Raw genomic sequence first — 46,926 nt, 5'->3', positions numbered from 1 at the left:
GAATAGCGGTTGCGCTTTTGCTTGCTCATCTCGGATCACCTCATAAGCGGATTGTACTCGCTTAACGCGGTGTCCAGAATCAGTGGGGCGGATCATTATAATTAGAAAAACAGTAGATGACGGGACCAAAATATAAACAGCCTTCGTTACGTGGTGGCAAGCCCCCGATGCAGCAGACACCGAGCATGACAAACCTGTAGGCCTACCAATGCTGCAACCCCTGTATTCCCACACTGGAAATCGACGTCTATATTCTTTACGGCCGCGCTGTCACAGCATTTTTTCAGGTATCTGATCACGAAGAGTTTTCGCGGAATTTTTCCGAAACCTCTCTGTCAGGTTTTGATACACACTTCTGTGATAGCCGTCACATTTTTATAGTTACCTCCATGTAACTTCTGATGATTTTCTATGCTGGCACCTTTTTTGATGCAGCTCCTCTGGTCATTCAGGCCATTTCAACAAAAAAAGGTGGAAAAATGGTGATCAACAGGGATTTGAATGGAACCAATGGATGGAGCGCTGCAACGGGTCGTCGGCCTCAAACTCTCAGACACATCGTTTGGCAAACGCTACTTCTGCTTGCATTTTTTGTGGTGCCAATGGGCGCACTGGCAGCACCTCAGCTTCTTGTCAGTGAATTGCCCAACCGCTCTGGGGCGGTACCACTGAGCAACCAGGCAATAACGGGTGAAGCCTTCATCTTCGTGGGGCCAGCCACTGACCTGAAGCGAGTCGAGTTTTACTTGGATGCCGGGCCACCAGCCTCGCCCCGGCAAACAGAAAACATCCCGGCCTTTGATTTTGCCGGAACCGCAGCGGATGGCACCGCCTACCCCTTCGATACGACAACGGAGGCGGATGGCCAGCACACGGTGACGGCCCGAATCACTTACAATTCAGGGGCCACCGAAACCCAGTCGGGGTTGATCACCATTGACAACAGCATCCCGGCCCTGTCGTTTTCCGATGTGTCTCAATCCTTTGCGTTGCCCGAAGACGCGGCCCCTGCTTCGCAGTCCGTCGACCTTTCCGCGACCAGCGGCAGTGCCTCATTCAGCGTCAGTGACAATGCGGAATGGCTCTCGGTATCACCAAGTACCGGTACCACGCCAAGCAACTTAACCCTGACCGTCGACCCCTCCAGTCTCGCGCCGGGATCCTACGAAGCAACAGTCCAGGCCACAGCAAGCGGTCATGACACGGCCTCCCTCATCGTATTGCTTGATGTGGTCCCGGCCGCGAGCAGTAGCACCTACCCACTGCGTTTGAGCACCAATAGCAGCCGCACGGGGGCCATTGATCTCCACGGTGCTGGCGTCTCCGGTGATATTTTTGTGTTCGTGGCGGAACAGCCAGAAATCGAACAGGTTCGTTTCTATATCAACGATCCCGAGAACACCGGCTCACCCTACCAGACGGAGAATAAAGTCCCCTATGATCTGGCGGGGACCGCATCAGACTTCTCAGCCAAACCGTTCGCTACCACCGCTCTCCCGGATGGTGACCACCTGGTCAGTGCCCTTGTAAAAACCAGTGATGGAACGGTATCCGAGAGCGCCGCCCTCATTAATGTGGCGAATGACGAGACCGGGGACAATACGCTGCAAAGCGATCCGAATGCGTTGTTTTTTTCGGCAACGCCGGATAATGCCGCCGGCAGCCGGAATCTGGACGTCTTCACTGGCTCAGGCAGCAGTACGGACTTTGCCATTTCCGCAAACCAGCCTTGGATTAATCTCTCGACAACAGCCGGGACCACCCCCGCCACCATCAGCGTCAGCACCGACGTAAACGGGTTGGCTTTCGGCACCTATGACGGCATGGTATCGATAACCTCCAGCGGCCTACCGTCCCTGAATGTTCCCGTAGAACTCAAATATAGCGATCAGGACAAGTGTTCGCCCTCCAGTTGCAGTGAGGTGCGGGTCGACCTGCCCTATCAACTGAGCTTTACGGAAGATGAGGGCGGACTTTCGGATCAATCCGGGCTGGGCACGGGGTTCACCTGGATCGACCAACCCTACAACGGCGACGGCTACAAGCCCGAGAACCTTGACCTGGACTTCTCGGCGGGAACGCTTACCGTCACCACCACCTCCGGGATCGCCTACCTTGGTGACAATGCCCTGGACAACGCACTGGGTGTCGGCTTCCAGGCGCCCAACCAGAAAACCCTGGTGTCGACACAGCTGATCAACCCGCCAGCAGGCTCCGGCAACTATGAACAGGCCGGTCTCTATTTCGGCAACGATCAAGACAACTACGTCAAGACCGTCATCGTTTCCAAACCTAGCGGTACCGAAATCCAATATTTATTGGAAGTTGCAGGTGAGCGCGTCGCCGAAGGCGGCAAGCCCATGGGTAACCTTTCAACGAGTGACGTGACCCTGTCCCTGCTGGTGGATCCGTACCTGCGGACCGTGTCCGCCTTGTACCGGATCGATGACGGCAGCTCGGTCAAACTCGGCGCCGTGAGTCCTCCGGAAGAGTTTTTCAGCTTCGACGCCGCAGGCATCGACCCGGAGATCGGTACTCGCAGCTTCACGGGTATCACGGCAACGCACCGCCACGCGAACGCGCCCCTGCAGTACGTCTTCGATGACTTCTCGCTCCTAGACGGCGGCGGGGTAATTGCCCCGGAAAGCAGCGTGGAGTTCCTGAAAAAGACCCATCCGGTGTCATTCCCGACCTCGATGGTCTGGGGCCCGGATGATCGGCTCTACGTCACCGAACTCTTCGGGGTGATTCATGCACTCACCTTTGACGACGAAATGAACGTTGTTAACGAGCAGGAAATAACCAGCCTGGTGGACGCGCTCGGTCCCCGCCTGACGCTCGGCATTACCGTTGGCCCCAATGCCACGGCCTCCAATGTGGATCTGTGGGTGGGCCACTCGTCGCCATCCATCGATGACGGCGAACCCAACTCCGGGATGATCAGCCACCTGTCCGGAGCCAACTTCACCTCCGTGGAACACCCCATCACCGGGATTCCGCGTGCCCAGGCCAATCACGGCACCAACTCAATCCACTTTGGGCCAGACAATCGCCTTTACATAGCCCAGGGCGGCAATACCGGCGCCGGTGCCCCCAACAGCGCCAACACCGAATTCGGGACCATGGAGGAACAACCCCTCAGTGCCGCCCTGCTAGTGGCTGATGTGTTCGCCGCCGGGTTCGACGGGACCTGCAATAACTCCAGCAACATCTTTGGTCCGCCGCCCTGCGATGTTGTGCCTTATGCGACCGGGCTACGGAACATGTATGACTTCGTGTTCCACTCCAACGGCAACCTTTACGCGCCGGACAACGGCCTGGGCGTTACGGGAACCTTCCCCCCAAGCCCTCAACCTGAGTGCTTTGGCATGGCCTCCACCACCTCCTACCTCAATGGCGGGCACAACCCCGGTTCACAGCCGGATATCCTGCTGAAGCTCGAGCAGGGCAAGTATTACGGCCATCCCAACCCCTACCGGGACGAGTGTGTGTTCAAGGACGGCAGTTTCCAGAATGTGGCCCCAATGCAGAATTATCAGCCGCCCATCTACACGATTGGCGATCACACCTCATCCAACGCCATTGTCGAGTACAACGCACCGGAAGGCTGTGTTGCGGACACGCTCAACGGCCAGCTGTTGATCACCAACTACTCCGTGGGTGACGACGTGTTCCGTATGCGCCTAGACGCCAGTGGCAATAGCGTTGTTGAAGGTGAACCGTTGATAACGGGGTTCAACGACCCGCTGCCGATGACCACCAATCCTCAAGGAGTCATCTTTGTGGGCGAGTTCGGCGGCGACGTCGTCAGCGCTCTTGACCCGGTCAGTCTTGGGTGCTGGGAAGGCCTTTCCGCTGGACCGTTCCCCATACTCGACCCGCGTGGCATCGCCCTGGGTAACAAGCTCTATGCAGTGGGCGGCAAGGACGCGAGCGGCCACCTCAACAGCTTGCTGATCTATGACACCCAGACCGACAGCTGGTCCGCCGGCAATAACCTGCCCGGCCCGGGCGTCGAGAATCCCGCCGGCGTGGCTTACAACGGCCAGGCATATGTTTTCGGTGGCTCTCAAGCGCCGTTCTCCGGTGCGGTCGCCAACTCATCCCGGTATAACCCGGCAACCGGTCAATGGAGTACCCTGGCCCCCATGCCCACCGCCCGTGGTGGAGCTTCAGCGGAGGTTGTGGGCGATCGGATTTACGTGGTTGGAGGAATGGACACCAACGGCGCCTCTGTCAACCTGGTCGAAATCTATAATCCGGCCACCAACACCTGGTCCACAGGGACCCCCATGACCACCCGACGGGACAACCCCGGTACGGCAGTGCTCGACGGAAACCTATACGTCTTTGGCGGGCGCACCCGGAACGCGGACGGAACTACCATTGATGGCACCCTGAATTCCGTGGAGATGTTCAGTGCCTCAACCGGAACATGGACGGCGCGTGCGCCGATGCCGACCGGACGACGCACCATGGTGGTCGGAACCCTGAATGACCGTGCCCAAGTGATAGGCGGCGAGGACAGCGGTGTGGGTAACGGCGTATTCCCGCAGAACGAGGAATATGACCCGACCACCGACACCTGGCGCTCCCTGACCCAGATCCCGACACCGAAACATGGCGCCGCCGGCGGCACCATCGGAGATCGTATGTACGTGTTTGGCGGTGGCGATTCCAGCGGTACCTCATTCACAAGCACTCTGGACGCCTTAAAGTTCTAGAAACAGCTCTGATGCGCGACGCCGTTGGTCGCGCCCCTTCTCTACTGGACTCATACTCAAAGGAGTGACTCTCATGGGACACCTCAGATACGCAGTAGCAATTGCAATATCCGCCGCGATACTGACCGCCTGCTCCGACAGCGGAGGCGGCGGCTCCGACCCGGAAGACCCGAACGCTCGCCCCGACAGCGATGAAACCGAATTAACGGACCAGCGTATTCAAAGCGATCCAAATGCCCTGTTTTTCACGGCAACACCGGATAACTCCGCCGGCAACCGTAACCTGGATGTCTTGACCGTTTCCGGAAGCAGTGCGGATTTCGCCCTTTCCTCCAATCAGCCGTGGATTAACCTCTCGGAAACAGCCGGGACAACGCCCGCCACCCTGACCGTCAGCACCGATGAAAGCACGCTCGCTTTCGGCACCCATGAAGGCGTAATATCGATCACCTCTGATGGCCAGCCGCCCCTGGATGTCTCTGTGGAGCTCGAATACAGTGGCCCGGACAAGTGTGCGCCCTCCGTTTGCGGTAACGCCCGGGTCAACGTGCCCTATCAACTGAGCTTTACGGAAGAGGCCGGCGGGCTGCGGGACGAGGCCGGGTTGGGCACGGGATTCACCTGGATCGACAAACCCGCCACCGGCGACGGCTACAAGCCCCAGAACCTTGATCTGGACCTCCTTGCCGGGACGCTTACCGTCACCACCACTGCAGGAATTGCCTACCTTGGCGACAATGCCCTGGATAACGCACTGGGTGTCGGTTTCCAGCCGCCCAACCAGAAGACCTTGATCTCCACACAGCTGATCAACCCGCCCGAAGGCTCAGGCAACTCTGAACAGGCCGGGCTCTGGTTCGGCAACGATCAGGACAACTACGTCAAGGCCGTGGTCATCTCCAAACCCTCGGGCACCGAGATCGAGTACGTACTGGAAGTGGCCGGCGAGCGCGTGACCGGAGGCAGCAAGGTCATGGACAACCTGTCATCAAGTAACCTGACCCTGTCCCTTCTGGTGGATCCATTCGAGCGGACCGTATCCGCATCCTACCGCATCGACGACGGCAGCACGGTCGCACTCGGCACCGTCAGCCCCCCGACAGAGTTTTTCGGTTTCGACGCGGCGGGCATAGACCCGGAGATTGGCACACGCAACTTCACCGGTATCATGGCAACCCATCGCAACGGGCCCGCTCCCCTGCAGTACGTCTTCGATGACTTCTCGCTCATTAGCGATGGCAACACAATCCCATCGGAAGGCAGCGTGGAGTTCCTGAAAAAGACCCACCCGCTCGAGTTCCCGACCTCAATGGTCTGGGGCCCGGATGATCGGCTGTACGTGACCGAGCTCTTTGGCCTGATTCATGCGCTCACCTTTGACGGGGACATGAATGTGATTGATGACCAGGAGATCACCAGCCTGGTGGACGCCGTAGGCCCGCGCCTGACGCTCGGCATTACCGTTGGCCCCAACGCCACGGCCTCCAATATGGACCTGTGGGTGGGCCACTCGTCACCCTCCATCGATGACGGCAAGCCCAACTCCGGCATGATCAGCCACCTGTCCGGAGCCAACTTCAGCACTGTGACGCACCCCATCACCGGGCTTCCGCGGGCCAAGGCCAATCACGGTACCAACTCAATCCATTTCGGGCCGGACAATCGCCTTTACATCGCCCAGGGCGGCAATACCGGCGCCGGTGGGCCCAACAGCGCCAAGACCGAGTTTGGGACCATGAAGGAGCAGCCGCTGAGTGCTGCGTTGCTTGTGGCGAATGTGTTCGCCGCCGGGTTCGACGGCACCTGCAATAACGCCAGCAACATCTTCGGTAAGCCGCCCTGCGACGTGGTCCCCTATTCGACCGGGCTACGCAACATGTATGACTTCGTTTTCCACTCGAATGGCAACATCTACGCGCCGGACAACGGCCTGGGCGTCACGGGGACCTACCCCCCGAGCCCTGAGCCTGAATGCCTTGGCATGGCCTCCACGACCTCCTACCTCAATGGTGGGCACAACCCGGGCTCTCAGCCGGATATTCTCCTGAAGCTTGAGGAAGGGAAATATTACGGCCACCCCAACCCCTACCGGGACGAGTGTGTGTTCAAGGACGGCAGCTTCCAGAATGTCGCTCCGCTGCAGAATTACGAGCCCCCGATCTATACCATCGGCAACAACACCTCGTCCAACGCCATTGTCGAGTACAGCGCACCGCAAAGCTGTATTGGAGAGACACTCAACGGCCAACTGTTGATCACCAACTACTCGCTGGGCGACGACGTTTTCCGTATGCGCCTCAACGACAGTGGCACTGGCGTTGTTGAAGGTGAACCGTTGATAACCGGCTTCAACGACCCGCTGCCGATGACCATCAACCCTGACGGGGTTATCTTTGTGGGCGAGTTTGGCGGCGACAAGGTCAGCGCCCATGAGCCGGTCAGTCTTGGATGCTGGGAAGGACTCAGTGCCGGCCCGTTCCAGGTCCTCGACCCAAGGGGCATCGCGCTGGGTAACAAGCTCTATGCGGTCGGCGGCAAGGATTCGAGCGGCCACCTGAACAGCCTGTTGATTTATAACACCAAGACCAATAGCTGGTCTGTCGGCAACGATCTGCCCGGCCCGGGCGTGGAGAACCCCGCGGGCATCGCCTATAAAGGCGAGCTCTATGTATTCGGCGGCTCTAAAGCCCCGTTCTCCGGCGCCGTTGGCAGCGCCACACGTTATAATCCCTCAACCGGTAAATGGACCACCCTCGCCCCCATGCCCACCCCCCGTGGCGGAGCATCTGCAGAAGTTGTCGGGAACCGGATCCACGTGGTTGGCGGCATGGCTAACAACGGCGCTTCGGTTGACGTGGTCGAGATCTACAATCCCGCCAATAACAGCTGGTCCACAGGCACCCCCATGACCACCCGACGGGACAACCCGGGTACCGCAGTGCTGGACGGCAACCTGTACGTCTTCGGCGGCCGCACCCGGAACGCGGACGGCACCACCATTGATGGGACCCTGAATTCCGTGGAGATGTACTCGCCTTCAAGCGGAACCTGGACGGCTAAGGCACCCATGCCAACCGGACGACGTACCATGGTGGTCGGCACCCTGAATGGACGAGCCCAGGTGATGGGTGGCGAGGACAGTGGTACCGGCAATGGTGTCTTCCCGCAGAACGAGGAATATAACCCGGCCACGGACACCTGGCGCACCCTGACACCCGTGCCCACACCGAAACACGGTGCCGCATTCGGCACCATCGCGGATCGCGTGTACGTGTTCGGGGGCGGCGACACCAGAGGTACGGTGTTCACCAACAACCTGGAGGCCTTCAAGTTCTAAACTTGTAATCGTTCCCCAGTGCCGTCTTCCGGCACTGGGGTTTCCTCCCACCCGACCCTTAACCACTCCGCACATCCCGCGTCAGCTAATTCAGTAATTCCGCAATATTTTGAATCCGTTCCACAACCAAAGGATCAAATCAGGTAAAATATCCGCGATTCAGGGTCCACAATATGATTTTATTTCTTCAACTCATTAAGATCGCCGAAAAGCCCTTAAATCTGCGGCAATAGCACCAAGGTCGCAATCCCAAAGGTCGCACCGAGAACGAAGAGCTTTTATGGATATAAGCGTTTTGCTAGCCACTTACGCTCGTGAAGACATACTCAAAAAGACGCTCAAAAGCTTTGTACGCCTACATACCGACGACCTGACATGGGAACTGGTCGTTATAGACAATGCATGTTTGGACTCCACGCAAACTATCGTAGAAAGCTACTCCCACGAGATAGATGTCACCTATCTCAGACAAGCTGCGCCAGGAAAAAACTCCGCATTACTCAAGGGTATGCAAATCGCGAAAGGCGACTTGCTCGTATTTACTGACGACGATGTCATTGCGGATGAGAATTGGCTACAGGCGCTGTTTGAAGGTTCTATACGCCATTCGGAATACGATCTTTTTGGAGGGAAAATAACGCCCCATTTTCCTGATACAAGGCAGCTTGACCCCATAATCGACCTGCAACATCCAATCTCTAAAGTTGCGTTTGTGGATCTCGATCTCGGGGACAAAGATATTCCTATGCCCGCTTCACAGGTTTGGGGCCCAAACATGGCAGTACGCCGCCGTGTATTCGAAGCTGGATTTACATTTGACCCTTCTATCGGCCCATCCCAGAATCCTAAATACACCATGGGCAGTGAGGCCTCCCTCTTAATCCCAGCAGAAGCAGCTGGTTTTAAAGCGATTTATCTTCCTGATGCCAACGTTCTTCATCAAATCAGACCCGAACAGATGTCCCTCACATGGTTAAAAGGCAGAGCTTTAAGAATGGGGAAAGGAAAAGCAGCAAATTCACCTAATCTCGAAAAAATGCCGTTTTTCCTGGGGATACCACGCTTTTTATATCGGAAGCTAGTTACGTTATACGTTCAGAAAACAATAGCGAAGGCTATTGGAAACAGAAACAAAGCCTTTGACTTAGAAATGTCCTATTGGAGTGCAAGAGGTGTTGCACACTATTTCATGCATGAACACCCCTTAGAAACCAACCAAGCCCAGGCAGAATCCCCTAAATAAAAGCTTTCTGGATCGGCTATGATTCCCTAACAGGGCCGCTATACGCATTCTCTATTACTGTCTCGTAGATTCTGATATCCGGATCGCAGATCTCATGGATCTTGTCTTGAATATATTTAGGTTGGTCTTTGAGCCGAGAATAATCTGATTCTGGGTTTTTATTCTTCCTATTCAAATGCAAATCGATCGAATACAAGGATCTAAAGTAATCCTCAAAGTAATTGATATCTGACGCAATAGTAAATTTATTAAGATTTCCAATTGCACAGTCAATAGCAGAAGTGAGGGCCTCATCGTTATTTCCGTATTCCTGCAATGACTCAGCCAATTCGACGTCACCACAAAACATTCGTAGAAAAATAGTCCCGGCTGCGCGTGCTTGTTTCGTTTCCAGCCATTCTTCCAGAGAAATATCGATTGGAAAATGATCACGCTCACTTTTAGTCCTGTTAAAATAGTAATGAGACAAGAGCCGTTCTTTAGGATCCCTTAAGACCGTAATATAGTCAAAACTTCTCTCTTTGCCCTGAAGTACACGGGTGCTAAAGGGGAAATGCCCCTCAACATATCTAATACCTTTAGTTTCCAGTGCGTAGGCTAATAAATTCTCCCGATACCCACCAATCGTAATACCGAGAAGTTCTGCCGCGCGTCGCGAGCCTATGGCGTCAAGACTGAAAGTTTTCTCTGCAGACTCTATTCTATTATTACCGAATCGGCCATGAAGCGCATCCGCCACGGAAGTTCCCCCGCACTTCGGAGGGTGGAAAAAAATAATTTTTCTCTGATTGATCCTCTCCGAAACGGGATTCTCAAAGAATGATCTTCTGACTATTTTGTGGTCTATCGCTGACAGAATGCGATTATTTGTAATCGACTTAATTTTACTTAACATGCCGGACTTACGCCTCCATACAGGGCCAACGGAGCATGCCCTCCCCTCCGTTACGCGGGCACGCCAACGTTCATCAAAGACACACCGAACAGGCTTTATTGTTAAAGACGGTGTATAACAATCCATCTATATCACTGCCTAATTGTGATTCTACTCAACAATCTGGGAAATTTGGGTTCTCGGAGAGATGAATTCGTAATATATTGCTTTGTAAAGTCCATCGAGGGGCAGCGGCATAATATTTAGGATGCGATCTTAAATTTGATAATTGTTTTTATCCGGAAAATTATGTTTTGGTCTTTTATAATGCTGTACGCTGTCGCCAGATACGTTTGGCGCGCCACTGGATCATTTTCACTGTGAAACAACGTTAAAAGAAATCGGATTTTTTCATCTTGGCTTATTCGATATCTTTCTGACTGTACCGTTTTTATAAATGGTAGTCCGCCAATGGCGAAAAATCGATTAAACTTCATCATCGCATAGAGCCAAGGTGAAAAAGTTGAGGGCTTTGAAAGGTATCCTACCCTTTTAAGGGCGGATCTATAGATAGCAATAGGCATCGCGTCCTGGGTCCGAAGCGCGTAACTCTTTTCTTTTAACAGATCAATATTATAAGAAAGATAATCGCGTGGCCTAAAAAAACAAACAGGCCACGGTGGATCAGGCAACAGGTAAGGCGATTCCAATCCAACCAAAGCACCAATGGCTCGGTGATCAGACATTATTTTTACAATATCTCTCACCCCATAAATCCTGTTTTCCAGAAGACGGTCGAGGAAGATAACCAGATTTGCATTAGTTCGGTAAAAAACGTCATTCAACGACTCTTTGGTAAAGTAGTCAAGAGAATAGAGCTCACTGTTTTCATAATTAATAAGAGACTCATGCGCGCATCCAGAAAAACTGTCTTTAGTACCAACAACGGCCACCAGGTCCCCATAAGAGAAATTAAATCGCAAATTAGCGTCCCGTTTTTTTCAGAAATGGCATAGCCCTCAAAAGCAGAGCTCGTTCATTGCTCTTGAGCATAAATAAAACCATGATTAAACCGTACGCAACGCTGAAACATAGTGCTGCGGATAAAATCTCAATATAATGCGCCTCAATATTTATAGTTCCCAGATAATAATAGCCGGAAGCGCCCAATGTTGAACCTACGATAAAAATCGGAAGCACCTCTCGCACTAGGGTGAAGTAATTAAGTGAAATCACACGGCAGCACATTAAAGGTAATAGAAACCCTCTACCCAGAATTCCCGGTACTGCCGACGCCAACGCAACGCCGATAATGCCGATTTCATTAACAAGGTAAATGGCAAGTAGAACAATGGTAATGCCTTCAAAGAAAGTGATCTTTGCGATAAGGCTGTGACGATTTATAGCATAGAGAATATTATTTACCGGCGAAAAAATAAAAATACCCATTGCGCCAAAAACTCGCGCCACGACAACCAGGTAGCTCTCATCATAACCTGTACCAATCCAGCGGCGGATGAAAAGATCCGCGAAGATAATAAGACCACTTATTGCCAGAATCCCCAAGCAAGCATTGATTCTTGTTACCAGTACCAATTTTTCCCTGATATTTGCGTAATCGTCCCTCGCATGGTACTGAGTGAAGACTGGTGTCATCATGTTTGTCGCTTGATAAAGTAACCTTTTTGAGTAATCAACCAGCCGTTGACCAACCACATACTCCGTAACGGCAGAGGCAGAAAGAAAGTATCCGATCACCATCGGGTTAGCCCGCCCAGGCAAATTTGACGTTAATTCAACGGCGAACGACCAGATGCTGAAAGAGAATAGTTCCTTGACCGTATCCTTTTTAAAGAGTCGCCTAGAAACGATTAATTTAGGGAATAATCGCCGTGCAATCATGAAATATAAGAAACTGGAAACCCTGGAAGCTATAAAGCTTATAATCGCAATCGCGATCACACCATAACCGTGAGTAACAAACCAGTAGGTGGTCGCTGTTGAGCTTATAAGGACTAATATCCTGGACATGGCTATAAGGTCGAAACGGGCCTTAGCTTCAGCAATACCTGCGAATGCGTTGAAGGGAAACTCAAGAGCTACCGAAAAACCTGTGATCAATATTAGAAGCGATATGATCTCAACATCGTCGCTGGAAACAAAATATGCAGAGAAGTTGGCCAACGTGATCGTAAATAGACAGACCAGTAACCCGAGCCCAAGAAAAATAACAAGCCCGGTATTAACGACCTCATTTACGCGCTCATAATCTTCCTTTCCAAGGTACCGGCTGATATAGCGGGAAACCGCACTTGTCACGCCCAGATCGAAGGTGTGGTAGACACCCATAAAACCCGCAACAATACTCCATATACCATACCACCGGTCTCCCAGTTCGCCGATTAAGACCGGCATCATGATAAAACTGGCAGCCATTGCTAACAGCGTATTTGAGACTCGGAACACAGAGCCTTTGATGAGTGACCGCCCCAAACTCATGGATCTTTGCGCTCCCCCCGAAAATCAATCCGGTATTGTTGGATAATGCCTTTGCTGAACAAGTAATCAGATCGGTAGTCAACGTAGCTTTTCCATGGGCCCTTTAGCTTGTACAGCAACATCTTCAGCCACGCGCCAAGCAACTTTTTATACAAAAAACGGGGCGCCCCCAAAAAGCGTGGAATTTCAGGAACTGGATATAAAAGCACGCTCCCCCGTCCCCGACGTTGCATCCGCTTAAGCCACCACTCTGCTTCCGTCTGTTCCTGACGCACCAGGTGCCAAACCACAGCATCAGGCAAGTAGACTGCTGAATACCCATAGAAAAACAAACGCTGGTTGAGCTCCGTTTCGCTCCCCATCATGTAATCTTTACCTTTGGGCCCGACATCTCCATTGAATCTCAGCCCCTGATCAAACACCTCCCTTCTGACCATCATATTAGTGCCAAGCACTTGATGGTTTTCTATTGGTCCTTCGGGTTTTTCCCAATTACCGGCGTTAACAAACTTCTCCACCATTGGGTGATCCGGAATACTCAGTTCGTCACCAATTTTGGGGAGTGTCCGGCCGCCAAAGAGCGTCACATCAGGGTGACGCTGCGCACCATCGTAGAGCTTCTGAAGCCAATCAAGACTCGCGATGATGTCATCGTCCCCAAATACGAAAAGGCCTCCCCTGGCAAGAGGTAATAGCCTGTTCATAGCATGATTCTTCCCCGGTAATGGCGCCTCAACGTAGCTGACGTTGAGCCGGCGCTTGAAGCGCTCACAAATTTGTTGAGTCTCAGACCTCACGGCGTTGTCCGCAACCAGAACTTCAAACGTACCGCCAAAGCGGCATCCGGCAATCCCTTCCAACGCTTTTTCCAAGGAAGAATCACGCGAGGCAGTAGCAATCAGAATTGATATGTCCATCAAATAGCCTCTTTCTTTCAGCCTCGCTGTGATCCGAGTTTTTCTGCAAGACGATCTTTCAGTATTTCGTAAAAACGGCCATCCAGGAAAATCCCAACCAATAGGCAGCCCTTAAGAGCAATGATGGCCGCATCACCATAAGCGCCTTTAAAAAGAGCATTATTCAAAAATTCAAGGTATTTCGAGCGCACTCGCCTTCTAATCCGGCTCTTGCTGTCGCCTGGAGTTACGGCATGATTGAGAATCGAAAGGTGAGCGTTAAGCGTCATCGTCTCCCGATACGCCGCCGAGGAACTTGTTTCGTGTTTCCTGTAGAAAAAAAGCGGTTCGGCAAGGCCTTCAAAACGGAAATGCCTGGATAACTTTATCCACAGATCCCAATCCTCTCCGGTTTTCAAGCCCGGCTCATAAAGCTCTCCCATCTCAAAAACGTACCGCTTCGCCAGTACGGTATTAAAAAGCACATATTGATTCGTGGGTAGGTTATAGGTCAGTTCGAATCTAGCATTTTCCCCAAGGTCAGGCGGAAAAGACCTGGACAGCCACTGTCTCTCACTACTGGCATCCATAAAACGCTGTATACCAGTCACCACGGCATCGCAGGCTCGTGAATCAAGGAAATTCACCTGTTTTTGTATCTTTTCCGGATGATACATGTCATCAGCGTCCAGAAAGCCGATGTAGGTCCCATTTGCCTTATTAATTCCGAAATTCCGAGCGGTGGATACGCCACTGTTGCCAATGGTATGGAATTTAAGCCTTTGATCAGACTCTTGAAGCCTCTCCAAAATCCTTACGGTACCGTCCGATGAACCATCATCAATAACCAGAAGCTCAATATGTTTGTAAGTCTGACCCAGAACCGAACAGCATGCCTCCTCGATGTTCGCCTCGGCATTGTAGGCCGGCATAATGACCGAAACCAATCCTTTGTCACTCACGACCAGAACCCCAACTGCAACCCCTTTCTGTCTACAAACGATCTAATCGATTTCCCCTTCTCAGGAATAAAAGTAGGCCGGAATACAGGCCACTTTTCCGTTGTCTCCTCGCAAGATTCCAACGCTTCAATGTACAACTCCGAGATTATTTTGTAAGAAAACTTATCCCGTGCCGCAGTGTAAGCATTTTTTGAATATTCATTCCACATGGCCTCATTGTCGACGAGGTTGAGTATCCAATTGGACAGCGCTTCAACATCACCCCAAGGCACCACCCGCCCGTTATATCCGTCACGGAGAAAATCCGAAATAACATCGCCACAGTCAAAAGCAGCCACCGGCAGACCCATAGCCAAAGCCTCTGCGGCTCCGTAACAGAAACCTTCATAAGACGAAGTCAAAATTCCGAGTTGGCATTGGCTTAATAGTTCCTCTAGCTCATTCCAGGGTAAACTCGGCTTTATATGCACCTTACCCTTGAGCTTATATTTCTGTATTCGGGCCAGATACTCGGAAATGTCTTCTCCGTCACCAACTAATAGAAATTCGACACGCCCGTTTTTATCACAAACCCGCTTGGCAACCTCGATCATGTAGGAGCAATGCTTTTGCTCTTCCTGTAACCGGCCATGATATATAACACGAAAGGGATTCGATTGATACTTCGCGCCTTTTAAAGGTGGCACATTAACAAAATGGGGGATAAGTCGAACCTTAGGCCGATAAGGCGGACGTAATAGATGCCATAAGGTTTTATATGTTTTCGTAGAGGCGCATATGAAGATGGAGATTATCGATTGATAATATATTAATACAGAGTAATAACTTTCATGATCGTTATGACAAACGCCAATTATTTTAATCCGAGTTTTTTTTCGGGTAAATGCGGCCGCGCTGTACGATATTCGGCGATAATTAGGAATGAAATACTCTACTTTTTTGTCAACCAGATATTTTGATATAACTGAGATGCTCTTACTTGGCGGTATTTCGCGGGAAACCAAGAGTGATTGACTGGCATCACGCTGCATAGTTGCTAGTAATTCCTCTTCCCGGGCACAGCGTGCCGGATGTGAAATCAGAAGCGCTTCATGACCTTTATCCTTCAAAAGAGCTAGGAGACGAACCGTATAGGCCCAGACCCCGCCCCGTGAATTGCAATCACAGTAAACTGCTACACGGCCTTTATATTTCACACTTTATAACCTTTTTACCGTCCAAAAATAACAAACAGCGGAAAATTCTATTCTTATTGATAACTTATACCTAGGTTTCCATAATAACTGCAGATCGTGTAACCAAGAAGACCAGTGAACGCCCCAATCCTCCAGCGTTCACTGATCGAGCCTTTAAAAAATTTCTTAATTACTAACACACTACTCCATCATCAAGACAAATCAGCTCTCCTTTTGCGAAAACCTAGAACCGAAATGATTTCCACCAGTCGAGCATCCTATACATGAATCGGTAAAACGGATGACGAACAATCATCAAAGAGACAAGCGGTGTCTCGTGTGTAGCCAGATGACGTTTATAATCAGTATTCTTCCCTTGGCCCGCCAAGAGATCGAACCAAGCTGGCCCTTGGCACGCAAAAGCGTCCTCAAGAGCGTAACCCAGGTGCAAAGTACCTAAAGCGATATCTTTTCCATAGTTCTCCAAAAAACCAGACTGGATATTGTAGACACAGCCGCCCAAAACTAGGTTGTACAATCCTGAAACAGGCTCACCATTCACCATCAACACACGTAACTCTGGACGGCCCCCTTCTTGGACAATATCGGCCAGAAATCGCCTTTGGAAGCGCAGGCTCCGAGAATTGAAACAAGGCGTCCCCCATCGCTTGCTGTGGAACTGATTCAGAAGTTCCAGAAATGGCGCAACAGACCAGAGCTCTTCCCGAACCGAGCCCATACTAGTTAGACGTTTACGGCGATTATAAAGCTTTAAACGTGTATTAGGACCAAGGCGGCTAAGATAACCAGAAAAATCTCCTTTTAAAGATATCTGATACGCACTATCAGTATGTATCGTGCGGAGATACATCTCTCTGGTCCGCGCCCAGAAAAGAAGTAGTTCATAACTTTCCTGACCCGCCACAAGGTCTCGAAACACTGCCTCCGTCCACTCAACCTCAAACAGCGAGTCTAATAAGCCAACATTAGCGTCAGATGGTAGCGCAAGATACTCCGCTCTCGGGGTACTTAGACAGCGATCTCCGGTTCCAATAAATTGTAATGATTTAATCGGAAGATATCTCCACTGGTAACGATGCAAGTAGAAAATACTTTCACAGGAACGTTCACCTACAACTCGTTGTCCTTCAATATCACTCCCCCACTCTTTCCACCAATTCTCCCGCCATGCACGTGTTGAAAATGGTGAATTATTTAGGTGGAGTACGATGCTTTCACCCGGATAGTTCAAATATTACTCCCTGAACACGATAATTACGTCCAACCAGAGGATATTCTATTTTTTAAATTGCCCTGTATTCCGATTAAGAAAATTCTGAATAACCAAGGTTTGAATGCCAACATCGAGCAAGAATATAGAAACAAACGAAACTCAGTGATTAACCTCAGTCTCGCTGTCCACCTTTTTCTCAATTTCGTCGAGTTTAATAAATGCTGAAAACACTGATCGGTAATGTTATTTGTGGACATAAGTTAAGAGCTATTACTCCAGGGGACAATGCGGACCGCACTCCACATCACCGCCTCCTGCTGTAACCATCGGCGCCGTTCGGAAAAAAGCCAAGCTGGGATTTATCTTTAACCCTTACGGGAGCATCCGTTTCCAACTTGCTATTTTCACTAAGCGCATCTTCAGTTCGAATACTCTCTACAGTTCTATATAAAGCGATGGTGAAACCTACTGCAAACCACCAATAGATTTCATATGTATCCATTCCAAATAGTCCTAGAAACAATCGCGCTAGGACAAAACCTACGATTGCTTTGGAGAGTTGATGAAGGAACTCACATTGAGAGTCCCCTTCTGATACCAAAGGAAGAAGCTTTCGTTGTAAAGCAGCGTTCGTTTTTAATATTCTATATATCAAAAAGAAAAAAGCGAATAGTCCAAAAATCGACATATTCGTTAAAAGCTCAAGGTAGAGATTGTGAGTATCCTGAAAGCGACCGAACATACTCATTCTAACTTCCGGGAATGCGCCAACACCAACACCCCACGGATAATTCACAAACACTTGGAGTGCATCCTTAATGATCGTTATCCTTGCTTCTGCCGAACTACCTTCAGCTTCTTCCAAGGTAAATATAGATATAAATCGTCCAATGTATTCCTGAGGTATAAGTGGCAGCGATACTAGAATTCCGATAGTTCCCAGTAAAATATATTTTACCTTCCCCGATCCTGGTTTTTCCCACCAGAAATAAAAAATAAGGAGCCCTGTAGCAACATAACCAGTTCTTGACCCAGTAAAAATAATTACTACGGCGCTAAATATCAACAGAGCTGCTAAAGCAGCCTTTTGCAGTTTATTCGCTATTGGGAATAAATAATAGATAAAAGGAATACACCCAACCGCTAAACCACTGAAGGAATTCGGATGTCGATACATTAACGTCGAACCATGCAGCCTCGGAACTCCCTGGCTTTCCCATACGAGACCACCATTCACCAGCCCGATAAATCCCTCACTGGTAATTTTTAGCATCGCTAACAGAAAGGCTCCTATCGTCATTTTTAAGGCCCATGAATTACGCACGAAAGCCGATAGAAAAACCGCAAGCATTGAAAACTTTACAAAATTTTCATAAAACGTTTTCCAAGATGCATCAAAATCGTAGGTAATAAATGTATAAAAAAACACAACTAGAAAAAATACTAGCACTGGTGCTTTCAGCGGTGAGCTGGGTCGTGGATCTCTTATTAACGCTAGGATTCCAGTTGCGCTAAGGAACGCACCCAGTAAAAACTCGAACCTTATAGCGCCTAGCAATTCCCATCTATTTCCGATCTGCATATACCAGACAATAATATAGACGCATACAAGGTAAACGAATAGCCGAGAATGGCTCGAATTCAGACTTTTATTCACAAGAATATCTCGCATCTTAACTTCATTAAAGAAACTTTAGATAACCGGGCCTGAACGCTGTTTGCCGGTTTCGATCCGGAGATTGATCTATTTCAACGATATATCCGCAGTTTATTTTTCATCTTTTGTCCGATTAATGCCTTTTTGGCAGAAACCGGTCACATTTCCCTATAGGGGAGATAACTTATAGCATAAGCATGTTACTAAGCGCAGCCAACAGGTAACGCCGACTGGCGTTTTGGTCCGGCAGCGAGATCCCATCTTTGAATTGGCGCAACCGACCTGAGCTTGACAGTGCGGAACGTGTGGCCATCCTTCCTTCACCCGAACACTGGATTTGATCTTATTTGCCCTGGCGAGATCGCTGCTTTCAGGCAGTTTTCGAGGGGGGAGATTACCGATCTGGCTGAAGCCTTGAAGGCCTTCCAGAATGGTAGCTCTGATGCTATTGTCGCAAATGCAAGGGGTTTTCAGAGGTTCACTATCTCTTGGGGATACAAGCTAATGAATAGGACGGAATCACGCCATCTCAGCCCGACCCATGACCGGAGTTTCCCGACTATAAGGGGCTGAAATGGCGTGACCAATGCATAAAACAAGCGTTGATCTTCAGACTCAATTAACCACTATTCTACTGTTAAGTTCCTCACGGTCTCTGGACAATCGTTACAGACACTAACACCTTCGTCATTTGCATTTCCCATCTGATCGACGACGTAGAAGTAATACTTATTGATATTTTCTGAAATTATATCCGGAACTTCGACTTCAATTTCGCTCTTTCCCCAAGTTATCGGCAAGACTGCATGATGGTCTTTCCGAGCCTCATCCCAAACCTCTTTTCTGGATACAACTACCCGTTCTCTTGACGATGAGAAATAAATCTCATCTAATTCAATTCCTATATCTGGATAATCCTCGGCAGAACTTGCATCAAATCCAATAATGTCGATATTAAGTCCTTTTTCAGATTCAGCCTTTTTAAAGTCGTTAACGTCGTGCGTCAATTTGCCATTAACCCAAGTCTGAACCGATCCAGCGTCACTGTCCACGTAAATCTCCATTAAGTTCCACTGGCCGACCTCGCCTTCCCAACCATTCCAGTCAGGATCCCCACTACCATACGTTAGGTGCATTTGTGTCCAAGAGATTCTTGTGTGCTCACCATCCGAATCATCCCATATTCTTATAAATTTATTAGAACCGCCTGAACTTGCTGGACTTTCGGATGGTTTGAACCACCATGAAACATATAAAGAACGGTTGGTTTTATCGTCCATGATACTTGGCCACCCATTATACGATTTACTTTTGGCGGAGTATATTTTGTTATCCTTATGGTCCAATGGCCCATCATGTTCCGCCCGCGTCAACGGATCAGCCCACGGGCTTCCCAGTTCATTCCAAAATCCGTCATATTTCAGGCTAGCACTGAAGTTGTTCCCCTCAGTCGCCATGCGGTTATCCACGGCGTCTAGAACAGACACCTCTAGATCATGTGTCCCGAATCCGTCGCCTTTGAGTGTTACCCTGCTCTCGTCATTCTCTACGCGCTCAATGCTCGGATTGCCATACGCTGAAAAGCTCAGAGGCAAAAGCACGGATAAAATCAGCCAGCTAGACCGCCGGGCCTTCGGTTTCATAGTCATCATAGTTTCGGACCTTCTAAGTGATCTTGAATGCCTTACCGACGATACATTTGCATCCTACCGTTTGACACTATTTTTCGTTTCACTTCGTTATCATGGCGTATCGTTTCGTGTAAGACCGGATCAACCAAGATAGGTTAAATCGGAGTATAATCCCTTAAGTTGTAGTCAACCGGCAAAGGCTGGAGGCTTTGAACAGTAAAAGCCCGATGCAGAAACCAACTAATAACTCTTGCCACCCATGTGTAAAGCACCCTTCATACCAACGTACGTGAAACCGAATAACGCCTTCTCGAATACCGCCAGGTTCGCACTTGCTGAATATCGCCTAATTGCCCACAAGTCATCTAATGGGCGGAGGCCTGGGTAAGCTGCGACTGCAAAATCGTAGCCCGCATCTCTGATAGCTGCCTTGGTAGCCCTGTCAAAGTCGCCAGGCTTCCCGTTCGGGTAACAGAATCCCCTTACCGCCTGGCCCGTTTCAGCACTGATGCGCTCTTTAGAGCTTTCCAACTCGTATGCCACATCCTGCATGGGCAGGCTTGTAAGGGTTGGGTGCGAAACCGTATGGCTGCCAAGGTCAACCCCTTCCGCTGAAGCCACACGGATGTCATCCCAGCTCATCCCCGCATAACGCTCTGGCGGTGTAACGGGTAAGCCTACGTTCAGCGCATCGGCGACCTGCTCAATAAGCTGATGTTTCTCGTCATTGCCAACCAGTAAGCATTGATCCGCAAGACACTCCCACGCCCTATACCGCGCCGTTGCCGTGTCCAGCGTCGTCTCATAGCCGGGAAGTTCAAGTTTCGGTTCACGGGTGCACTCAAAGCAATAACGGAGCTTATCGGGCCATAGCCAGAGATTGCCGTCGGCAAATCCAGTCGTAACAAAGAGCGTTGCAGGGATCCCTTCCTCCCGCAGCACGGGCATGGCCAGGTCGTAGAAGTCCCGGTAGCCATCGTCAAAGGTAACTGCAACTGCGTGAGGAATGGTTTCACCACGATTATGGGCATCTATCAGTTCCGGCAAGGGCACCGGGTTGAAATGCTGCCGGATCAAACGCATGTGCTGTCGAAGGCTCGCCTGGTCAATTGCTCCCGGATGGGCGTACTCAGTAATCCGGTGGTACATGAATATCCGAGGATGATCGCGGGCCAGGTACCGTACAACGTGGTGAGCACCGACGGTCCGCGAAAGCCGATAGATAAGGTGATTCAGCGTCATACGCATCCCCCGGGAAAGCTTACCTGAGACGCCGTATAAGGAGTTTTATCAACGACTTCCATGCAGGCCAGTACCATGGTTCTTTACGAAGCCCCCTCAGAACGTCCATCAAGGGTTCAAAGAACACGCCTTCCGCTCGCGCAACATACATTCCACGGTTAACGTACATATCACTCCAGGCACGGTTAATCACTGGTTTAGTCAGCGCTCCAGGATGCTGGTCAATGAATTGCGACAGAATACGGAAAGCGTTTTCATAGCGACCCCGATAATTCGATGACATCTGCCCGGGCCAGACCCTGTAGTAATAGGTTTGCTCCGGTATATGCCGGAATTCCCACTTTACGGAGTATCGCAACCAGAGATCCCAGTCGATCCCCATTGGGAGCGCTTCATCAAACATTCCATCCTGTTCAATGCAGGAGCGGCGAATTACGGCTGTGCCAAACGGGACGAAATTGCGAATGGCGAGTTCGTGCGTTACCCATCCGCTATGGCGTGTATACGGCTGCTTTTTATCCAGGGCAATGCTGTTCTCATCCAGGTAGGACACATCGGTGTAGACGACACCCACTCTGGGATTCTCGAATTCCGGGATCTGCAATTCGAGCTTGTTAGAGCGCCAGAGGTCATCAGCGTCGCAGAACGCTACAAACTCGCCTTTTGATTCATGGATCCCCCTGTTTTTCGCGCGCGGCTGCCCCCGGTTTTCCGTTTTGATGTAGTGAACGCGAGGGTCCGAGATTGAATCCTGAAGCACAGCCTGGGTGTCATCAGTCGAACCATCATCAACGATGATAACCTCCAGGTTCTGCCAGGTCTGGGCCAGGACCGACGCAACCGCATCAGGCACATAATCGGCCGTGTTGTATGTCGCGACAACAACGCTCACGAGCGGTTGGTCCATTGTCATACCTTGCAAATCGAAAACCGGAACTTACCGCTCGGTTCCTGCGGGATTGAAGGCACCGTCTCTATCTGAAGCCTGACCGTTTCCGGAAACACCCCCCTCATCTCATTAATGAGCTGATCGTCAGTGTCGGGCGTATAATCTCTGGCCTTGACCCGGTTGATGCGAATGAAGTGCAGGTCTTCCTGAACCAGTTGCATCTGTTCCAGGCCAGGCACCTTGGTTAGTGTCCGCTCCACCAGCGAAATCCCCGCCACCTGGCTACCATCGGGCGTTTTCAGGAAATCGGCGACGCGCCCTTCCAGGCGTTCCATCAATGGCCAGCTCCGGCCACAGGAACAGCTTCGCTCTGAGGGCACACCTACATCCTCAACGCGGTACCGAATCAGCGGCATGGCATAATTATTCAGATCCGTTACGACGATTTTCCCGGGTTGACCGGGACTTACCGGTTGGTCATGCGCATCGAGGAATTCAACATACACATGAGGCATGTTCAGGTGCAGCCCGTTGTGGGACTCACATTCGCAGGCGATCAAACCAACTTCTTCACAGCCATAACGATTGGTTACGCTGCATCCGAACGCCTGCTCGATCACCTGCCGCTCAGGCTCCAGCAGCATCATGGACGTGGCTACAATCCCCTTTGGCCGAAGGTCGGTAATTGACGAGTCCAGCACATATCGTGCGAACTGGAAGATGGAATGGGCGTGGCCGAATATCACTTTGGGCTTCTCCTGCCGCCAAAGTGCGACAAACTCCGCCATGCTGTCAGGACTGAGATCCATCGTGTCCAGGTAAACAGTCCGGTCAAGCAATACCTGTCGGATCTTTTGCTTGGGGGTCTTTGCTACAGGCGGGTTTCCCCAGACAGCCGCCTTTTTAACACCAAGATCCCATCCAGCCCAACGATCAACCAGAAACTGCGCCGCATTGCGGCGCTCCTGGCAGGCCTTATCGAAGTAGAGATCCAGTGACACGCCTGTCGAGCCACCGGTCTTGGCACGCACACAGTCCTCTTTCCGGAAACCGTCAGCAATAAAAGCGTCCGTATTGTTTCGGATGTCCTTCTTCGTAGTAACCGGAAGACTCTGAAAATCGCCTGGCGTTCGGATCGTCTCCACGTCAACGCACTGCTCCCTGAACAGCTTCCGGTACCAAGGACTGTTCGTCTGGGCATGCCGCAAGAGTTCACTTAGACGTGCCCACTGATCCTCTGCAACAATCTCTGCAGACTGCCATTGCTGTGCTTCAAGACGTTTAAGCTCAGCAAGCCTTATACTTCTGTCCTTGAGTTCCCATAAAGGATAAAAAAAGTGCTTTGAGAGGCTCTCAAGCATTGGTGTCCCTACCCCCTTCAATTATTTGCGTGTATAGCGCCTCATGCTCGTCCAGCATCCGATCAATTGTGTAACAATCCTTAACCCGTGCCAGACCCTGTTGGCCCATCTCTCTTCTTTTTTCAGGGCAACGGGCCAACTCAGCAAGATAACGGGCCAGTGTCTCCGTGTCCCCAACCGGGTAAAGATAGCCATTTACGCCATGCTCCACGATCTCTGCATTGCCCCCAGCGTCGGTGCACACGACCGGTTTGCCACCGCGCATGTATTCAATTATCGAATTGGAGAAACCTTCAGATTCAGAACATAAAACGGCAACATCGAATTCTTTTATCCGCTCAGGAACATCTTCCCTGGCACCCCAGAATACTACCTGCTTTTCAACCCCGAGCGCCTGGGCGGTCGCTTGCAGCTCGTTCGAATCGCCCCCACCAACAATATGGAGTTCGAACCGTATATCAGCGGAAACCAAAGAAGCCGACGCCAGAAGCAGGTCCCTTATGCGCTTGATAGGGCGCAGGTTAGCGACTAGTCCTACCGTAAACACCGTAGGAACATCATCCTCGGGGACACCCCCAAGCTCACGGTTTATGCCTGCCTCAGCCTGCGGATACCCATTATAAATAACCACCGTTTTACGATCCGGGAATCTCTCTACTCTCCGGGTTACCTCGGCCACAGCTTTGCTATTGCAGACAACAGAATCCGCGAAGGCACCGGTCCACGGTAGTAGTAACCGATGCAGTCTATTATACCAGAATCCCATATCGCGCCTTGATATAAGAGAAGGGATTCCCGCTGCCCAAAATATTGGGGGCCCTATCACCGAAGCATCGTTGAAGAATATGTGGGCCAATTGAAAATTTTCGCGGCGCAATTGGAATGAATACCGATAAAGTTTAAGGAGACTCCCTAAACTCCCAATACTTCCAATTCCAAGAACATCAACTGGCACAGGGAAATCACCACTTCGTATGTATTGCGACTCCCGGAAAACGGCTAATCTAACCTTCCAACCTCGATCAACCAGCCCATGCGCTAATTTAAAAACCTGCCCTTCAGTTCCCGCATAAGGATCTCGATATTGATCTATAACTATTACAATCGCCTTCATTTTAGCCTACGGCAGGTCCTTGCTGATTTCAGTTAACCCAAGCCCGAAAATGATCTTTGTATCGAAAATGCTGCCATCCGGAAAGGATCCACTGCTGACGCTCCAGCTGTTCTTCACTTCCTTGAACTCAGCCTTGTTCCCGACCAAGTGCTCCAAAACATGAGGGAATTTACGGACAGCGTTCAAATCCGAAATAATATCCGAACTAGTCAATCAGAAAAAGGGAGAATAAAGTCGGTCTGGTACATTTCGCCTCTCTAATGCTATTGTCGCAACCCCGAACTATTTCAGAGGTTCAATAGGATGAAATTTTTGATCATTTACAAGGAAGACTACCCTTGGGACGTGCGCGTCGAGAAAATCGCCCTAAGCTTAGCTGAGCAAGGTCATCAGGTGACGATTCTAGCGCGAAACCTTGAGCAACGACCGGTAACTGACCGTCAAGGTGAAGTCCGAATAACCCGCTTGCCAACGCTCAAAGGTCTCCCACGGCCCCTCAGAAAACTTCTAAATCTACCCCTCTGGTTTAACCCAGTATGGATCTGGAAGATACTCACGGCCACCCCAAAACACGAATCCGCAGTGTTGATCATTCGTGACATCCCAATAGCCAAGATAATCCAGCCAATTAAAAAACTACGGAACGTTAAAACAATACTGGACATGGCAGAGTGTTATCCATTGATGTACCAATCAATTCAAAATTTTTCATCACGGAAACATTCACGAATGAGTCTGAAGAATCCTCGCCTTACTGCCCGCTATGAACAGAGCATCATTGGGCAGTTCGATCATATATGGACTATGATTGAAGAATCCCGAAAGAGAACATTAGAAATGGGGGTTCCTGAAGATCGGGTAAGTATAGTCAGTAACACTCCCCCGATTGAGAAAATCCCAGACGCCCGAGAGCCACATTCGGGAAGACAAATTCGAATCGTATATGTAGGGTTTCTTAGTACGTTAAGGGGATTGGATACTCTCCTGAATGGAGTTTCCGTATTTCTAAAGGATAATCCACGTGAGCATATAAAAGTGGATATCATTGGAAAAGGGAAGCAAAAAGAATTCCTTTCAAATCTCGTCAATGATCTGTCTCTTCACGATGTAGTAACGATTCATGGTTGGCTCGAGCAGTCAGACGTAGACAAACTTCTAATGTATGCGAATGTAGGCGCGCTAACCTACAGATTCTGTGATCACTGGAATCATACGATACCAAACAAGATATTCGATTATATGGCTTCCTCTCTGCCAGTACTCGCCACAAACATCATTCCAATATCGCGGATTATAATAAATACTGAATGCGGCGTACTTTGCGAAGATCAGAATCCAGCTGATGTGGCGCTAAAATTACTCCAATTGACTGACCCAGAGGAGCGCCAACGGCTGGGAAGCAACGGACGAAAAGCAGTCATTGACAAATACAACTGGGAGAATGACAAGCTCCAGATCTTCGAGGACATAAAACGAATTACTGAATTAGACTAAATAATCAACAGATAATAGTAAAATGTAAATCACAGATACTACTAACTCAACTAAGGCAATCTATAAAATATTAGAGTTGGCTAGCGTGTCAGTATTGATTAACACACCTCAATCTTCTTTTTGAGCGCAACAAGCCTCGCATAAATATTAGGATGACGTTTAAGCGTGTCTTTAATGCGAGGTAAAATTCTAAGATGATAGTGAATCTTCGAGCTGAAGGGCATGCGCCCACTCATCCCCTCTTTCATTACGGTGATACAGGGGTGACAGACACCACATGGCATACCTGACTTCCTTGGAGTATGGCAAAACCAGGTCAACTCCATGATGCCCATGAAACCATTTTCCTCGCACCACTCTTTCATATCAGTCTTTGAATAATTAATTAACGGAAATTCAAAATATGAAAAAATAACTGAAAAAGGGTACTCTTTATTAATATGGTATTTTAAAATTAGAGGATTATTTAAAACTGAAACCTCAATACGCCTTAAATCAAAGTACTTACAGTATTCAGCAATCCATTTATATTGCTCGCCTATATACCTTATGCGGATTAAATCTTGGTATGCCTCCCGTATTCGGGCATCTTCCGGAAAAGAGCATTTTTTTACCATTCTAGTTTCATGTAACCGCCCCCCCAATCTATGATCTGCATTAAACTGTTCACGCAAGTCCTTCATGGCTTTAATTTCGCGTTTGGTGGAAGGTCTACCCGGATCAAGAATATAGTGGGGCTTAACATCTCTCCCTTCGAAGAGGTGCTGGAGGATTCGGAATGTTGAGTCCCAGCCACCAGTCCATAACACATCCACGAATTCCCCTGAGGGAACGTGTTCTCCTCCACTATTTCCAATCGTTGTTTCTACCGATTTCAAATCGCTCAATTACCCGTCACTCTTCTCAGGAAAGTACGTACTATCGACTGGACCAGAAAAAACAATGGATATTTATGGATATTATTTATGAAATATTTATACTTTCTGGGTCGAATAGCTGCAAGATTTCTTCGATATTCATCCCAATAGTCTGACTCCGGCACCTCAGTCATAAGATCTATCCCTTCTTTGCTTTGCTGAAGAAGCTCCAGTATCCGTTCCTTTTGCTCGCTGCAGGCGTTTACCGGTTTAAATTGCTCATCAGATACGATAGGCAAAAACTCAACTTCAGGAACGCAACCCTCCTTTAGATTAATGGCTGCAATCGCGCCCAGCTTCGTTTCAGGATGCCACAAATCAAAAAGAAAATCGCCAAGACTATATAATATAAGGCCCTGTTTATAGTGTTCCATCGGTTGAAGGACATGAGGATGATGGCCGACCACCACATCGACCCCTTCATCAACTAAACGTCTACCAAGCTTGATCTGATTGGGGCCAGGCCGTGACAGGTACTCTAATCCCCAATGGATTGATACAATAAAAAAACCGTCGTGCTGTTCTCGAAGAAGGCGAACCTCTTGCACAAGTTCGTCTTCGCATGACCTATAACTGTAGGGTATATCATTCGGCGACCACTCTTCCGGTCGCATCGAAACAGCGATAAAGACGTTTTTTCTACCGTCTTTTAGATGAATAAACGGTTTCGTCTTTCCTGTTTCTGGCTCGTCTACTCCGATAGAATCGATACCGTATTCTCTAAGATTTTTTAAGGTATCAATGAAGGCCTCTTTCCCGTGCTGCATTGCATGATTATTGGCAACACCCAATAGGTTAAAACCGGACTTTTTTAACACCTTCAATGACGACGGATCTCCCCGCATTTCATACGATGGCAGATACCATTTCTTCCGATTTATATTTGAAGCAACAGTTTCTAGGTTCCCCATAGTAATATCTGATGAGGAAAGCCACTCCCTGACATCGCTAAACAATGAATCACCATTTTTTGAAAGGCTATAGCGCATTCCGTGCCCAACGCAAACAGGATGGTCACCAAGAGAGATATCACCAACAACCGAAATTCGTAATGAGTTAATTTTGTTCATTTATATTATTTAAATTTTGGATAAAATAACCACTTTTGGTATTCAAACTTTTTGAAGTCGGCGCCATATCAACACTCAAGATTATTTTGCAATTATATTTTTTATATAATGAATCGCATATGTATTCTTTAAGATGTTTGGCTCCAGTAGAAGGGCAGGGATAAACGCTCAATAAAAATTTTGCATGGCTCCTTTGTTCAATCCTGAATCGAAATATTTCATTATGCTCTTTCTGATAATCGTCAATTAAATTGGCAAACTCAGACGAATGGAATTTTTCTGATTCTGAGAGATAGGCAAAGCGATTTATAGACCGCCCTTCCAATTGATCAATATACTTAAAACTGCCAAGGAGCGCACAACTCCCAACACGGAGCGTGAGGGCGTCTCCGAGCTCATACCGCACAATGCTTTGCGACTTCCGCGACACATCCGAAATCAGGCATTGCCCGTCCCCTGCTTCAACGACCAGCCACGGGTTCACCAAGTGCCGGTGCCCTTCCCTGCATTCAAATGCGATTATATCGAACTCAGTCGCACCATACTCCTCAACCACGGGCGCTTTTAATACCTGCTCTAGATAGCGTTTCTGGCTCGGGAGTACAGTTTCGGCGGTGCAAATAACGCATCTGACGGGCGGCGGTTCCCAACCCTTCTGTTCGATTAACCTTGCCGCTTCCAGAATCAGTGAAGCGTAACCGTAAATATAGTCGGATTGACTCTTAACCAGTGATTCGACTTCAGTTTCAGCAAGAGTGCCCGTCGGATAATAGACGCGACGATTCAGTAAAAAGTCCCGCAGCCTTGCCTTAAATCCCTTGTCCGGCCGCCCCCAGATCCGGGCTTCGGCTTCCCCGAGTCGGATGCCATGGTGCCGAAAACAATAGTCCCGAACGCCGAGCATCTGTCCAAGCTCGGTCCGGTTAAGCGTTATATGGGTTGGAGCTCCGGTGGTTCCGGCGGTATGCCTGGCAAAACGTGACCCGACCTGCTTGGCGCTACCTTGCTGCTCCGAGCCCCCAGCTGCTTCCCGAAAGACCTCCTTCGACATGCGAGGGGCCCGATTTATTTCGGCCAGCTTTGAGATTGTGCCACCACAGGCGTCGTGCAACGGATCTTCAGCTAAGTACCGCTCCAGGCTCCTTCCGCGCTCATCCGGCGACATATGCCAGAGTTCCCCCACTTGACGGCGCCAATAATTTACTCGAATGCCCAGTGCTCGGTAAAAAAGGCGAGTCAGGTAGAAACGCAGCAACCCATAGAGCTGACTCATTCTAATATGCTGAATTCACTATACAGTTGTCGGTATTTTTCAGCCATGGCAGGCGCTGAGTAGTCCTGCTCTATCTGTTGGCAGGCCCATGATACCTGTTGCGCTGGCACCACATTCGAGAAGAAGGATTCCAACTCACGCGCGATAGCATCGGGGGTGACATCCGAAAGAATACTGCCACCCTGCCCCAGTCCCAGTACACCCGGCATTTCGCCAACTTCTGAAACCATAACCGGCACGCCCACAGCCATCCCTTCCAGAAGGGTAATCGGTAGCCCTTCGGTCAGCGAAGGCATCAGGAGCAGATCAGACCGGGCCAGCAATGCTGGGACCTGAGAAGAGTACCCCGGCAAGAGCACTGCGCTTTCAAGTCCGTGACGCTCAACCAAAGCTTCAAGATTCGGACGGAGGCGCCCCTCCCCGACGATAATCAAACCGGCCTCGCTACCTCGTCTTCTAAAGGTCGCAAATGCCTCGATGAGGGACTCGAAATTCTTTTCTGGTGACAGTCGGCCAACCCCCAGAAGCAGAGGCGTGTGGCAGCGGCTAAATGCCTCTATAGCGGGGCAAAGCGAATCTGCAGTGCGCACGCGCAGTTGCTCGATATCGATCCCATTAGGTATAACCCTGAGCTTGCTTAATTTCTTAATGCCGGCGGGCAGTTCTTTTCTCATAGCTTTACCGACAAGGACAACCGATTGAGTATTGAAAATCGCTATTCGGTCCAGAAGTTCGTAAAGCCACATTTTCGAAAAACGCGGCGCATGCACATAGCCATGGAGTGTGCTAACCAAAGACAGCTGGCGCACAGTTCTTGGGAAAAGGCCCATCAGAATATTAAATTTATAGCCGTGGGAGTGAAGCACCTGATACCCTTTCTCGCGTGCCCATTTCTGAATTTTCCGCGCCTCGCGTAGATTGAGCCCGGGCTTCATCCGCCATGGCGTGATCGGCAACCTGAGTCGATGGGCTTCCGCCTCAATCGGCTTCTCGTCAATCTCCAGGTCACCGGCGCTAAGTATCATCGGATCGAGGCCCTGCTTAACCTGTTCCCTGACCAGTGCAAGCAACATGTTTTCCGCACCGTACAGGCCCCCGCTATCGATCAAGTGCAGTACTTTCAAAATGTCCTATTTAGCGCATAATTTACAAAGTGGATATATCGTTTAGACCGAACGAGGAAAGACTTTTTGTAGAATCTTATTCATCAATTGTGATACTAATCCAAAATACATTGTAAAAGTATCTCTGATGCTGATTTTTCCCTTCGACACCACAAGCAAGTATTCAGTTACCGTTGGATCGTTACAGGATGGGTAGTTATAGATAATTGCCTCACGGCGTTTTTTAGAAGGCTTTTTGCCTCTCTTCTTTCTAACCCTAAGATTCACTCTAAAATTAGAGTCTTTCAGGTTTTTTTCGTAGTCACCATCGGCCAGTCTGTTTATATCCGACGAATCGTAAACATATCTGCATATATTTTCAGCGAGTTCTTCATCATACCTCTCTTCTAGATCACTTTTCAGTTCAGACCTAGTTTTTATTAGGTGGTCCCAGTCCGGAAAAACGCCGTTCATGAAATGGTATATATGACCCTCATACTCAATCCAGGTATGGTGACCAACAGGAGAAGACCAGATCGGACCGAATATGGTGAATAGTTTTCCGCCAGGTCTAAGAACCCGGAACATCTCATCCATGCCTTTTTTAAGGTCATCAACATGCTCAAAACAGTTGACGGAGAAAATTCTATCAAAGCTATTATCTGGGTGTTTTATATCGGTAACACTCATATTTTCTGCTGTAAATGTGAAATTACCATTAAAGGTTGTTTTGCCCTCAAATCTCTTCGGATTGACATCAATTGAGGTCCATGACCTAGGTTCATAGTCTGTAATAACTTCAGGTGATATACAGCCGCCAACTTCTAGAACATCTTGGTGCCTCAGTCCCACCAGAGACTTAGCAAAATCCATATACTTTTTTTCATCAGTCATCGTTTTTCCTTAAGCTAGAGCTAATCCTTGTTGGATGTCCTGTCTAAAAGTCAGCCTTTTCTGTGACGCTACATTACCTTATCTCACCGCGTCGATCCGCCATCGTAGCTTTAAGGCAATCGGTGTGTAACAGAGTCAAATAGCAGGATATGCCGCACGCGCTCGGAACCGTTTCACCCTTGAGTTCGCGACTGTAGCCAATCGTAGCAAGACCGTAAAAGCCCGCCTGAGCCACGAAGGCCTAGCTGTATATTCCCCCAGAATCTGCCAACACCGCTGACATAAATGCACGCACGTCGAGCGGGAGAAAGGAATCATGAAGGCAAGACCTTGCGTAACCTGCTCGCACACTAGCGTGCGCAGCGCCTTTGCTGAGCGATGCAGGCCACCACTATCGATTAGATGGGGGTCTTCACTTCACTACGCGATTCCAGACACAAGCAGTATTCATGCTACATTCTCCCCAGGCGCTCGCGCGCCTCTCGCAATTACTACTGATACACGATTGACAAAAAGTTCCCGTAATACTGGAATTTTTGAGAGTGAATCCAGTCCTTTGATTCCGCGGTAGCGTCTGTATGAAAAAACCAACCCTAGAGTCCTGCAGAAGTTCTCAAACTTAGATAAGGACATCCTGTTCAGTCCAGATTCCACGTCCTCAAACCTTTCTGCCCCATCATCTCTATAACGCTCTCTAACACTCATAATCGCCTTTTCGGAGAAAAGGATATTGAGCCAAGGCAATTTGCAGAAGAAATGCATGTGGCTCCCGTATGGCGAATACCAAGGGGGCCCAAAAGTAATGAGAATTTTTCCATCGTCTTTAGTGATGGATAGCATCTGTTCCAGGACCCTCTGAGGATTGGTGTAATGCTCCATGGCGTTTTGCGAGATAACGAGATCAAACTTGTGATCCGGTCCGATATCATGAATATCACAATACTCAACTGGGAGAAGATTTTCTGGATCAACACGTGCCTTTTTTTCCGCTGCTTCTCGAAGATAGGTTTCATTGATGTCTACACCGAGGACTTTTTTCGCTCCAATCCGCGCCAGCTCAAGCGATTGCCAGCCAAGTCCACACCCAAAGTCGACAACATCCGCGCCGCTCACCAACTCCTCAAAATGTGGAAATTCATGACGCAGGAGTTTGAGTCGCGATTCATCTGAGCGCGCCTCGTTTGAGGTCTCTCCTTCCAGCTCTCTTTTTACCTGACTCTCAGGCAGACAGAACAAACTGATGATCTTTTCTTGCAGCATTCGATTCAGCCTTTCCTTGGATTCCATGTAACTCGCTTCTCCCCTCTCTGAAACGCCGTAGCGGCCTTATAGCAGGCAAAGTTGAGAAGCGCGAAATAATACGGTGTTGCGAACAGGCTCGAGAGTTCCTGTCCCTTTTCTTCCCTGCTGCGCCCCGCGCAAGCCAGACCGTAGAAGCCAATTTGGGCCAAGAAGGCGAGTCCGTACCAAACGCCGTCATTGGAAAGGACCGTAGAAACGAACGCCAGCACGACCAATGGGACGAAGGCGTAGTAACGTAACACTTTGTGGGACAGGAGCTGGAAGGCGTATAGGCCGTGCTTAAGGGGGTTCAGGAGCTGGCGCATGTCGTACAGGGCCCAGATGGCGCGCAGGGAGACGCGCACGCGCATGGCGAATTCGCTTTCCGAGTCCTTCAGGGCCTGTTCCTTGAGGATGGCCTCGGGTTCGTAGATGGCCCGGTAGCCTTTCTCCACCACCTTCAGGGGCTGGACAAAGTCCGGGAGCTGGTCCGGGCTCAGGGGTTCATACAGATCCCGGCGCATGGCGTCGATGCCGCCGTCGACGCCAACGATGGATCCCACGGCAGTTTCCCTTTCGCGCAGCCAGTTCTCGTATTTCATGTAGCTGCTGCAGCCGTCGCCCATCAGGGAGCCGTCCTCATGCGTGTAGACCATCTTGCCGGTCACGTAGCCCACTTCCGGGTCCGCGAAATTACGCACGAGCTTTGCCACGGCGTCAGGTGCCCATTGGGAGTTGGCGTCTGAGAAGATGATGATCTCGCCGTTGGCCTCGGGGGCCATGAGGTTGAGGCCGGCGGTCTTGCCCTGGCGGGGGGTCTGGCGGAACAGGCGAATGGTGATGTCGGACTTGCGGGCGTAACCCTTTACGATCCTGTCGGTCTTGTCCTCGGATTCGTCGGAGACCACGAGGATCTCCAGCTTGTCCCTGGGGTATTCCTGCGCAATCTTGTTGTCCAGGGTCTCTGCAATGTCGTTTTCTTCGTTGTAGGCAGCGATCAGGATGGAGGCGCTGGGCTGGTGGTTGTCATCGTACGCCACGGGGTGCCTGTTCAGCGCGAGCAGGCCCATGAGGGCGGGGTAACCAATGTAGATGTAGACAACCAGGACAGCGGAGAGCCAGAAGAGCGTTTCGAGCATCAGGTGGCGGTACTCAGGCTGAAGGTTTCAAGTTGGGTGGCTTTCTGATGCAGGACGTCGGCAACGGTGCTGAACTCGAAGTGGTTAATGAGCTTTTCCAGGCGCGCTTCGCACTTGTCCAGGTTGTTGTAGTGGCGGAATTTCGAGAACCACTTGACCTCGATCCGGGGTTGGCCTGAATCAATCTCCCAGGGATGCAGGTAGAAGATGAAGGGCTGGCCCTGGCGGTTGGCCTGGCCCAGACCCCACTGGCTGAAGGGGTATGGGTAGAGCCGGAAGTAGCCGCCGCCGGCAATGGGCAGTGTAAAGCCGGCCAGTTTCAGGGTGGTCAGCGGGAACTCAATCAGTTCGTAACCCTTGTCCGTGGTTAGGCGGTGGGGCCAGCGCGGGCTGCCCGGCATGCCGTAACGGTCGTGATGGACGGGGAATATGGAAGAATCCCAGGTAAAGCCGGCCTCGGCCAGGATGTCCAGGGCCCAGCGTGACTCGTTGGTGATGGAATAGCTGGCAGCGCGGTAGCCGTCCACGGGCTTCTGCACCTGGTCTTCAAGCAGCGCCTTGGACTTGATGGTCTCCTCGCGGAAAACCTCCGGCGTCTGGTTGTAGACAAGTTGGTGGCTGTAGCCGTGGCTGGCGATCTCGTGGCCGGCCTCGGCGATGCGGCGCACCAGTGCCGGGGATTTCTCCGCCACCCAGCCGAGTACGAAGAAGGTGCCCTTCACGCCCGCCTTGTCGAAGATCTCGAGCAGCCGGTCGGTGTTGGCCTCGCAGCGGTATTCCATGCTCGACCAGTCGTCCGGGCTGATGGCCTCGGACAGCGCGGCCACGTGGAAGTAGTCTTCCACGTCGATGGTGAGGGCGTTCTTGATGGCGGTTTCCTTCATGCGTTATCTCAGGTTGTAGCGGACGCCGATCTGGGCCCAGTTCTCGTGATATTCATTGCCCGGTCCGCCAACAACGTCTCGGATTTCATGGCCAATCCCGGCGTTGAAGCTCAGGTCCCGCGTGCGCTGGTAATCCACTCCGAGCTCGGCGCGGGCCGTGCCGACCGGGTCAACGCCGGTGCCAAAATCTTCCCGGACGTACCCTGTGCTGGCCCGGCCCGAGAAGTTGTCGGAGATGCGATGGTTCACGCCTAAGCCCATGCTGAATCGTTCCTCTGTGATGCCGGCGCGATCAAATTCCTGTTGGATCCCGGAGAAGGAAGCATCGCTAGAGGTGCGGGCCGTCCATTGCTGGCTTATGCCAGCGGTCACTGCGGTCACGATTACAGCCGAAGTCTCGGTAAGGTTCAGATCCAACCCCGGAATGCGCACGTCCAGGTCCGTGGAGACGTCGGTGATGGAACGGCGGACTTCGCCGAAGGCACTGGTGCCGGCGTCCCATTGGTGGCTGTACCGCAACCGCCCGGTGAGGCCGTTGGTCTCGTTAATCACCACGCCCCGCTCGGACTCCAGCCAGGAGTAACCCAGCTCACCACTCCACTGCCCGTTCGGACGCTGCCAGCTGAAAAAGGCATTGGCGTTGTCCCGGGTCAGTTCCTCGTCGGTCTGACGGAACTCAATGTCACTGCGGCTCACCGCAAGCCCACCGTTGAGGGTGGAGGTGAAGAGATGCTGCCAGCGGCCAGTGGTGGTCAGCCGGTCACTGTCATCATCGGTGGACTCCTGGAAGCGGGTCATCTGGTATTCCACATCCAGGGACAGGTTGTCCCTTCGGCCCGGGTGGATGGTGAATGTCGGCCCCGTGGAGAAGACGTTGCGCCGTTCCCGGTTGGCCGGCGAATCCGCGGCCTGGGTCGTGGTACGCACGTCTCGCAGGGTGTCCCGCGCGCTCCAGCGGAAGTTGCGGTTGGGCTCGCAGACGCCGTTGGCATCCACGGTGCCGCTGAACTCGTCGTCGTTGGTGTCGTTCCGGTAGGTTACAAAGGCGACGTCACCGTTCAACGAACCTTCGCAGGTACCGGGCCTCGTGATTTTACTGATTCCAATCCCTACCCGGTCTTCAAACTCTTCTTCGGTATTCTCCTCGCGCTTGTTGATGTTGTCCGAATAGCGGCTGTTCGCGAAAACATCAACAGTAGCCGGATCTGCCCACGCTACCGCCATTGGCCACAGTAACAACGCTGCACCGGGAAGAACTTTCAATGGGTTCATCCTTGAACCCGGACCAGAGGCCCGTTCAGGCATTCAGAATGGCTCCGACAAATTTGTTGGGATCAAGGCCGCCCACGGCGTTCTCGATCTGTTCATTGGTACAGCGGCCATGCGGGACAACCAGCATGGAGTAGTCACAGAGTTCCGTGAGAATGCGGGCATCCGGCGAATCCGCAATGCTCGCGGTATCCAGGATGATAAACCGGTCCGGATACCGTTCCCGGACGGCATGGACGAACTCTTCCATGCGCCAGGAGGTAAAGAATTCCGACGGCGACTCCCGGCGGCTGCCCGCGGGAATCAGCCGCAGCCGGGGGATGCCCGTGGGGTAAATGATGCGCCCGATGTCATAATCCGGATCCTCGATGAAATCCGTGAGGCCGGCGTCCGGCATGATGTCCAGCAGCGAGTGCAGCCCCGGGTTGCGCAGGTTGCAGTCAATCAGCAACGCCGTCTTGGACTGGTCGAATGCAAAGGCGGCGGCCAGGTTGATGGACATGAAGGTGGAGCCCGCCCCCTGGGTTGCGCTGGTGACCACCAGTGAGAAGTTCTCGGTATTGCTCACTTCCAGCAGTTGGGTCCTCAGCTGGCGGAAGCGGTTTACCAGGTTGCGGTCCGGCGATTCCGGGTAGATGATGCGCCGCTCATTCAGGTCGTCCCGGTTCAGACGCCGGGGCTCCTGCATGTTCGCAATCTGCTTGCTGGCCTGGATCCGCTGGGTAATGTCGGTGCGTTCGGCACGCCGCTGGCTGACCAGGTCGTGACCGCCACCATCGGTGCCCCCACCCTCGGCCTGTCCGCCCCGGGTACGCCTCGCATGAGGGCCGCCATCGCTCTTGGGGGTGGCATCCGGCGGCACCCGGTCAAAGGCGGCATCCCGACGCTGCGAGACACTATCCTGATGCTCCGTCACTTCGCGGTCGCTGCCGTCCTGACCCTGTTTCGAATCTGTCATCCCAGTACTCCCGTAGCCTGCAGGGATACAACACTCACGTACCCCGCGACGATCAATAGCACGATTACGACCATGAACACGTAGCCCCGCCGTTCACGCCGGCGTTCGAAGGGGGTTCTGACCAGTGGAATACTGCCAAGCAGCGGAATCTGCAGGGCATCCTGAATCTGCTTGGTCGAGCGCACACGAGGATCAATCTGCAACAGTGCGGCAAGCAGCCCGATGGGCGCCATCAGCCCCAAAAGCCAGCCGACGGAGGCGAATGTTCTGAATTGGAGCCCGGCCGGACTGACCGGATAACGGGCCTGCTCATTAATCTCATAGGACAGTCCCTGGCCCTCAACATCCAACGACATTGAAACCCTCGCCCTTTCTCGCCGTTTCAGGAGGTCATTGTAGATTTCCCGATTCACCTGCAGATCCCGGGTCAGTTCGGAACGTTCCGCCCTGTTGCCCTGGATCACCTCCATGCGATCTTCCTGTTGCGCAAGACGGCGTTGCAGTGCATTGATACGGGTGCGCAGGGATTCCTGGCGGGTGCGGGCGCGGGACAGATCCGTCTTGATCTCCTGATACACGGGGTTGAACATGAGCCCGCTGTCGTCACTGGGCTCCATGTCACCCGCCTGCATCTGCTGGCGACGCTGTTTCAGTTCCTCGATCTGGCGCTCAAGACTCGCCACGTCCGGATAGGAGTCCTCGTACCGCAGCTTAAGCTCATCAAGACGCTCTTCCATGCGATTGATGCGCCCGGTAAGGCCACCGTCGGAACTACCACCCCCGGAAGCCACCGTGGCGGGTAACGTCTCGATCTGCTCCTCAAGCGAGCGCTCCTGGGCCTGGACCTCTTCCAGTTCCAGCTCGGCGGAGTCTATATCCCGCCGAAGCTGCGCCATCCGCTGGTTGGCTTCCGACTCTGTGCCCTCGGTATGTTCCGAGAGAAACACCATGCGCTGCTGCTCAGTCTGGCGGATCTGCTGTTCGTAGGATTTCACCTGCTTATCGATGAACTCGTAAGCGTTGCGACTTTCACTGCGCTTGCGGCGGTTGCTCTCCTCAATGAAGAGCTGACCCAGCCGCTGGGCGATGAGGAAGCTCTCCCGCGGGTTCTGGCCCTGATATCGGATGGCGAAATAATTGTCGCCCTGCGAGTTGACGCTGATATTGCTGCGTAATTTTCCATAAAGCGCTTCCATGCGCTCCGTGGAATAGTTGTCCGCATCCGGGTAGATTCGCTCAGACTCGATCAACTTCTCCAGGACCCGACGGGAATAGAGCAGCTCTCTTGCCGAAGACGTTTGGTTGCTGATTGTCGTAATTTCCGCAGAGCCCTCCATCAGGGGCCCTATGATGTTGTTGTCGTCCACGAAGATGACCACCTCGGAGCGGTACTGATAGGGATAGATGAACCCTACTGCCAGCACCGCGAAACTCACGAGCGCAAAGAGGCCAACGGCCGCCCAGCGGTATCGGCGCAGTTCACGCAGCAATTCAACGGGTAAACGTTCGAGTGGCAATGCCATCGTTTTGGATCCTCCAGCCGGGCCGGCTTAACTAGAAGCGGCGTTCCGGAACGGTGATAATGTCGCCCGGAACCAGCCGGTAATTGGTTTCGATATTGCCGCTATTCAGGATGGCGTCCAGATTCACGGGAATGGCAACCACGTCGTCCTCCAGTTCCCGATAAAGGGTGGCCGAATCGAGGTTGGCGAACTCGGTGGCGCCGCCGGCGCCCAGAATCACATCCATGACGGTCATGCCTTCCCTGTAGGGCTGGGAGGCTGGCTGGCGTACGGCGCCGGTTACCCGGACACGATGAGTGAACTCATGGCTGCTCATCTGGCTGACGATGACGCTCACATGGGGCTGCCGGATGTACTCGTCGAGCCCTGTTTCAATGTCACTCGCGAGAGTCTCGGGCGCCTTGCCACTTGCCTGTACGTCACCTACGAGCGGGACCGAGATGCGTCCATCCGGGCGCACGGGGACCTGGACGCTCAGGTCCTCGTTGCGCCAGACAACCACACGCAGGACGTCCGAAGGGCCGATTCGATACTCGGTAACCGGTTCGCTCTGGCGTTCCAATGCTTTATCAATCCGGGCCTGGCGGGCAAAGTCTGTTCCGGCACACCCCGAAAGGATGAGGAGGAGGGTGAGTAGAGATATAATCTTGTACGACGCTTTCACGCTGAATCTCCTTATCTGCAAGCTACGTCCGACGCTGCTGCGCTGATTATGCCACGAATTCAAGCCCGCATTCGGTGAATCCAATGGCAAAACCGGAATTCTCCGGGTCCTTGATTAAACCACTATGCATCATTGAGCGCCTTTCTTAAACAGCACCACTTCCACTGTCTGCACAATGGTCAGTATATCCAGAAGCAGGCTCTGGTTCTTGATGTAGTACAGGTCATACCGCAGCTTCTCCCGCGTATCCTCTTCGCTGTCCGCATACGCGAAACACAGCTGGGCCCAGCCAGTGAGCCCCGGTTTGACCCGGTGGCGCTCACTGTAGAACGGGATGGCCTCGTTCAGCTGTTCGACGAAGACCGGTCGCTCTGGTCTGGGGCCCACGAAGGCCATTTCGCCCTTGAGCACGTTGAAGATCTGCGGCAGTTCGTCGATGCGCAGCTTGCGGATGACGCGGCCCACCCGGGTAATTCGAACGTCATTCTGCTGGGCCCAGACCGCACCGCCCTTCTCGGCGTCCGTGCCCATGGAGCGAAACTTATGCACATGAAAGACGCGACCGTTCAACCCGACCCGCTCCTGGCTGTAGAGGATGGGTGCCCGCCAGCCGTCCTCCAGCTTGATGGCAACAGCTGTGACCAGCATGAAGGGCCAGGTCACGCCCAGCAAAACCAGGCTGGCCGTGAGGTCGATGAGGCGCTTGGTGAACCGTGATACCGCGGACAGCGAGAACCCTTCCGAGAACACCAGCCAACCGGGGGTAATCATCTCCAGGGCCACCTTGCGGGTCTCGCGCTCATAGAAACTCGCTGCCTCGATAATGCGCACGCCCTTCATGCGGCATTCCAGCAGCTCCTCCATGGGGAGACCGCCATGGCGCCGGTCGTCCACCGCCAGCACAATCTCGTCCACCCGCAATCGGTCGACGAGCATCTGAAGGGTCTCGTTGGGCCTGAAACGGCAGATCTTATCTTCCGTTACCTCAAATTCGCTCTCGTTGGAGGGAATGAACCCGACCAGGTTGAAGCCCTTTCGGTTCATCGGTGTCTTCAGCTCTTCTTCCATCTGCTGGGCCCGTAGACCTGCACCAATCATCAGCACCCGCCGCTTGAAGGTATTCGCGCCTACGATCCGGAAAAAGACACTGCGGACTATACCGAGCAGCAGGAACCCGAAAACCGACGCCGAAGACACCACCCCTTCCCCACCCAGATACCAGAAATGCTGGGGAACCAGGAAAGCCGCCATGTACGCAATAGGCAGGCTGATGATCAGACACAGGATCGTCCGGAGCATCATGCCGGTCAGCCCCTCTTCGAGCTTGGCCTGATGCACGGCCAGCGCGAGCATGACCACCAGATTGATCAGCCCAAATGCCATCGCCGACGGCAGCACCAGCGTCCAGAACTCCTGCAGCAGCGGGACGTAGCCGAAGTAACGGAAGAAAACGGCGATATAGAACGCCGCCGCAAGCGTCAGCAGATCAAGCAGACCCAGAACGAGAAAGGGTACGTGAAGGTAGTGTCTGAATAGTCTGACGTGCGCCACAGCATCTCCTTTATTGCGCCGTCATGGGATGCGGATCGGTAACCGGCACGCCCTTGTCCCGGAATGCGAGTCGCATAATGACAGTACGATTGTACCCCAAAGAGGCTTGATTTCAATTTATACGTGGGCGTTTTGCCGTCGCACGGCGCGCCACTCGTCAATTTCCGGCGCTTGAGGCACAATACGCGGCAGTTTTCAGAGAGGGATCAGAGAGAATGACCGACCTTAAGGATAGCCGTATCGCGCTCATCGGCCTTGGTTACGTTGGGCTGCCACTGGCGGTGGAGTTCGGCAAGCAGTACCCCACCATTGGATTTGATATTGATTCAAAACGGATCAAAGAGTTGCAATCCGGATTTGATGACACGCGCGAAGTAGAACCGGAGCTCATGGCCCAGGCGACCCGGCTTGAGTTCACGGACAGCCTCGAGGCCATCGGCGAGTGCAATGTCTTCGTGGTGACCGTACCCACGCCCATCGACAGCTTCAAGACCCCGGATTTCCGGCCCTTGCGCGGCGCCTCGGAAGCCGTTGCGAAGGTGCTCAAGCCTGGCGATACGGTTATCTACGAATCAACGGTTTACCCCGGCGCCACGGAGGAAGTCTGCGTGCCCATCCTGGAAGCCGGTTCCGGCCTCACCTTCAACCGTGACTTCTACGCCGGCTATAGCCCGGAGCGCATCAACCCGGGAGACAAGGAACACCGCGTCACCAGCATCCTCAAGGTGACCGCCGGCTCCACGCCCGAAGTGGCGGACTTTGTTGATTCACTTTACAGGTCCGTGATAACGGCGGGAACGCACCGGGCGAGCTCCATCAAGGTGGCCGAGGCCGCCAAGGTGATCGAGAACACCCAGCGGGACGTGAATATTGCCCTCGTGAACGAGCTCTCGCTCATCTTCGAGCGACTGGGCATCGACACCGAGGAAGTACTGAATGCGGCCGGCACCAAGTGGAACTTCCTGCCCTTCCGCCCCGGGCTGGTTGGCGGACACTGCATCGGCGTCGACCCCTATTACCTGACCCACAAGGCCCAGGCGGTGGGCTACCACCCTGAGATGATCCTCTCGGGCCGCCGCATCAACGATGGCATGGGTGGCGAGGTGGCCGAGCGGGTCATCAAGCTCATGACCCGCAACCGCATCCAGGTGGTGGACTCCTATGTGCTGATTATGGGTCTGACGTTCAAGGAAAACTGCCCGGATATCCGTAATACGCGGGTCGTTGACCTGGTGAAGGAATTCTCCGACTACCATGCCAGTGTCCATGTCTGGGATCCCTGGGCGGATCCGGAGGAAGTGCGCGAGGAATACGGCATTGAGCTTGTGCAGGACCCGCAACCAGGCCAGTACGACGCCATGATCCTTGCCGTGGGACACCGCGACTTCATCGAACTGGGTGTGGAGCGGATTCGCGCTCTGGGTAAAACCGATGGCAGCATCCTGTTTGACGTGAAATACGCCCTGCCCAAGGACGCCGTCGACGCCCGGCTGTAAGGGCTGCCTTCCCTCGTCAGAACTTTTTACACGTTTTGACATTCCCGGAAAACGGATTTTCCGTCGCTTCCTGATTTGTGACCCACATCACATCTTCGCCTCCGATAGGCACCTATTCCGGGTGGACATACTGCGGCCCGCGACACCAGCACCAGCATCGCCAACCCGGAAGGTCACTACGCTATGAGCCAGTGCATTAGCGGGTGCTTAACCGGGCGAGGCATCTAGGCATTTGTGGCCAGCAACTGTCGAGGATCCTTACACATGCATTTCTATAGCGCTGGATGGTGGAATTTAACACGCTGACATATAACCAATTTAAAGATTTGGTATGACTAATGCATCCATCGGTATACCGCTGGTGCTTGCCAGTCGTTAAGCAGCCAGCGTTCACAATCAAGGAGAGATCGTTATGAAGACTTCAGTTAAAAAAACGCTTTTATCCACACTTATCATGCCGGTTGCACTGGGCGCCCAATTTGCCAGCGCAGACATGATTACCGAATGGGGTTATGACGTCGAGAGCGTATTCAGCAACGCTGTAGAAACGCCTGGAGAAACCCCCACTCTTAACCAGCCTGACGATCGCACACTGGAATGGGGCCTTAGCGATGATAAGTCGTCTGTCTCGATTACAGATGTAGATTCTCCGGACGGTCTTATTACCAATGGGGATTCCGTGATGGGTGGAACATTCACCCATAACAACTTCACTCAGCCTGTTAGCGGTGCTGCTCTGGAAAGTTTCGACCTGGGTTCCACGCTGACACTGAATCAGGTTTCGCCTTCCGGTGATGCCGTGAAAACCAGAAGTCGTACCTTCAAGACCTCATTCGAGGAAACGCTGAATGCTGGGTCGTGTTTTGCGGCGTCATCAACACCCAAGTGCGATGACATTTTTACCATTGGCAACATCGACATGCTGAACTTTGAGCAAGTTAATGGCGTCTATAAGTTCGTTTCCGATGAGTTTGAAATTGATGACTACAGCTACACGGTGTTCACTGAGTTGGACGGCCTGGGCCCCCTGGATAATGACGCCTGTGGGTTAGCGGGTGCTGCAAACGGATGTGTTGGTCTCTTTACTCCAGAGAGCGCTTCCAGCGACTTCCAGACCCGGTTCAGCATTACGGCTGAAAAAGTGTCAGTACCAGAGCCAGGCACCCTGGCCCTGTTCGGCCTGGGTCTCGCCGGGCTTGGACTGGGAAGCCGGAGAAAAGCAGCAAAGGCATAACGTTTAAACAGTTATAACTGTTTAGATGAGAGTGCTGAAAAAACAAGCCCCCGCCAAGTAGCGGGGGCTTTTTCGTTCTGATCAGAATCACTCAGGCGTGAGGTCAGGCAACGCCCTTTTCCTTTACCTTATCGTCAGTATCCGGTTTCGCGGGCAAGAATCGTCCAGCATCAGTAATCAGCGACCAGACATCTGGACGACGCTTCCTTATGCCTTCAATCAGTGACGCTGCTTCGGTGAAGGCAGGACGGCGGCGGCCGTGGTACTCCATAATGGGGCCCACATGATCAAATTCCACACCAAATCGCTTTAACAGCCGCAGCTGTGCTGGCTCCATGATCGCCATCCAGTGGGTTATGCCATGTCTCACCGACATCTGGAGAATAGCTGCCAAAAGCCCAAGGCTCATATAGGGCATGGCGCGTTTGCCATTTTCCGCATCGCTATAGCAGACGAAATCGCTTGTGCCAGAGGGTGATTCGTCCTCATTGAGACGCCTCCGAAACTCCCGACTGACCGCCATCCGGGATATTTCCGCGATCTGCTCGCGGCGTGCGCCTGCAAAAGCGGCCCGTGCACGCTGGTCCATCCGAGGGATACAGGGGGCTTCCATGGGAAATTCGGCCTGGTCCGGGGTATCGCCCGCCATGACAAGACGAACGGTGGCGGCGCAGTCTCTTGTCATTCGGTGCCGGATCAGAGCGTGCGCGGATCGCGGGTCGTATTCATCGTGTTCGCGGTTATCTACGAAGCAATCAGGGTCTTCGAATGGCCGATCGATGCAATAAACCTGATATCGAACTTCAAAGGCCTTTTTAATCGCCTCCGGAGACATCGCCAGCTCGACATTGAATACCGAGTTGAAAATGGTACTGACGTCGTCGTGAGTTGGTTGGTTCTTTGTGTTTTCTGGTTCCTGGTGAAGTGCAAGCCCTGTGTTCATTTTTCGGTCCTCATTCGTCCCGTTCAGGGAGCTGTTATGGTGATAGTCCCAGTAGGAAAAAAGCGCCGTCCGGACTCCATCTAACGGCGTACTACAGGTGTATCGAGGTTACAGCTCATCAGACCTCGGAACGCTTGATCCTGGGCACGTAACGTCCGGGCGCCAGGATCAAATTGGGGTCGACTGCAGCTTTCAATTGGCTGGCAAGTCTTGAGAAGACAGAGTCACCGGTATTCAGGATGCCCATTGCGTCGATGTTGAGACGATAGGGCAGGAAACCTTCTTTTTGCCCGGCGTCTAAAAGTGCCCGATAACAGTCGTTGGCCCGTGCTGTCGCATTCGCGTCCCTGCGATCAAAAAGCAGGGGAACAGTAGAATCGAAGCAGCGATCATTTATTGTCGTCAGTGTAATGAGTGGGTTGACGCCGTACTGTGGGCAAATGCGTTCAATCATATCGGTATAGCGGCGAACGTCTTTCCCCCGTATCGGAACCAGCGGCGCAAACCATATGAGCCCACAGCCATCGCGTGCGGGGTTTTTTGGTTGCCCGGGTTCTGGCAAAGTCCCTGAGCGCCAATAGGCCAGCGATAACGCGACATCATTGGGGGTACCATGCATGACTTCCAGTGCCCCCGAGAGCGTATCCGCCATGCCCTTCACCCGTGTCGCCAGCCTGTCGGGCAGCGCACGGGCAATGTTCCGCGCCAGGTCCACCTTTCGCCGATTGATAAAAATGAGGCGATCAGTCACTGGCCCGAGAAGCCGCCGCAGCGTGCGCCGGGCCGCCCGGGCTACCTCCTTTGACGCGTAAATGGCACCAACACCGCTCCACGCAGCAACGCCATGGCTTTTGGCGAGACTTTCAACTTCGTGAGCCGGCAGAACCCCGTCAATGGCCTTGTCTTGAGGGAAAGGTGTCATCATTGACAGCATGCGTTGACTGTTGAGCAGATTAATCGCCACGACCGAACCGCTCAGCGCTCGCAACACCTCTCGGACCGTGGGCACAAGCGCTTCCAGTTTGGCGTCGTCTTTTGTGGAAAAGAAGAATGCAGTCACGGTGTCAGGAGCTGGCGCCAGGGCGATGGTCATATTCACAACCACGCCAAAATTTCCCTGGCTGAAAAGCCCGTCGAGATAAGGGCCAAGGCCCCACTTGAAAAGCCCATCCACTTCCTCACCGCCTAGCTCGCTGAGCGGCGTCCGGTAAAGGGTGCCGTCGGGCAGGATCGCTTCTAACTTTGTCATTGCCGCAAAATGATCAGTAATCGGCGTGATGCCGTAACCCCGCTCAAGCGCATTACCAAGAATGCTGCAGGTGGGGCCCGCGCCGGTCACAGGAACAAGGTAATCGCCCTCATGGCTATCCAGGAAATCCCTCAGGGCACCCTGGGTTACACCCGGCTCGACAGTGACAACACCCAGTTCCGGATCAAAATCGGAGATACGGTCCAGCCGGCTAAGATCAAGAATGACGCAGCCGTCCTCCACCGGGTTAGCACTTCCGTAACCCCAGTTATTGCCCGTGCTCACGGGATAGACCCCGACGTGCCACCGCTGAGCGACCTGAAGCACCGCAGCGACCTGCTCCTGATTCTCAGGGCGGAGCACAGCCGGAACAGAGCGCATGGCTCCCATTGTGGACGCACCAAAATCTGCGGCGCCGGATGCCACTACTCCTGATTCACCCAGGATAGCCACCCATTCGGCAATTGCAGATTCGGTAACGGTGCTGTTCACTGGTGCTCCCTTGGTTGGTCGCTGGCCTTTACAAATCACAAATTATAAATTATAAATTCTTGATTTCTTTTCGCTAACAGAGGTTTGTTAGTGAGGCTCTGAGTATAATTCAGATAGACTTAGCCATACTATGTTATGGCATTACGGCTTTGAAACGGGCGTTTGATAAATAACTTAAACGTAGACAGGCAGTTGAAGCGAAGACATAGAATTAGTGCGATGACTTTTTATTAAAACATATTAAGTAGCGTGGGAATCCCCCGAAAAATGGCACCCCTTGGGTGCCATTTTTATAACTCTCAGCAGCTTTTAACAGCCTTCAAACAGATTCATGAACTCATGAACCGGGATCTTCTCCAGCGTCTTCTGCTCCCTGCACAGCTCGAAAATGGTCTCCGCCCTGCCCTGGGTAAACCGTGTGGCCAGGTTGTTGTCACGCCCGCTTGATATTGTCCGCTTAGGGGGTGCCGGGGACGCGGGCGCCGTTGGGGACCTGGGTGCCTTCGAGTATAGGGCCGAGGTGTTTTGTGCATTCGGGGAAGCGCAGGGCGAGGAGACCGCAGCCGAGGGTGTCCATGAGGCAGTTGCGGGCGGTGTCCCAGGCTTCTTTGTTCTTGATTTTGGGTTTGAGGACGTAGTCGGCGATTTTCTGGA

General features: G+C 52.0%; 34 protein-coding genes and 1 pseudogene. 6 read left to right on the top strand and 29 right to left on the bottom strand.

Annotation, left to right across the window (positions count from 1 at the left end; translation table 11 throughout):
• The first annotated feature begins 602 nt into the window (after nucleotides 1-602).
• The 3 genes from DES49_RS11985 (at nucleotide 603) to DES49_RS11975 (ending at nucleotide 9,304) form a co-directional block, all read left to right on the top strand.
• Nucleotides 603-4,724 (top strand): Kelch repeat-containing protein, encoded by a 4,122-nt coding sequence (locus DES49_RS11985; RefSeq protein ID WP_166646076.1) that lies wholly within the window; start codon nucleotides 603-605, stop codon nucleotides 4,722-4,724.
• A gap of 73 nt (nucleotides 4,725-4,797) precedes the next feature.
• Nucleotides 4,798-8,061, top strand: coding sequence for a Kelch repeat-containing protein (locus DES49_RS11980; RefSeq protein ID WP_133736657.1), 3,264 nt, complete (start codon nucleotides 4,798-4,800; stop codon nucleotides 8,059-8,061).
• Nucleotides 8,062-8,341: 280 nt separating this feature from the next.
• The gene (locus DES49_RS11975) at nucleotides 8,342-9,304 is read left to right on the top strand and encodes a glycosyltransferase family 2 protein (RefSeq protein WP_133736656.1); all 963 of its coding nucleotides are present in this window, start codon (nucleotides 8,342-8,344) and stop codon (nucleotides 9,302-9,304) included.
• A gap of 16 nt (nucleotides 9,305-9,320) precedes the next feature.
• Here the strand turns inward: DES49_RS11975 and DES49_RS11970 are convergent, their stop codons facing one another.
• The 13 genes from DES49_RS11970 to DES49_RS11910 form a co-directional block, all read right to left on the bottom strand.
• A complete protein-coding gene (locus tag DES49_RS11970) occupies nucleotides 9,321-10,043 on the bottom strand; it encodes a hypothetical protein (RefSeq protein WP_243865036.1) in 723 nt (240 codons plus the stop codon).
• 398 nt (nucleotides 10,044-10,441) lie between these two features.
• Nucleotides 10,442-11,161 carry a hypothetical protein gene (locus tag DES49_RS11965; RefSeq protein ID WP_208297037.1) on the bottom strand — a complete coding sequence of 240 codons (720 nt, stop codon included), beginning with the start codon at nucleotides 11,159-11,161 and terminating at the stop codon, nucleotides 10,442-10,444.
• 1 nt (nucleotide 11,162) lies between these two features.
• Nucleotides 11,163-12,677 (bottom strand): oligosaccharide flippase family protein, encoded by a 1,515-nt coding sequence (locus DES49_RS11960; RefSeq protein WP_133736653.1) that lies wholly within the window; start codon nucleotides 12,675-12,677, stop codon nucleotides 11,163-11,165.
• On the bottom strand, nucleotides 12,674-13,594 hold the full coding sequence (locus tag DES49_RS11955; RefSeq protein WP_133736652.1) for a glycosyltransferase family 2 protein: 921 nt from the start codon (nucleotides 13,592-13,594) through the stop codon (nucleotides 12,674-12,676). Before DES49_RS11955 ends, DES49_RS11960 begins: the two co-directional genes overlap by 4 nt.
• Before the next feature lie 17 nt (nucleotides 13,595-13,611).
• Nucleotides 13,612-14,535, bottom strand: coding sequence for a glycosyltransferase family 2 protein (locus DES49_RS11950; protein ID WP_133736651.1), 924 nt, complete (start codon nucleotides 14,533-14,535; stop codon nucleotides 13,612-13,614).
• Nucleotides 14,532-15,731 carry a glycosyltransferase family 4 protein gene (locus DES49_RS11945; protein ID WP_133736650.1) on the bottom strand — a complete coding sequence of 400 codons (1,200 nt, stop codon included), beginning with the start codon at nucleotides 15,729-15,731 and terminating at the stop codon, nucleotides 14,532-14,534. The genes DES49_RS11950 and DES49_RS11945 overlap by 4 nt, the downstream gene beginning before the upstream one ends.
• Before the next feature lie 223 nt (nucleotides 15,732-15,954).
• Nucleotides 15,955-16,962 carry a GNAT family N-acetyltransferase gene (locus tag DES49_RS11940; protein WP_133736649.1) on the bottom strand — a complete coding sequence of 336 codons (1,008 nt, stop codon included), beginning with the start codon at nucleotides 16,960-16,962 and terminating at the stop codon, nucleotides 15,955-15,957.
• A 286-nt stretch (nucleotides 16,963-17,248) separates the two neighbouring features.
• The gene (locus tag DES49_RS11935) at nucleotides 17,249-18,616 is read right to left on the bottom strand and encodes an O-antigen ligase family protein (RefSeq protein ID WP_133736648.1); all 1,368 of its coding nucleotides are present in this window, start codon (nucleotides 18,614-18,616) and stop codon (nucleotides 17,249-17,251) included.
• Nucleotides 18,617-19,227: 611 nt separating this feature from the next.
• Nucleotides 19,228-19,881 (bottom strand): LamG domain-containing protein, encoded by a 654-nt coding sequence (locus DES49_RS11930; protein ID WP_133736647.1) that lies wholly within the window; start codon nucleotides 19,879-19,881, stop codon nucleotides 19,228-19,230.
• Between the two features lie 591 nt (nucleotides 19,882-20,472).
• Nucleotides 20,473-21,474 (bottom strand): polysaccharide deacetylase family protein, encoded by a 1,002-nt coding sequence (locus DES49_RS11925; RefSeq protein ID WP_166646074.1) that lies wholly within the window; start codon nucleotides 21,472-21,474, stop codon nucleotides 20,473-20,475.
• Between the two features lie 19 nt (nucleotides 21,475-21,493).
• Nucleotides 21,494-22,381 carry a glycosyltransferase family 2 protein gene (locus tag DES49_RS11920; RefSeq protein WP_166646073.1) on the bottom strand — a complete coding sequence of 296 codons (888 nt, stop codon included), beginning with the start codon at nucleotides 22,379-22,381 and terminating at the stop codon, nucleotides 21,494-21,496.
• A 2-nt stretch (nucleotides 22,382-22,383) separates the two neighbouring features.
• Nucleotides 22,384-23,724, bottom strand: coding sequence for a phenylacetate--CoA ligase family protein (locus DES49_RS11915; protein ID WP_133736644.1), 1,341 nt, complete (start codon nucleotides 23,722-23,724; stop codon nucleotides 22,384-22,386).
• A complete protein-coding gene (locus DES49_RS11910) occupies nucleotides 23,717-24,838 on the bottom strand; it encodes a glycosyltransferase (RefSeq protein ID WP_133736643.1) in 1,122 nt (373 codons plus the stop codon). The genes DES49_RS11915 and DES49_RS11910 overlap by 8 nt, the downstream gene beginning before the upstream one ends.
• A 303-nt stretch (nucleotides 24,839-25,141) precedes the next feature.
• Here DES49_RS11910 and DES49_RS11905 point away from each other — a divergent pair, with 303 nt between their 5' ends.
• Complete coding sequence (locus DES49_RS11905; protein ID WP_133736642.1) at nucleotides 25,142-26,332, top strand: glycosyltransferase family 4 protein; 1,191 nt, start codon at nucleotides 25,142-25,144, stop codon at nucleotides 26,330-26,332.
• Nucleotides 26,333-26,430: 98 nt separating this feature from the next.
• Here the strand turns inward: DES49_RS11905 and DES49_RS11900 are convergent, their stop codons facing one another.
• The 13 genes from DES49_RS11900 to DES49_RS11840 form a co-directional block, all read right to left on the bottom strand.
• Nucleotides 26,431-27,219: an adenine nucleotide alpha hydrolase family protein gene (locus DES49_RS11900; RefSeq protein WP_133736641.1), complete on the bottom strand. Its 789-nt coding sequence runs from the start codon at nucleotides 27,217-27,219 to the stop codon at nucleotides 26,431-26,433.
• Complete coding sequence (locus DES49_RS11895) at nucleotides 27,216-28,319, bottom strand: CapA family protein (RefSeq protein ID WP_133736640.1); 1,104 nt, start codon at nucleotides 28,317-28,319, stop codon at nucleotides 27,216-27,218. The genes DES49_RS11900 and DES49_RS11895 overlap by 4 nt, the downstream gene beginning before the upstream one ends.
• The gene (locus tag DES49_RS11890; RefSeq protein WP_133736639.1) at nucleotides 28,306-29,592 is read right to left on the bottom strand and encodes an acyl-CoA synthetase family protein; all 1,287 of its coding nucleotides are present in this window, start codon (nucleotides 29,590-29,592) and stop codon (nucleotides 28,306-28,308) included. Before DES49_RS11890 ends, DES49_RS11895 begins: the two co-directional genes overlap by 14 nt.
• Nucleotides 29,589-30,716: a glycosyltransferase gene (locus tag DES49_RS11885; protein WP_133736638.1), complete on the bottom strand. Its 1,128-nt coding sequence runs from the start codon at nucleotides 30,714-30,716 to the stop codon at nucleotides 29,589-29,591. The genes DES49_RS11890 and DES49_RS11885 overlap by 4 nt, the downstream gene beginning before the upstream one ends.
• A 42-nt stretch (nucleotides 30,717-30,758) precedes the next feature.
• Nucleotides 30,759-31,589, bottom strand: a complete 831-nt coding sequence (locus tag DES49_RS11880) for a class I SAM-dependent methyltransferase (RefSeq protein ID WP_133736637.1) — start codon at nucleotides 31,587-31,589, stop codon at nucleotides 30,759-30,761.
• Nucleotides 31,590-32,036: 447 nt separating this feature from the next.
• A complete protein-coding gene (locus DES49_RS11875) occupies nucleotides 32,037-32,876 on the bottom strand; it encodes a class I SAM-dependent methyltransferase (protein WP_133736636.1) in 840 nt (279 codons plus the stop codon).
• A complete protein-coding gene (locus tag DES49_RS11870) occupies nucleotides 32,855-34,009 on the bottom strand; it encodes a glycosyltransferase family 2 protein (protein ID WP_133736635.1) in 1,155 nt (384 codons plus the stop codon). Before DES49_RS11870 ends, DES49_RS11875 begins: the two co-directional genes overlap by 22 nt.
• The gene (locus tag DES49_RS11865; protein ID WP_133736634.1) at nucleotides 34,009-34,893 is read right to left on the bottom strand and encodes an XrtA system polysaccharide deacetylase; all 885 of its coding nucleotides are present in this window, start codon (nucleotides 34,891-34,893) and stop codon (nucleotides 34,009-34,011) included. The genes DES49_RS11870 and DES49_RS11865 overlap by 1 nt, the downstream gene beginning before the upstream one ends.
• 3 nt (nucleotides 34,894-34,896) lie before the next feature.
• Nucleotides 34,897-36,156 carry a porin family protein gene (locus tag DES49_RS11860; RefSeq protein WP_166646072.1) on the bottom strand — a complete coding sequence of 420 codons (1,260 nt, stop codon included), beginning with the start codon at nucleotides 36,154-36,156 and terminating at the stop codon, nucleotides 34,897-34,899.
• A gap of 34 nt (nucleotides 36,157-36,190) precedes the next feature.
• A complete protein-coding gene (locus tag DES49_RS11855; protein ID WP_243865035.1) occupies nucleotides 36,191-37,120 on the bottom strand; it encodes a P-loop NTPase family protein in 930 nt (309 codons plus the stop codon).
• Nucleotides 37,117-38,643: an XrtA system polysaccharide chain length determinant gene (locus DES49_RS11850; protein WP_133736632.1), complete on the bottom strand. Its 1,527-nt coding sequence runs from the start codon at nucleotides 38,641-38,643 to the stop codon at nucleotides 37,117-37,119. Before DES49_RS11850 ends, DES49_RS11855 begins: the two co-directional genes overlap by 4 nt.
• A gap of 31 nt (nucleotides 38,644-38,674) precedes the next feature.
• On the bottom strand, nucleotides 38,675-39,307 hold the full coding sequence (locus DES49_RS11845; protein ID WP_243865034.1) for an XrtA/PEP-CTERM system exopolysaccharide export protein: 633 nt from the start codon (nucleotides 39,305-39,307) through the stop codon (nucleotides 38,675-38,677).
• Between the two features lie 129 nt (nucleotides 39,308-39,436).
• Nucleotides 39,437-40,858 carry a TIGR03013 family XrtA/PEP-CTERM system glycosyltransferase gene (locus DES49_RS11840; RefSeq protein ID WP_133736631.1) on the bottom strand — a complete coding sequence of 474 codons (1,422 nt, stop codon included), beginning with the start codon at nucleotides 40,856-40,858 and terminating at the stop codon, nucleotides 39,437-39,439.
• A 215-nt stretch (nucleotides 40,859-41,073) separates the two neighbouring features.
• Between DES49_RS11840 and tviB the strand changes: the two genes are divergently transcribed.
• A complete protein-coding gene (gene tviB, locus DES49_RS11835) occupies nucleotides 41,074-42,354 on the top strand; it encodes a Vi polysaccharide biosynthesis UDP-N-acetylglucosamine C-6 dehydrogenase TviB (RefSeq protein ID WP_133736630.1) in 1,281 nt (426 codons plus the stop codon).
• 412 nt (nucleotides 42,355-42,766) lie between these two features.
• Nucleotides 42,767-43,588, top strand: a complete 822-nt coding sequence (locus DES49_RS11830) for a THxN family PEP-CTERM protein (protein WP_133736629.1) — start codon at nucleotides 42,767-42,769, stop codon at nucleotides 43,586-43,588.
• 103 nt (nucleotides 43,589-43,691) lie between these two features.
• Here DES49_RS11830 and DES49_RS11825 read toward each other — a convergent pair whose 3' ends face one another.
• The 3 genes and pseudogenes from DES49_RS11825 to DES49_RS11815 all read right to left on the bottom strand — a co-directional run.
• Entirely contained in the window at nucleotides 43,692-44,531 is an 840-nt protein-coding gene (locus DES49_RS11825) for a PEP-CTERM/exosortase system-associated acyltransferase (protein WP_133736628.1), read from the bottom strand.
• A 118-nt stretch (nucleotides 44,532-44,649) separates the two neighbouring features.
• On the bottom strand, nucleotides 44,650-46,272 hold the full coding sequence (locus DES49_RS11820; protein WP_133736627.1) for an FAD-binding oxidoreductase: 1,623 nt from the start codon (nucleotides 46,270-46,272) through the stop codon (nucleotides 44,650-44,652).
• A 463-nt stretch (nucleotides 46,273-46,735) separates the two neighbouring features.
• Nucleotides 46,736-46,926 (bottom strand): annotated as a pseudogene (locus DES49_RS11815) (MmgE/PrpD family protein); the annotation flags it as partial.

It is taken from the genome of Halospina denitrificans (assembly GCF_004364635.1).
Taxonomy (GTDB): Bacteria; Pseudomonadota; Gammaproteobacteria; order Pseudomonadales; family Oleiphilaceae; genus Halospina; species Halospina denitrificans.
This window is presented reverse-complemented; position numbering and strand designations above follow the sequence as displayed.

Bases quoted from the DNA above. Each gene is read 5' to 3' on its own strand.
- DES49_RS11985 (WP_166646076.1), top strand. From the start codon at position 603: ATGGGCGCACTGGCAGCACCTCAGCTTCTTGTCAGTGAATTGCCCAAC.
- DES49_RS11980 (WP_133736657.1), top strand. From the start codon at position 4,798: ATGGGACACCTCAGATACGCAGTAGCAATTGCAATATCCGCCGCGATA.
- DES49_RS11975 (WP_133736656.1), top strand. From the start codon at position 8,342: ATGGATATAAGCGTTTTGCTAGCCACTTACGCTCGTGAAGACATACTC.
- DES49_RS11960 (WP_133736653.1), bottom strand. From the start codon at position 12,677: ATGAGTTTGGGGCGGTCACTCATCAAAGGCTCTGTGTTCCGAGTCTCA.
- DES49_RS11955 (WP_133736652.1), bottom strand. From the start codon at position 13,594: ATGGACATATCAATTCTGATTGCTACTGCCTCGCGTGATTCTTCCTTG.
- DES49_RS11935 (WP_133736648.1), bottom strand. From the start codon at position 18,616: ATGCGAGATATTCTTGTGAATAAAAGTCTGAATTCGAGCCATTCTCGG.
- DES49_RS11930 (WP_133736647.1), bottom strand. From the start codon at position 19,881: ATGGACGATAAAACCAACCGTTCTTTATATGTTTCATGGTGGTTCAAA.
- DES49_RS11925 (WP_166646074.1), bottom strand. From the start codon at position 21,474: ATGACGCTGAATCACCTTATCTATCGGCTTTCGCGGACCGTCGGTGCT.
- DES49_RS11920 (WP_166646073.1), bottom strand. From the start codon at position 22,381: ATGGACCAACCGCTCGTGAGCGTTGTTGTCGCGACATACAACACGGCC.
- DES49_RS11915 (WP_133736644.1), bottom strand. From the start codon at position 23,724: ATGCTTGAGAGCCTCTCAAAGCACTTTTTTTATCCTTTATGGGAACTC.
- DES49_RS11910 (WP_133736643.1), bottom strand. From the start codon at position 24,838: ATGAAGGCGATTGTAATAGTTATAGATCAATATCGAGATCCTTATGCG.
- DES49_RS11905 (WP_133736642.1), top strand. From the start codon at position 25,142: ATGAAATTTTTGATCATTTACAAGGAAGACTACCCTTGGGACGTGCGC.
- DES49_RS11895 (WP_133736640.1), bottom strand. From the start codon at position 28,319: ATGAACAAAATTAACTCATTACGAATTTCGGTTGTTGGTGATATCTCT.
- DES49_RS11890 (WP_133736639.1), bottom strand. From the start codon at position 29,592: ATGAGTCAGCTCTATGGGTTGCTGCGTTTCTACCTGACTCGCCTTTTT.
- DES49_RS11880 (WP_133736637.1), bottom strand. From the start codon at position 31,589: ATGACTGATGAAAAAAAGTATATGGATTTTGCTAAGTCTCTGGTGGGA.
- DES49_RS11875 (WP_133736636.1), bottom strand. From the start codon at position 32,876: ATGGAATCCAAGGAAAGGCTGAATCGAATGCTGCAAGAAAAGATCATC.
- DES49_RS11870 (WP_133736635.1), bottom strand. From the start codon at position 34,009: ATGCTCGAAACGCTCTTCTGGCTCTCCGCTGTCCTGGTTGTCTACATC.
- DES49_RS11865 (WP_133736634.1), bottom strand. From the start codon at position 34,893: ATGAAGGAAACCGCCATCAAGAACGCCCTCACCATCGACGTGGAAGAC.
- DES49_RS11855 (WP_243865035.1), bottom strand. From the start codon at position 37,120: ATGACAGATTCGAAACAGGGTCAGGACGGCAGCGACCGCGAAGTGACG.
- DES49_RS11850 (WP_133736632.1), bottom strand. From the start codon at position 38,643: ATGGCATTGCCACTCGAACGTTTACCCGTTGAATTGCTGCGTGAACTG.
- tviB (WP_133736630.1), top strand. From the start codon at position 41,074: ATGACCGACCTTAAGGATAGCCGTATCGCGCTCATCGGCCTTGGTTAC.
- DES49_RS11830 (WP_133736629.1), top strand. From the start codon at position 42,767: ATGAAGACTTCAGTTAAAAAAACGCTTTTATCCACACTTATCATGCCG.
- DES49_RS11825 (WP_133736628.1), bottom strand. From the start codon at position 44,531: ATGAACACAGGGCTTGCACTTCACCAGGAACCAGAAAACACAAAGAAC.